Raw genomic sequence first — 56,629 nt, 5'->3', positions numbered from 1 at the left:
CCGCCGCGTGGAGGCCGGCCTGTTCGCGGAGGAGAAGCTGGGCAGCACGCCCGATCTGGACAGCGAACTGGCCCTGGACCTGGACCGGCTGGTCGTCATGGGCCGCATGGCCAAGCGGCGCCTGATCGAGGCGAACCTGCGCCTGGTGGTCTCGGTGGCCAAACGGTACGTGGGCCGCGGCCTGACGATGCTGGACCTGGTCCAGGAGGGCAACCTCGGCCTGATCCGGGCGGTCGAGAAGTTCGACTACGCCCGCGGCTACAAGTTCTCGACGTACGCGACCTGGTGGATCCGCCAGGCCATGTCCCGGGCCCTCGCCGACCAGGCCCGGACGATAAGGGTCCCGGTCCACGTGGTCGAGCTGATCAACCGGGTGGTCCGCGTCCAGCGCCGCATGCTGCAGGAACGGGGCTACGAACCCTCCCCGGAGGAGGTGGCCGCCCACCTCGACCTGCCGCCCGAGCGGGTCGGCGAGGTGCTGCGCCTCGCCCAGGAGCCGGTGTCGCTGCACGCCCCGGTCGGCGAGGAGGACGACGTCGCCCTCGGCGACCTGATCGAGGACGGCGACGCGACGAGCCCGGTCGAGTCGGCCGCGTTCCTGCTGCTGCGGGAGCACCTGGAGGCGGTGCTGTCCACGCTGGGCGAGCGGGAACGCAAGGTGGTGCAGCTCCGCTACGGCCTGGTGGACGGCCGCCCGCGCACGCTGGAGGAGATAGGCCGCATCTTCGGCGTGACCCGCGAACGCATCCGCCAGATCGAGTCGAAGACCCTCAACAAACTGCGGGACCACGCGTTCGCGGACCAGCTGCGCGGCTATCTGGACTGACGGCGCCGCCCCCCGCCGGGGCACGGTACGGAGCCCCGGCGGAGGCGGGCGCTCTCAGTCCACCTCCGCCACCGCCTGCGCGAACTGGGCGGCGTACAGCCGCGCGTACGCACCGCCCGCGGCCAGCAGCTCCTCGTGCGCCCCCTGTTCCACGATCGCCCCGTCCTCCATCACCAGGATCGTGTCCGCGTCCCGGATCGTGGACAGACGGTGGGCGATCACGAAGGACGTCCGGCCGTGGGCGAGCTTCGCCATCGCCTTCTGGATCAGGACCTCCGTCCGGGTGTCCACCGAACTCGTCGCCTCGTCCAGCACGAGGATCACCGGGTCCGACAGGAACGCCCGCGCGATCGTGATGAGCTGCTTCTCGCCCGCGCTCACCCCCGAGCCCTCGTCGTCGATCACCGTGTCGTACCCGTCCGGCAGCGTCCGCACGAACCGGTCCGCGTGCGCCGCCCGCGCCGCCTCCTCGATCTCCTCCCGTGTGACCTCGCGCGCGGCGCCGTACGCGATGTTCTCCGCGATCGTGCCGCCGAACAGCCAGGTGTCCTGGAGCACCATGCCGATGCCGGCCCGGAGTTCGTCCCGCGACATCCTCGCGATGTCCACGCCGTCCAGCGTGATCCGCCCGCCCGTCACCTCGTAGAACCGCATGAGCAGGTTGACCAGGGTGGTCTTGCCCGCTCCCGTGGGGCCGACGATCGCCACCGTCCGGCCGGGTTCCACCGTCAGCGACAGGTCCTCGATCAGCGGCTTGTCGGGCTCGTAGCGGAAGGAGACCTTCTCCAGCGCCACCCGCCCGCGCAGTTCCGCGGGACGCGCCGCCGCCTCCGGGCGCGGGTCCGGCTCCTGCTCCTCCGCGTCCAGCAGCTCGAAGATCCGCTCGGCCGACGCGATCCCGGACTGCACCAGGTTCGCCATCGACGCCACCTGCGTCAGCGGCATCGAGAACTGCCGGGAGTACTGGATGAAGGCCTGCACGTCGCCGATCGACAGGGCGCCCGAGGCGACCCGGAGCCCGCCGACCACCGCCACCAGCACGTAGTTCAGGTTCGAGACGAACATCATCAGCGGCTGCATCATCCCGCTGTTGAACTGCGCCCTGAACCCGGCCTCGTACAGCCGCTCGTTCTCCTCGGCGAACTGCTTCGCCGACTCCTCCTGCCGCCCGAACACCTTCACCAGCGTGTGCCCGGAGTACATCTCCTCGATGTGCGCGTTGAGCGCCCCCGTCGTCCGCCACTGCTGCACGAAGTGCGGCTGCGAGCGCTTGCCGACCCTCGTCGCGACGACGAGCGACAGCGGTACGGTCACCAGCGCCACCAGGGCGAGCAGCGGGGAGACCCAGAACATCATCACCAGCACGCCCACGATGGTCAGGAGCGAGTTCACCAGCTGGCCGAGCGACTGCTGGAGCGTCTGGCCGATGTTGTCGATGTCGTTCGTCGCGCGGCTGAGCACCTCGCCGCGCTGCCGCCGGTCGAAGTACGACAGCGGCAGCCGGGACAGCTTCGCCTGGAGGTCGGCGCGCATCCGGCCGACCGTCAGGTTGATGGCCCGGTTGGAGAGCCGGGTCGCCGCCGCCATCAGCAGCCCCGCCCCGGCGAACACGCACAGCGCCAGCAGCAGGACGTTCCCCACGGCGCCGAAGTCGATGCCCTCGCCGGGGGTGAAGTCCGTGCCGCTCAGCATGTCGGCGACGCGGCCCTCCCCGCGCTCCCGCATCGACGCGAGGACCTGGTCCTTGGTGGCGTCCGCGGGCATCCGCCCTCCGATGACGCCCGCGAACACGAGGTCCGTCGCCCGGCCCAGGATCCACGGGCCCAGCACCGACAGACCGACGCTCAGCACGGCGCAGGAGAGCATCACCAGCATGGTGGTCCGCTCGGGGCGGAACTGCGCGAGCAGCCGTTTGCCCGACCCCTTGAAGTCCATGGACCGCTGATCGGGGCCGCCCCCGGCCATCATTCGTCCCATCGGCCCGGCCATCAGGCAGCCTCCGCTTCCGTGAGCTGGGAGAGCACGATCTCCCGGTAGGTCTCGTTGCCGTCCATCAGCTCGTGGTGCCGGCCCGTGCCCACGACCCGGCCCTCGTCGAGGACGATGATCCGGTCGGCGTCCCGGATGGTCGACACCCGCTGGGCGACGATCACGACGGTGGCCTCGGCGGTCTCCGCGGTCAGCGCGGAGCGCAGCGCCGCGTCCGTGGCGTAGTCGAGGGCGGAGAAGGAGTCGTCGAAGAGGTAGATCTCCGGGCGCTGGACCAGGGTGCGGGCGATGGCGAGACGTTGCCGCTGGCCGCCCGACACGTTCGTGCCGCCCTGCGCGATCGGCGAGTCCAGCCCCTGCTCCAGGCCCGCCACGAACTCCCTCGCCTGCGCCACCTCCAGCGCGTGCCACAGCTCCTCGTCGGTGGCGTCCGGATTGCCGTACCGCAGGTTGGTGGCGACGGTGCCCGCGAACAGGTACGGCTTCTGCGGCACCAGACCGACCGTCCGCGCCAGCAGCGCCGGATCGAGGGTCCGCACGTCCACCCCGTCCACCAGCACCTCGCCCTCGGTCGCGTCGAACAGCCGGGGGACGAGACCGAGCAGGGTGGACTTGCCGCTGCCCGTCGACCCGATGACCGCCGTGGTCTCGCCCGGCCGGGCCACCAGGTCGATGCCCCGCAGCACCGGCTCCTCGGCACCCGGGTAGCGGAACCCGCCGCCACGGATCTCCAGCGTCCCGCGCCGCCGCAGCTCCCGTACCGGCTCGGCGGGCGGCACGACACTGCTGTCGGTGCGCAGCACCTCCTGGATGCGCTCGGCGCACACCTCCGCGCGCGGCATCATCATGAACATGAAGGTGGCCATCATCACGGACATGACGATCTGCATCAGATAGGCGAGGAACGCGGTCAGCGCGCCGATCTCCATCCCGCCGCTGTCGATCCGGTGCGCGCCGAACCACACGACCGCGATGGAGGACAGGTTCACCACCGTCATGACGATCGGGAACATCAGCGCCAGCAGCCGCCCGGTGCCGAGGGAGACGTCCACGAGTTCGTCGTTGGCCGTGCCGAAACGCTCCTTCTCGTAGGTGTCGCGGACGAAGGCACGGATCACACGGTTGCCGGTGATCTGCTCGCGCAGCACCCGGTTCACGGTGTCGAGCCGGTCCTGCATGGAGCGGAACAGGGGCCGCAGCCGCCGCACGATGAGGCTCACCGAGATGCCGAGCACCGGGACGACGGCCAGCAGCACCCCGGACAGCGGCACGTCCAGGCCGAGGGCCATCACGATGCCGCCCACGCACATGATCGGCGCCGACACCACCAGCGTGAACGTCATCAGGGCCAGCATCTGCACCTGCTGGACGTCGTTCGTGGTCCGGGTGATCAGCGAGGGCGCACCGAACTGGCCGACCTCACGGGCGGAGAACGACTGCACCCGGTCGAACACGGCCGCCCGTACGTCCCGGCCGACCGCGGACGCCGTGCGGGCACCGAAGTACACGGCACCGACGTTGCACACGACCTGGGCGAGCGAGATGCCGACCATCACGGCGCCGTGGGACAGGATGTAACCGGTGTCCCCGGCCACCACGCCCTCGTCGATGATGTCGGCGTTCAGCTGGGGCAGGTAGAGGGTGGCACACGTCTGCACGAGCTGCAGCAGCACCAGGAACGCTATGGGTTTCTTGTACGGGCTCAGATAGGTCCGCAACAGTCTTATGAGCACGCGAGGTCTCTCGTCGTCGAGGAGGGATGGGAAGCACCACCCCCCATCGTCAGACACTCCCCCGGTGTTACCTCAACCGATTAAGCCGAGAGGGGACCATGGACCGTCCGTGCTCGGTCCATGTGCCTACGTCGTCGGACGGGCGCGTCCCGTCAATGCGCGCGCCCGCGCCGGGCGTTCGCGCCCTGCCGTGGCCTGTCGCGGGTTCACGTCCGGAACGCCCCCGGGTGCGTCTGCTCGCGCACCGACACGTACTGCTGGCGCACCGCCTGGCCCACGGCCAGCTCCTCGCCCGGCTCCAGGACCTGCGCGGGCGCGCCGCGCCAGGCCGGCGGGGTGTGCGGGTCGAGGGTGCCCTGCGAGACGCCGAGCGCCCAGGCCGCCTGCCGGGCCGCGCCGATCGCCGCGTAGTCGCCGGGCTGCGGCACGACCACCTGCGCCCCGAACAGCGCGGGCGCCGCCGCCTGCACGGCCGGCAGCTCCGCCACCGCCCCCAGCAGGAAGATCCGCCGGACGTCGACACCACGCCCGCGCAGCACGTCCAGCGCGTCCGCGAGCCCGCACAGCATGCCCTCGAACGCGGCCCGCGCGAAGTGTTCCGGCCGCATCGACTCCCGCCGCAGCCCGGTCAGCGTGCCCGCGGTGTGCGGCAGGTAAGGGGTGCGCTCGCCCTCCAGGTACGGCAGCAGCACCAGCCCGTGCGAACCCGGCGTCGACTTCATCGCCAGGTCGGACAGGGTCTCCAGATCGGGCACCCCGAGCAGCTCGGCGGCGCCGCGCAGCGTCCGTACGGCGTTGAGGGTGGTGACCACGGGCAGGTGCATGCCCGTCGCGTCGGCCAGCGAGGTGATCATTCCGCTGGAGTCGACCAGGGCCTCGGGGTGCACGGCCATCACGGACCCGGAGGCGCCGAGGGACACCACCGCGTCCCCCAGCCCGATCCCCAGCCCGAAGGCGGCGGCCATGGTCTCGCCGGTGCCGGCGGAGATCAGCAGCCCCTCCGGCGTCGTACCGGCCGCCTCGGCGGGCCCGAGCACCTCGGGCAGCATCGCCTGGTGCCCGAGCGCCAGCTCGACGAGGTCGGTGCGGTACGCGCCGGTCGCCGCCGACCAGTACCCGGTGCCGGAGGCGCCGCCCCGGTCCGTGGTCCGTCTCACCGGCCGTCCCAGCAGCTGCCACACCAGCCAGTCGTGGGCCTGGAGCAGCACCGCCGTCCGCGCCGCGTTCTCCGGCTCGCTCCGTGCCAGCCAGCGCAGCTTGGTCACCGGCTGCGCGGCCTGCGGCACAGAGCCCACGGCCTCGGCCCAGGCGTGCCGCCCGCCGAGCCCGTCGACCAGGTCGGCGGCGGCGACCTGGGCCCGCTTGTCACCGCCGACGAGCGCGGGCCGCACGGTGTTGCCCTGCGCGTCGAGCGGGACCAGCCCGTTCTGCTGCGCCGAGGCCCCGATCGCCTGCACGCCCTCCAGGAGCCCGCCGCCGGCCGCCTCGCCCAGGGACAGCAGCCACGCCTGCGGATCGACGTCGGAGGGACGGCCGCCGCTCTCGGTCCTCTCCAATGGGTGCGCGGCGTATCCCTGCCGCAGGACAGCCCCGCTGTCCGTGTCACAGACGACGATGCGCGTGAAATCCGGCGAACTGTCCAGCCCGGCGACTATCCCCATGGCAGAAATTCTGCCGTACGGGAAGAGGTGGGCGTGCCGCCCGGTGTGCGGGGAGACGGCAGGGGCACCGGGTGACGAGTGTCACCCGGTGCCCCGCGGTCCGTGATCCCCGGCCGTCGCCTCAGGTCCTGCTGGTGCCCCAGTCGTCCGCGCCGCTGCCGGCCGCGTGGCGCTCGCGCAGGGTCTTCACCCGCCCGGCGACCGAGTCGGGCATGCGGTCGCCCACCTTCTCGCTCACCGCGTGGTATGCCTTGCCGGCGATCGAGCGTCCCTGCTGGGCGGCCGACTCCGCGGTGTTCCGCACCGCGGGGTTCTGTGCCACCTGGCGGGCTGATTTCTTCAGTTGCTCGTAACGCTCCCGCCCGGCCCGCGTGCCCAGCACGTAGCCCAGGGCCAGTCCGGCGACGAACGTGAGCCGGTAGAGCATGGCGGCCACCTTCCTTGCGTCTGCGTCGGTTCCGATCATCCTGCGAACTGCTGCGGCACTCGCACAGGAGTACCGATTGGCGGAGCACCCCCCTGCTTGCGCTAATGTATGTGTCGCAGCGAGCGCGCGCCCCCTGGCGGATACCCAGGTAGGTACGTTCGATGCACCGAGGCATTCCTCCGTAGCTCAATTGGCAGAGCAGCCGGCTGTTAACCGGCAGGTTACTGGTTCGAGTCCAGTCGGGGGAGCTCGATCCCCTGTAGCTCAATTGGCAGAGCAGCCGGCTGTTAACCGGCAGGTTACTGGTTCGAGTCCAGTCGGGGGAGCAGCCCGAACGAGGACCCCTTCAGGGGTCCTTTTTCATGTCCCGTTCCCTGCCCGGCGGAACCGCTGAACCCCTGGTGAAGTCCTGATGGGCAGGTGAAGCCGACCATCCGAAGCAGGAGATCGTATGAGCGGCTATGCTGCGGCAGACGGCGCGCACACATGTACGCGGCGCGCCGTATCGGGGCGGTAGCTCAGCCGGTTAGAGCAGCGGACTCATAATCCGTCGGCCGTGGGTTCGAGTCCCACCCGCCCCACTCGGCACCTCGCGTGCAGAAACGATGTGAGCTGCCTCATCGTCCGCCCCGGCTGGTATTCGCCAGTCCGGGGCGGAGGCATGTCCGGGCCCGCCCTGTCGCACGGGAGGCGCGGGCCACGGCGCCGGGCGCCCCCGAGGGGCCGTGACGCGCGGCGGCTCGCACGGAGCGGACGGAGCTGTCCGGAGCGCCCGGAGCGGGGCCCTTGGAGCGCCCCGGAACGCATCCGAACCGAGGACTCCGTTCCGTGGAGGCATGGCGGGTGCTCCCGTGGGCACGGATGTACCAGGTCGCGCAGGCGAGGCGAGGCTGATCGCATAAGGCGGAGGACGGACACGTACGGACAGACACGGGCACGCACGGACACGTACACGCCAGCCACAGGGACGCAACGGGCACACCATCGGGAGGCCGTCATGAACCGCCGGATCCGCATCCAGACCAGCCGCCGGCCCTCCGCCCCGCGCGAGACCCCCGTCGACCGGCGGACGCCGTCCGGACGGGTGCTGCCCTACTGACCGTGCGTCCGGCCGGGGCTCAGCGCGTCAGCTTGTGCAGCTCCAGCGGCTGGATCCGCCCCTCCATCATGGCCCCCAGGCCCTCGATCGCGCACACGTCGGGACGCTCGGCGATGTTCACCGGCATGCCCGTCGCCTGCCGCAGCATCTGGTCCAGGCCCGGCAGCAGCGCGCTCCCGCCGACCATCACGATCCCCCGGTCGGCGAGATCGGCGACCAGGTCGGGCGGGCACTCCCGGAGCACCTTGCCGACGCCGTCGAGGATCGCGGTCAGCGGGGTCTGGATGGCGTCGCGCACGGCCGCGGTGTTCACCCGCACCGAGCGGGCGAGCCCGGTCGCCACGTCCCGTCCGTGGATGTCGGTGAAGGCGGGCCCCTGCGCGGTGAGCCCGTTGCCGGAGAGGGCGACCTGGAGCGGCCGTACCGACTGGCTCGGCAGCATCAGCTCGTGCTGGTGGCGCAGGTGCTGCACGATCGCGTGGTCGACGGCCTCGCCGCCCACCGGGACGCGCTGGGCCGTCACGATCGAGCCGAGCGAGAGGACCGCGAGCTGGGTGGCGGCCGCGCCGCACACCATCACCATCGTGGCCTCCGGACGCTCCACCGGCAGTTCGCAGCCGACCGCCGCCGCGATGAGCGTGTCGACGAGCTCCACGCGCCGGGCCCCGAGGCCGACCAGCGTCTCGATCGTCGCCCGCCGGGCGAGCGGGTCCGAACCGTGCGGGGTACAGGCCGCGGCGCGCAGGAAGGGCTTGCGGCGGAGCGTGCGGCGCATCCGGTCGCCGATCAGCTGGCGCAGCATCCGCTGGGCCATCTCGATGTCGACGACACTGCCCCCCGACACCGGCCGCACCACACGGATGTAGTCGGGCGTACGGCCGTTCATCCGCTCGGCCAGCTCGCCCACCGCGATCAGCGCACCGGTCCTCGTGTTCACGGCGGCCACGCTCGGCTGGTCGACGACGAGGCCGGAGCCCTTGATGTAGACGCGGCTCCTGGCAGCGCCCAGGTCGACGGCGAAATGGCAGCGGCGCAGCTGGTCCAGACTGGCGGTCATGGCGAATCCTCCCGAGAGCACAGACCGTGACGGGCCGTGAGTTGCGGTCTCCCCTGAATCGTGCGGGGCACGCGCGCGGGGCGCCTTCCGTGAGGGGCCGGACGGGTTGCCGCCGGACGGGTGATTCCGCTCGCGGGAACGCCGGGGGTCAGGACGGACGGACCGCGCGCAGCAGCGGCTCCAGAGAGGTGATCACGCAGCGGCAGCCCGCCTCACGCAACTGCCGTGCGGCCGACCGGTCGGCGGCGTGACCGACGAAGGGCAGCCCGATGGCCGACGCGGCGGTGAACTCGGCGACCGAGGAGCCGACCAGTATGGCGTCGTCCGCCGCGGTCCCCAGCCGGTCCAGCGCCCGCAGCAGGCACTCGGGGTCCGGCATCAGGCGGAGCGGGACGTGGGAACGGCCGTGGACCCCGCCGGACACCGACCCGGTCAGCCCGCGCCGCGCCAGGTAGGCGGAGACCGCGCGCGCCGAGTGGTCCGTGACGACGGCCACCCCGAGACCCCGGTCGGCCAGCGCGTACACCAGGGGACCGGAGAAGGCGAGGGGCTGGGCCGCGCCCAGGTTGCGCTGCTCGATCTCGTCCAGCGCGCCGCTCAGCTCGGGGGCCAGCCGGTGCTGCGCGAGCGCGCGCAGCAGGTCCAGCGGGTCGGCGTGCCCGTCCTGGACCGGCGCGGGCCCGCCCCGCCGCAGCCGCTCGCCCCGCAGCGCGTCGTCCGGGTGGCGCAGCTCCACGAGGCGCGTGGCGAGCGCCTTGGTCATCCGCGACCGGCGGTTCGACGGGACGACGGCCAGGGTGCCCTGGAAACCCAGGAGCACGGACTCGGTGTCGGCGAGGACCAGGGCCAGGGCGTCGGACGCCGCCGTGGTGCTCGTCGAGGTGTCCCACCGCTCCAGCCGCGGCGCCGGGCCGGAGGAGAGCCGTACCGCGCACGTCACCGCGAGCCCCGGCACCGGCCAGTCGGCCAGTCCCTGGTGGATCGCGCGCTGGGCGGCACCGGCCCAGCGCAGCGGGTGGCGCCGGCTGATGCGCGCCGCCTCGCGCGCCAGGTGCTCGTACAGCCGCCCCGGCACTCGCGTCACCCCGCCGCGCACGAAGGCCACGGGATCGTCCACGTGCCAGGACAGCTCGGCCGCCGCCACGAACGTGCTGCGGTCGGCGCTGGGCAGCAGCAGTTGGTGGGTGCTGTGGTGGGTGGTCAGGTCCACCTCGTGGTACGTGACCGGGGACGGGCCGGCGGACGGCACGGGCACGACGGCGGTGCGGCCCGGTTCGGGCGGGCGGACCAGGGCGGCGGAGGGCGCGGTGAAGGGACCGCGCACCAGGTCGCGGAACCCGGTCTCCGGGCCGCGCTCCGGGAGGGCCAGCGGGAGGTACCAGGCACGGGGCGGCCCGTCCGGGGACGGACCGGCGACGGGCCGGAAGCGGGCCGCGTCCGCGGGCTCCAGCTCCCGGTGCAGGGACGGGGAGAGGACGACCACGACGCCCGCGGGGGTGCCGTCCGGAACGGGGACGTCCTCGGCCGGGAACGTGCGGACGGGACGCCGGAGCGCGACGCGGACCCCCGGCGGGTCGTCCAGCTCCCGCAGCGCGGGCGGCAGTTCCCGTTCCAGCACCTCCAGGAGGCGCGGCACGGACGCGCCGGACGCCAGCAGGGCCGTGTACGCCGCGTCCCCCTCGTCGTGCCCGCCCGGTTCGTACGCGTCGGGGTCCAGGCCGCTCAGGGCCAGCAGCCAGGGCAGGAGACGGCCGAGGGCGCGGTGGGCGCGCGGGTGCGCGTGCGGGGAGTCGAGCGTCACCGTGAGGAGCGTCCCGGCGGGCTCGTCCCGGCCGTGCTCCGGCGCCCGGCCCGCCGGAGCGCCCCCGAGCCGCCGCACCCCCTCCTCGCTGACCGTCGCGAACGGCTCGCCCCGCACGGCCGCGCCGCCGTTCCCGGGGGCCGCGACCGCGAACTCGCCGGCCGCCAGCCCGGCCCGCTCGTCGATCAGCGCACCGACCCGCGCGAGCAGTCCGGCGGTGCGGCTGTGGGCGGTGCGGGGCAGCGTGCGCAGCAGCAGCTCCCGTACGCCCGGCCGGAAGGCGTACGTCCCCGGCGGGCCGGGCTCCGTGGTGAGCATGCCGCTGAGGATCACCTCCGCCAGGTGCTGCGGCCGCGGGTGCGCCTCGACCGCGGCCTGGACCAGACGCATCACCGGCAGCTCCGGGCGGCCGACGGCGAGATGGCCGGCCAGCCGGAACGCCTCGGGGGAGGCCAGGGAGCGGAAGCGCAGGACGAGTTCCTCGGCGGTCAGCCGGTCCACGTCCGCCCGCCCCTGGTCGTCGACCGGGTCCGGCGGCGGCTGGGGCGGCAGCAGGGCGACGGAACCGGGGACCGGTCCGACGCCGGTCAGGAGTTTCGACCAGTTCGCCAGCCAGGGCGCGGCGGGCTCCAGGACCGGGAGGACGAGCGCGCCGGGGGCGGACGTGTCCGTCGCGTACCCGTCCGCCTCGTACACCGTGTTGGGGGCCGCCGGCCACGGCGAGGCGACGCGCGCGGGCTCGGCGGGCAGCGCGGTGGTGCGCCACAGGCGCTCCGGGAGCGGCTGCACCACGGCCACCGGCATGCGGGCCGCCCAGCGCCGCAGCGTCGCGTACCAGCGCCGGCCCGCCGGGCCGCCCCGCCACTGCGGCCCCATGCAGTCGCTGACGAGCAGGGTGACCGTGCGGCCGTCGGCGTACGACTCGTGGCCGCTCCACCCCCGTACGGTGCCGTCGGCCGCCAGCCGGTGCGACACCACCGTGCGGAACACGCCGGACTGGGCGAGGGCGCCCCGCAGTTCACGGACGAGGGGGCGCCACACCGGCATGGTCGGGCCGCTGTCGTGCACGAGGCGCAGCGTCAGCCAGCGTTCGGCGGCCGGGCGCAGCACGGGCAGCCACCACCGGGGCTCCGCGCCGAGACGGGCGATGCGGTGGGCGGTCGCCTCCTCGTCCAGCTCGTGCCCGGACGGGGCGGGGACCCGGCGTTTGAGGGGACGCAGCGCCCGCTGGAGGGGCAGGGGGTGGGAGAGCATCGGCGGCGCGGGGGCCAGCAGGGAGGTGTACGGGGCGGTGGCGTCGTCCGTCGCGCCGCCGCCGGTCAGGTGGAGGGGGACGCGGCCGTCGGCGGGGGGCGGCTCGGCGGGCGGGGGCGGCGGGACGGGGGCCGGGGCGGTGGCCGGTGGCGGGGTTGCGGGGCCGGGCGGGTCCTCGCGCGCCGGCGGCCCCGGGGCCGCCGGTGTCTCCGGGTGCGGCGGTGTCTTCGGGGACGGCAGCTGCCCGGCCAGCCACAGCAGTTCGGCGAGCTCCAGGGAGGTCGGGTGTTCGCCCCGTACCCGTGCGAGCAGATCGGCCAGCCGGCCGGTGCCCGGCGCCCCGCCCGCCGTCGAGTCCGTCCCGTCCGCCCCGTGACGCTCCATCAGAACGTGTCCGCCTCGTCGCCCGACCGGCTCAGGTACGGCATGAGCTGCTCCGCCAGCTCGTCCCGGGAGACCGCGTCGAGGCCGGCGGTGCCGGTCAGGTAGATGGCGTTGAGCAGCTGGTCCGTCGCCAGCTCGCCGTCCGTCCCCCGGGACAGGAAGCGGGCGATCAGGTCGCGGGCGTAGGCGTCCGGCTCCCCGAGGTGCGCCCGCACGATCTGCTCCAGGTGCGCGTCCCGCGGCTGGTGCAGTTCGAGACGGACGCACCGCCGCAGGAACGCGGGCGGGAACTCGCGCTCGCCGTTGCTCGTCAGCACCACGAACGGGAACGCCAGACAGCGCACCCGGCCCCGCGCCACCGTCACCCGGTCGTCGGTGCCGTCGACCATCACCTCGGCCGTGGGGGTGTGGCGGGCGGCGCGCACCAGCTCCGGGATCTCGTACTGGCCCTCCTCCAGGACGTTCAGCAGGTCGTTCGGCAGGTCCAGGTCGCTCTTGTCGATCTCGTCGATGAGCAGGGCGCGCGGCCGGCCGTACGGCAGCAGGGCCGTGCCCAGCGGGCCGAGCCGGAGATGGTCCTCCAGCTCGCCGTCCGGGGGCACGTCGGCCGCGGCGGCGCGCCCCGCCGCGTACAGCCGGGACAGCGGGTCGTACTGGTAGAGGCCGTCGCGCAGCGTCGTACGGCTGGCGATGTTCCAGCGCAGCACCGGGCCGAGCCGCAGCTCCCGTGCCACGGCGTACGCGAGGCTCGACTTGCCGCTGCCGGGCGGCCCCGTCACCAGCAGCGGCCGGCGCAGGTACAGGGCGGCGTTGACGAGTTGCACCGCCCGGTCGGTGGGGCGGTAGGTGCGGGCGCGGTGCAGCCGGTCGGCGGAGGTGGCCGAGGCGTCCTGGTGATCGGCGGGGGTGGGCAGCCGCGGGCCGCCGTCGAAGGCCCGCCACGGGGGCGGGGCGGGCAGCTTCTCGATGCCGTCGTGGGGGGCGCTCGTACCCGTGTAGACGGGCCACAGGGACATGGGGGTCGCTCCTCGTGGGGCTCGGAACTCAGGTCGCCGGTCAGCCGACCGGCGAATGCTGGTAGCCGACGGGATCGGGCAGGCATCTGGGGTCCTCCCAGAGCAGCGCCAGGTCGTCCGCCCAGTGCGGCTCGGCGGACTCCGAGGCGTAGGCCGTCTCCCGCAGCTCGTGCACGTACGCGGGGAGTTCGGACGGCGGGAGGTCCGCCAGGTGCTCGGCGAGGCGGTCCAGGAACGCGCTGCCCCGGCAGTCCTCGTGCGACGGTCCCCGGCAGCCGGAACGCGGCCACAGCATCACCGGCACGGGCGCGTTCAGACCCGCCCCGAACAGCCGCCGGGTGCCGTCGGCGCGCGGCGGGAAACCGAAGCCCACCATGTCGGCGGCGCGGCGCAGGCCGACGGTCAGCTTCTTCGGGTCCTGGCCGGTCCCGGCACAGCCGATGCGGTGCAGCCGGGCCGAGGGCCGGCCGTCGAGGTGCTGCCACTTCTGCTGGAGCTTGTGCTGGAGTCCGCCGCTGCGGCGCCGCTCCAGGTCCATGACGACGAGCGGGGCGAAGGCGCCGAGCGGGCTGTCGTCGTCGGCGCTGCGCTGCCAGTGCGCCACGTCCAGGTTGAGCCAGCGGCGCGGCAGGACGAAGGCGATCAGCTCCCGCGCGCGGGGCTCCAGCTCGTGGTAGGCCTCGTCGATGCGTTCCAGCACGTACGGGCGGACCCGGTCGGCGGGCAGCCGGCGCGAGCCGACCACGCGGCGGTGCCGGCCGATGTACGCGGACACCTCGGCCAGGACCATCTCCCGGCCCGACCCGTCCGTGCCGCAGCCGCTCGGCGTCAGCTCGACGAGGATGGGGGACCAGGGGCGGGCGCCGGGGGCGCGTAAGGACGCCTCCCCCGTTCCCGGGGCCGTGTCGCGCCGGTCGCCGTGCGGGGCGGGCGGGCGAGGCCAGGACCGCAGCGCGGCCCGGGTCGGGGCGTCGGCGTACTCGGCGAGCCGGGCGGCGAAGCGGGCGACCGCCTCCTCGTCGCGCACCTCCGACAGCAGGTACCAGGCCGCGTCCCACAGGGAGACGAAGCCGTGCGGCGGCGGCAGGGGCCCGAGCAGGCCGACGGCCTCCTGGTAGAGCCGGCCGGGATCGCAGTCCGGCGGGCCGGACCGGGCGGTCTCCTCGACCAGCAGCCGCAGCCGTCTCTTCTGCTGCTCGTCGTAGCCCGGTGTCGGGACGAGGTCGCCGAGCGGCGGCCAGTAGCGGGCCATCACGTGCGCGGGCAGCATGCGCCCGTTGCGGACACCGGGGTCGCGCGCCGCCGACGACACCATGCCGACGACCCGGCCGCTGTCCGCGAGCGTGACCGCCGCGCCGCTGAACCCGGGCACGAGCGACTGCCCGTACGGCGCCCACGCCTCCAGCTGCACCCACTCGCCGGCGATGAGCTGGTCCGTGGTCGCCCGGTACTCGGCGAGGGTGCCCTCGTCGTAGTGCTTGGGGAAGCCGTACGTCACCAGGCGGCGCGGCGGGTCCCCGTAGGCGTCCGCCGGGTCGGCGAACCGGGCCGGCCGGTACGGGACGGGGCGGTCGAGCTCCAGGACGGCGAGGTCGCCCGGGTCGGCGTCGTGGCCGTTCCAGCCGCCGTGGGCGATCACCCGGGCGGGGATCGCGGCGGGGGTCCCGGCCGGTCGTGCGTGCTCGTACTCGTGCTCGTGCTCGTGCTCACGCTCGTACGCGTGCCGGCGCGCGGGCTCCTGCGTGTGCGCATGGGCGTGCGCGTGCGCGAAGGAGACGCTCACCTTCTCCCTGTCGGCGCCCGCGACGACATGGGCGCAGGTGAGGACGTGTCGTTCGGTCACCAGGAAGCCGGCGCCGATGTCGCGGCCGCAAACGATCCTGGCGTGCCAGGCCGCGGTCCTCATGAGCCCGCGGGGGTCTCCGGGGAGTCGGCGGACCGCCCGGGCGACCAGGAGAGCTTGACCAGCAGGTGCCCCTCGACCGCGCTCTTCGCGATCAGGGCACCCGCCTCCGCGGTGAGCCTCACCCCGAACTCGATCTCCACTGCGTCGGGTCGCAGCGACCCGTCGCGGAAGACCCGCAGCGCCGAGGAGGCGGCGGACCGCACGCCGTCCAGCGCCCCCTCGAAGGTGCGGGTGGCCTGCACCGCCCCGTCGGCTCCGCGGGAGACGAGCCGTGAGCCGCTCTCGTCGCCGGCGGCCTCGACGGTGATCACGGCACCGTCGGCGGTGGTGAACTCGACAAGACCTTCCACTGTGCCCCCGTTTCGTTCTTCGTGACTCTCGACCACCCTAGTGTCACGCACGGTACAGAGGCATCGGCTTTACCGACAGGCCGCGGGCACGGCCCTACATGGTTCGTACACATACTGTCCCGCGGTCGCCCGTCGGCCGGATCTCAGCCGGAGTGCGCGGCCCCCACGACGCCCCGTACCATCCCCAGTTCCACCAAGTCCTGTGGCCGCAAACGCAGTTGGCCGGCCGTCGCGCGCACCTGGTGCTCCGGGCGCTTGAGGATGGCGGCGGCGAGTTCGGGCGCGATCACCGAGAAGTAACTGTCCGGGGTGGCCCAGGTGTTGCCGGGCGCCGCCAGGGCGAGCGCTCCGCCCGAGCCGCCCTCGCCGATCACCAGTGTGGTGACCGGCGTCCGGGCGGTGGCCACCGCCCGGAACAGGTCCGCGATCGCACCGCCCGCGCCCTGCCGCTCCGCCTCCGCGTCGTTGGCGGCGCCCGGGGTGTCCACCAGGGTCAGCACGGGAAAGCCCAGCCGTCCCGCGAGGCGGACCAGCCGGGTGGCCGTACGGTACCCGGCGGGCCGGATCGCGGTCCCGTTCTGGGCGGCGTAGGCGACGGTCCGGCCCCCGTGCTCGCCGAAGCCGCACAGCATGCCGGGGTCGGTGCCGCCGCAGCGGTCGCCGCTGATGGCCGCGCGCCGGGTGAAGTAGGCGTCCAGGTAGGCCTCGGCGCGGGGGCGCTCGGGGGAACGGGCGCGGGTCACGGCCTCCCAGCCGGTGGCCGGGAGTCCGGCGCCGGCACCGAGGGCGTGGGGCGGCGGCGCGGGCTCCGGTGACCGCCAGGTGAGCAGCGACAGCCACCGGGCCAGCGTCTCCCGCAACTCCTCGGGGCGTACGAGCGCGTCCGCCGCGCCCGCCGCGACCTGCGCCTGTGCCGTGTACGCCGCCGGGTCCGCGTCCGGCGGGCGGACCCGGGAGCCCGCGAAGCCCACCTGGGCGCCGGGCAGCGCCAGCACCACGTCGGCGCCCGCGCCCAGCGTGGCCCAGCCGCCGCCGGTGGTCGGATCGCGCAGGACGGCGATCTGCGGCAGCCCCGCCGCCCGGGTCAGCGCCGACTGCCGGGCGACGCGCTGGAGCTGGACGAGCGCGCGCATGCCCTCCTGCATCCGGCTGCCGCCCGTCGCGACGAGCGGGACGACCGGCAGCCGGTGCTCCCGCGCGTACGTGTACGCCGCCTCCAGCCGGTCCCCGGTCCGCTCCCCGAGCGACCCGCCCAGGAAGCCGAACTCGAAGGCGAGCACCACCGCCGCCGTTCCGCCGATCACCGCCCGCCCGCAGACGACGGACTCCTCCTCGCCGGTGCGCGCGGCGGCGCGGGCGCGGGCGTCGTCGTACCCCTCCCAGCCGAGGGGGCCGTCGGGGCCGAGGCCGTGCGGTCCGGCGGCGGGTGCGGGGAGCGGAGCGAAGTCGTCCGTGACCAGGGCGATGACCGCGCGGGCGGACAGGCGCTCAGCCATGGCCGGAGACGTTCTCAAGGGCGTCCTTCCGGACGTCCTTCTGAGCGTCCTTCAGGGCCCGCTTCATGATCTTGCCCATGTCGTTGCGGGGGAGCGAACCGAGGAAGCGCACGGTGCGGGGGCGCTTGTGCGGGGCGAGGCGGTCGGCGACGTGGCGGGTGAGTTCGGCGGCGAGGTCGTCGTGGAGAGCGTCCGCAGGTACCACCCACGCCACGATCCGCTCGCCCAGGTCGTCGTCCGGCTCGCCCGTGACGGCGGCCTCGCGGACGGCGGGGTGCTCGAGGAGCGCGTTCTCGATCTCCCCCGCACCGATCTTGTAACCACCGCTCTTGATCAGGTCGGTGGCCTTGCGGCCGACGATCCGCACGTACCCGTCGGGGTCCCGGACCGCCATGTCGCCGGTGCGGAACCAGCCGTCCGGAGCGAACGCGGCGGCGGTCGCGTCCGGCCGGTTCAGGTACTCGGTGAACAGGTTCGGCCCGCGTACCTGGATCTCGCCGACGGTCTCCCCGTCGTACGCCGCGACGGGCGTGCCGTCCTCCTCCACCAGCCGCAGTTCGACGCCGGGCAGCGGGACGCCGACGGTTCCGGCGCGCGGTTCGCCGTCCGCGCGCACGCTCGTGTTCATCAGCGTCTCCGTCATCCCGTACCGCTCGATGACGCGCCGTCCGGTGGCCGCCGCGATCCGCTCGTGGTCGTGCACCGGCAGCGCCGCCGAACCGGAGACGAGCAGCCGCGCCCGGCCGAGCGCGGCGGCCAGCGCGGGGTCGCCGGGCAGGGCCTCGGCGAGCCGGTGGTACATCGTCGGCACGCCGAACAGCATGGTCGCGCCGGAGTCCAGCTCGCGGGCGACCCCCGCCGTGTCGAACCGGCCGAGGTGGCGCACCGACCCGCCGCGCCGCAGGGGCCCGAGGACGCCCAGGATCAGCCCGTGCACGTGGAAGAGGGGGAGAGCGTGCACGAGCACGTCGTCGCCGGTCCACTGCCAGGCGTCGGCCAGCGCGTCCAGGGTGGCGGCGATCGCCCGGCGGGGGATGACGGCGCCCTTGGGCGGGCCGGTGGTGCCGGAGGTGTAGACGACGAGGGCGGGGTGGTCGGCGGTCGGGCCGGTGGGAAGCGGCGTCTCGCGCGGTGACGCCTGGACGTCGACGTCGACGCGCTCCAACTGGGCGAGGGCGGAGGGGAGCTCGGCCTCCGGTGAGGTGAGGACCAGCTGCGGCGCGCTGTCCTTGACGATGTGCCCCAGCTCGCTGTCGCCCGACTTCGGGTTGAGCGGGACGGCGGGCACCCCGGCGAGCAGCGCGGCGACGACGCCGACCGCGGTCTCCAGGGTGGGGGTCGCCCACACGGCCACGCGGTCCGCGCCCCGCAGCCGCCCGGCCGTCGCGCCGGCCGCGGCGGCGAGTTCCGCGTAGGTCAGGGAGCGCTCGCCGAACCGCAGGGCGGGGCGGTCGGCCGCGGTCGGGGAGATGTCGGCCAGGGCCGGAAAGAGAGGGGACACGCGTCGTACTCCTTCACTCGTCAGGTCGTCCATGCCGGTCGTCCATGCCGGTCGTCCATGCCGGTCGTCCATGCCGGTCATCCCCACCCGGGCACCACCAGCACCAGCCACACCATCGCGGGTACCACCGCCACCACGATTCCCCCGTACACCATCAGCTGCCGGAAGAAACGTTCCCGGTCGACGTCCGGTGCGGCGGCGAGCACCAGCGCGCCGTTCGTCGAGAACGGGCTCACATCCACGACGGTCGCCGACACCGCGAGCGCCGACACCATGCCGATCGCGCCGATTTCCCCCTGCGCCAGGAACGGCACCGCCAGCGGGATCAGCGCGCCCATGATGCCCACGGACGACGCGAACGCCGAGACGAGCGCGCCGATGTAGCAGAGCAGCACCGCGGCCAGCAGCGGGACGCCGATGCCGCCGACGCCCTCGCCGGCCCAGGTGATGGTGCCCATCTCCGCCAGGACGCCGACATAGGTGAGGACGCCGCAGATGAGCAGCACCGTGGGCCAGGCGATCTGCCCGACCGCGGCCCGGCTGTCCGCCGGCCAGACGGTGCTCAGCACCACGGCGAGGGTGATCGAGGCGAGGCCCGCGTCGAGGTCGAAGCCGAGTACGGCGACGACGAGGGCGGCCAGGGCGAGGAGGGTGGCCGTGCGGGCGGGGGTGAGGCGGGGCCCGCGGCCGTCCTCGTCCGCGATGCCGTCCTCGGTGCCGTCCTGGGAGGCGGGCGCGATGGTGGCGGTACGGGTGCCGCCGGTGCCGTCGCCCGTGGGGCGCCCGCTGTCCGTACCCGTACGGCGGGCGGGCGCCGGGGTTCCACCGCCTTGATCGGCGGAGGCCGGAACCGGCTCCCGCCCCCACAGCCCCAGCCCGCCGCAGACGACGAACACGACACCCGCGATGACGAGGTTGGCCAGGAGGGAGGCCAGGAAGAGCGTGATCTCGCTGCCGGGGAGCCGCTCGCGCTCGACGATGCCGTTGACGATCGACCCGTAGATGCTGATCGGTGAGAAGCCGCCGGCCTGCGCCCCGTGCACCACCATCGCGCCCATGAGCAGCGGGCTGATCCCGTACCGTGCGGCGAAGCTCAGCGCGACGGGCGCGACGATCGCCACGGCGGCCGGACTGACGGCGCCGATCGCGGTGAGGACGCCGGTCAGGGCGAACATCACCCAGGGGATGAGCGCCACCCGCCCGCGCACGAGCCGGAGCGCGGCGTGCACCAGCCAGTCGGTGGTGCCGTTGGCGCGGGCGATGGCGAAGAGGTACGTGACACCGACGAGGACGACGAACAGATCGCCGGGGAAGCCGGCGAAGACGCCGTCCGCGTCCATGCCGGCGACGAGCCCGCCCACGCCGAAGGCGGCGGCGAAGGCGAGGGCGCCCATGTTGACGGAGCGCGTGGTGGCGAGGGTGAACACCACGACGAGGACGAGGATCGAGACGAGTTCGGGGGACATGCGGGCTCCCGTCGTTGGGTCCCGGAGCGGAGCGCGGCGGATTGGTCGAGTGGCTGAGCCACTGGGGGTGTTGGCTGGCCAGCGTGACCCCGGTCCCGAGGCCGGTCAAGGGGTCGCGCACCAATTGGCTGAGCCACTCGGCCACTTGAAGCCCCGGTGCTACGCTCCCGAGGAGAGGGGGACCCGTGACCGACGCCCTGCGCCCGATGGCGAAGCAGCGCCTCTACGAGCAGGTGCTCGACCGACTGCGGCAGTACGTCACCGAGTGCGGCCTGCGCGCGGGCGACCGCCTGCCGCCCGAACGCGATCTCGCCCGGCGCCTCGGCGTCAGCCGGGCCTCCGTCAAGCAGGCGATCGTGGTCCTGGAGGTGCAGGGCCTGGTGGAGGCCCGCCACGGCGGCGGTACGTACCTCGTCCGCGACAGCCTCGACGTCGAACCGGTGGAGGCGCTCGTCGAACGCCGCCGGCGCCTCCCCGACGTACTGGAGGCCAGGGAGGCGCTGGAGACGAAGCTCGCCGAACTCGCCGCCGAGCGCCGTACGGAGGAGGACCTGGAGGCCATCCGCTCGGCGCTCGCGCACATGGAGCGGGAGATCGAGGAGGGCGCGTACGGGGTGGAGGGCGACCGGCTGTTCCACGCGGCGGTGACGGCGGCGGCGCACAGCAGCCTGCTCGCGGAGTTCATGCGCTCCATCGCCGACCAGATCGCCGAGAGCCGCACCGAGTCGCTGCGCCAGCCGGGCCGCCCGCACCGCTCCCTGGCCCAGCACCGCGCGATCGCCGACGCCGTCGCGGACGGCCGGCCCAGGCAGGCGGCCGCGGCGATGCGCCGCCACGTCCGCACGGTGGCGAAGGTGCGGCTGCTGGACTGGGAGCCGGGGGGAGAGGGGTGAGGGCGGTCACGCGTCCCCGAGGACGGACCGGACATCGGCCACCACACAGCTCACGTTGTCCGGCCCACCGGCGCCGTTCGCCTCGGCGACCAGGGCCCGGACCGCGTCCTCCGGGTCCGGGACGGTGACCAGGACCCGGCGCACGACACCGTCCGCCACGACGCGGGAGAGCCCGTCGGAGCACAGCAGGAAGCGGTCGCCGGGGCGGACGTCCTGGAGGCGGAGGTCCGGGGACGGGGCGGATCCGCCGTGCAACCCCTTGAGCAGCAGCATCCGCTGGGGATGGGCGTCGGCCTCCTCGGGTGTCAGCCGGCCCTCGTCGAGCATCGACTGCACGAGCGTGTGGTCATGGGTGATCCGGGAGAGCGCGCCGTCGCGCAGCAGGTAGGCGCGCGAGTCGCCGATGTGCACGAGGGCGAGCTGCGAGCCGGTCCAGAGCATGGCGGTGAGGGTCGTGCCGTCCTCCTCGGTGCCCGCGACGTCCCGTACGGCGCGGGTGGCGCCCTGCACGGCCTCCTCCAGCAGACTCAGCACGCTGCCCGTTGGGGAGCGTCTCGCGGTCCAGCACCTTCAGCGCCTCGACGGCGGCCGATGACGCGGACGCTCCGGCGGAACCGAAGCCGTCGGCGACGGCGAGCACGCGGGTGCCGGCGTGGGCGGTGTCCTGGTTCGCGGGACGGACCAGTCCGGTGTCGGAGTGGGCGGCGTAACGGAGTCCCAGCATGGCGGTGTCCTCCTCGGACGGAGCGGACGTGTCGGAGAGGTGGTCCACGAGGAACGCCACCAGGTCCCGGCGCGCCGCCGTCTCGGCCTCGGCCCGCGCCCAGTACGCCCGGATCTCGCGAGCCGCGGCCGGCCCGTCCAGCGCGCACACCTGCCGGATGCGAGCGAGCGGCATGCCCAGCCGCCGCAGCCACGCCACCAGCCGGGCCCGCTCCAGCTGTCCGGCCGCGTAGTAGCGGTAGCCGGTGTCGGGGTCGACCCTGGCGGGCCGCAGCAGGTCCAGCTCGTCGTACAGCCGCAGCGCCTTCGGCGACAGCCGGGAGGCTCTCGCGAAGGCGCCGATGGTCAGCATGGTCATGCGGGCTCCCCCGGGTTCCTCGTGCCGCTCCTGATGCTGGGGCTTCACCGAAGGGGAAGGTCAACAGGGCTGCGAGGGCGGACCGGCGGCTGTATGCGCTTGCGCCGCCGGTGGCGGGAGTTGTTGTCTTTCGGCCGAGACCAGCCAGTTGCACTCCCGTACGAGAACGGAGCCCCCCGTGACCCGCACCGCTCCCCGCATAGCACTCGCCACCTACGACCCCGGCGCCGACGAGCACAAGGACCGCGACCTGCCGGTGCTGGCGCGGGCGGTGGGGGAGGCCGGGGCCTCGGCCGAGGTCGTGCACTGGGACGACCCGGAGGCCGACTGGAGCGCGTACGACCTCGTCGTCCTGCGGTCCACCTGGGACTACAGCTGGCGGGCCGAGGAGTTCGCGGAGTGGATCGCGCGGTGCGCACAGGTGACGCGGCTCGCCAATCCGGCGCACGTCGTGCGCTGGAACGCCGACAAGCGGTACATCGGGCAGCTCGCGGACGCCGGAGTGCCCGTCGTGCCCACCCGGTACGTCGCGCCCGGCGATCCCGTCGGGCTTCCCGGGGACCGCGGATTCGTCGTCAAGCCCACCTCGGGGGCCGGATCGCGGCTCGCCGCGCGGTACGCGGCCGGTGAGCGGGACGCTGCCGTACGGCACATCGAGCGGCTGCACGCCGAGAAGCTGACGGCGATGGTGCAGCCCTATCTCACCGGCATCGACGTGTCCGGCGAGCGTGCCCTGCAGTTCTACGGTGGCGAGCTGCTGCACGCCAGCCGCAAGAGTGCCGTGCTCACGCCGGGCACGCCGTACGACGCCGACAAGGTGGCCCACCCGGACCTGCGCCCCCATGAGCCCACCGACGCCGAACTCGCGGTCGCGGAGCGCGCGCTGGCCGCCGTACCGGGTGGGGCCTCGGAGCTGCTGTACGCGCGCGTCGACCTCGTGGACGGCGAGGACGGGCGGCCGTGTGTGATGGAGCTGGAGCTGATCGAGCCGAATCTGTTCCTGTGGTTGCATCCGGGGTCGGTGCAGGCCGTGGCGGGGGCGATCGTCACGGCCGCCGGCACGTGAGGAGGAGCGGGGCTGCTCTCAGTCGCCCGTCCCCACCCGCTGCAGCAACCCCCACGTGAACTCCGCGACGCACTCCCGCCGTACGCCCTCCGCGTCCGGTGCCGTGAAGGACAGCCCGAAGCGGCTGGGGGCCGTGCCCTCCAGGGGGCGGGCGGGGGCGAAGGCCCGGGCCGCCTCGTCGACCGTGCAGGACCAGGGGGTGAGGTCGGCCAGGGCGCGCAGCCGGGGGGTGGGGGCGCCCGGCGCGCGGACCAGCCACTCGTTCCATACCGCGCCGTTCGGGGCGAGCATCACCTCGAAGCGCAGGTCCGGCCAGAGGGGGACCGGCCAGAGCAGGGCCTCGCACTCCAGGTCGCCGATCGTGCGGGGCGTCACCGATTCCGGGGGGCCCAGGATCGAGCGGTAGCGCGAGGCCGCCGCGCGGGCGCGCGGTGAGCGGAGCATCGCCTGCCAGCGTTTGTTCGCCTCGCGCATGTCGGTGATCGAGACGTCCAGTTCGCGGCGGGCGTCCGCGACCAGGTCCGGGTTGTGGTCGGCCATGCGGCGCAGGAGGACGAGCTGGAAGTCGAGCGGGGTGAACGGGCTAGCGGGGCCCTTCGGGGCCGGGGGGATCGGAGAGGGCATGCCCTCCATGCTCGCCCACCGGGGGCGCCCCCGGGCGGCGGCCGTCGGGCAGGAACAGCACCGAGTTCACGTACCGGGGTGCCCACAGGGCGCGGAAGGGGAGTGTGCGACGCAGGAGACCGTGTGATGCCACGTGCGACACCCTGGCCTGGTGAGCCTCCAGGAGCGCCGGGTCCAGTGGCAGCCAGGTGCGGCCGGGCAGGACCCAGCCCGCGTAGCCGAGGCCCGTGAGCAGGTCGACGACCGGGGTGATCGGCTGGATACGGGACTCGAGCTCCACGAAGAGCGCCGGGCGGTCGCGGGTCAGGACGCCGTGCGCGCCGCGCAGGACCGCGAGTTCGGCACCGTCCACGTCGATCTTCATGAAGCCGACGTCGCGCAGGCCGAGCTCGTCCAGGGTGACGAGGGGGACGTGCAGCGCGCGGGCGTGGATGTCCCGGCGGACCAGGGACGACACCCCCCGCGCGCCGTCGTCGCCCGGTGGCAGCCACAGCCGGGCGGTGCCGGCGCGGTCCGAGGCGGCGGCCTCGACCACACGGACGTTGGCGGGGGCGGTCTCGGTGAGCAGCCGGGCCAGCCGGGGAGCCGGTTCGACCGTGACCACCTGGCGGGCCCGTGCCGCCAGGCGGCGCGTCCAGGGGCCGTACCAGCCGCCGACGTCCACGGCCGTGCCGCAGTCCGGGGGGCAGAGGTCGTCCAGTCTGCCCAGTTCCGGCTCGAAGCGTGGGTACAGGTATCCGGCCGCCGCGGCGACCAGGTGTTCGGGCAGGTGGGGGGCGACTCGGGCGGCGAGGGTCATGAGGTTGTCTGCCGCGTCGGCGGGGCGGGTATGCGGGGCGGGGCCGTTCTCTCGCCGTCTTTCGCGCAGTGTTCCTCGCCGCGTCTCCCGGCGGGTGGCTCCGGCCGGCCGGGCGGCATGGCGTGGGGCGTCATGACGCCGTCCGCCGGAGCAGTTCCTCGTGCTCCTCGTCGGTGACCTGCTCCCCCGAGGACGGGAGCAGTTGCGGGATGCCGTCGACGATCGGGTAGCGGCGGTGCAGCCGCGGGTTGTAGAGCGCCTCCGCCGAGCGGGGCGCCTCCTGCTGGACGAGCAGGAGCAGCGGACCCTTGTCGAGCGGGCACGCCAGGATCTTCAGCAGGGGGTCGTCGGGGGTCATGGGGTCAGCTCCTTGGCCGGTGCGGAGGGATGGGAGGTGGACGTGTCGTGCTTCGGCATCGTCAGCAGGACCACGACCGCGAGCGCCGTGCCCGCCACGCGCAGCACCAGCCGCGCCGGGTCCTCCGGCAGCGCCTCGCCGAACGACAGCGTGCCGAGCACCGCGGTGAACAGGCACGTCACCGTGGTGCACACCGGCACGATCAGTGAGGCCCGGCAGCGTTGCAGCGCCGCCTGCGACATGACGAGGCCGAACACGCCGGTGAACAGCAGCAGGTACGGGTACGGGGAGCGCAGCAGCGCGAGGACCGTCCCGGCCACGCCGTCCGACGCGAGACGGCCGGACACGCCCTTGATCGCCAGCGAGCTCACCCCGTACAGCAGGCCCACCGCCACGCCGTACTCGACACCGGTGGTGGACGGGCGGTGCCGTTGGCGGGTCCGCCGCTCGGCGGCGAGGTACAGCCAGACGCCCAGGGCGAGGGCCGGCAGGCAGGTCGTCAGGATCAGGCCGTACGGGGCACTGTGGCTCACCGCGTCGCCGCCCCCGCCTCCGCTTCCGTCCCCGTCGCCGCTCCCGTCGAGCGACAGCACCACCATCAGCAGCGCGACGAGTATCGCGGCGAGCGCGTACCGTTCGCGGCCGGTCGTCCGCTCGCCGAGGATGCGGGACGAGAGCAGCACCAGCAGGACCAGGCCGGAGACGAAGACGCCCTGCGCGGCGGCGATCGGGAGGGTGCGGTACACGGCGAGCTGGGCCCCGAGACCGGCGGCCAGGGCGAGCGCGCCGCCGATCCACAGCGGGCTGCCCAGGACGACGCGGAGCAGGCGGGCGGGGCGGCGGACCGTGACCTGCTCCAGTCCGCCGAGCGCCCTCTTCTCCAGCACGAACCCGATGCTGTACAGCGCGTTCGCCAGCAGGGCCGCGGCCACTCCCCACCCCATGGCTCACGTCCTCCGCGCGTGCAGCAGCAGGATCGACGCGGCCGACGGCGCGGCGCAGACCAGCCGGTCCAGCGGGCGCAGCGAACGCGGTACGCCGTGGAAGGGCGCCCCGCGCAGCTCCACCACCTCGAAGCCGGCCGCGGCCACGAAGGCGCGCAGCGCGCGGGCCGTGTAGAGCCGCAGGTGGCCCACGACCTCCGTCCCCGGGCGGCCGTGAATGGAACGCAGGCTCACCTCCGAGAAGACGGGCTGCACGCCCGCCAGCAGCAGGACGCGGTTGTACCAGGCGGCGAGGTTGGGCGTGGACAGCATCAGGTGGCCGCCCGGCCGCAGCACCCGGCGGATCTCGTCGAGCGCGCCGTCCGGGTCGACGAGGTGCTCGACCACCTCGCTGAACAGCACCGCGTCGGCGCCCGCGGTGGCGAACGGCAGCCCGCCGTCGCTCAGTTCGCCGCGCACCACGTACGGCAGCCGGGTGCGGGCGCGGCGCAGGACGTCCTGGGACCAGTCGACGCCCACGATGCGGTGACCGGAGAGGAAGGGCGCGGCGGTGGCGGCCGCCGTACCGTCGCCGCACCCTATGTCCAGGACGGTCCGCACGCCCGCGGTGGCCGGGCCGAGCGCGGCGGCCAGCATGCGGGCCTGCCGGACGCTGCGCGCGGTGCCGGAGGCTACGGGCACGGCCGGGTTCTCGTAGAAGTCCCGGAGCTCCTTGCGGGTGAAGGTGCCTGTGCCCGAGTTCGTGCCCGAGTCCGGGTTCGTGCCCGGGTCCGCACCCGAGCCCGTGTTCGCGTGCGGGTTCGTACCCGTGGCCGGGGTCATGGCGAGACCTCCCCGGCCTCCGCGGTGGTGTGCAGGTAGTGCGCGAAGAGCTCGCGCAGCCGGGCGCCGTCGCCGTCCCCGAGCAGCGACCGCGACCAGCGCAGGGCCACGTGCAGCCGGCCCGCGGTGGACGCCGTCGTCACGGTCAGGCCGCGCGGCATCCGGGCCGGGGCGGAGAACCACACCGCGCGCGCGGGTCCGGCGCCCGCACCGAAGTCCAGCGGGTACGGGATCCGGCCGATGTTGCTGAGCAGGGTCGTCGACATCCAGGGCGCCGCCGTCCGGCGCAGCCCGCGGGTGAGCGCCGCCCGCCAGGCCACGGGCACTATCGGGGCGGTCAGCAGGGCGGCGCCGTGCCCGAGCTGGGGCCGGGCGAGCGACTTCAGGGCGCGGGTGCGCGCGGCCGTACGGCGCAGCAGCTCGCTCATGCGGGCGGCATCCAGTTCCTCCGGCGCGAAGGGCACCTCCACCAGGCGGGTGCCGTTGCCGATCGGCATGTCCGTGCCGCGGGTCCGGTCGTCCACCGGCATCGTGATGCGCAGCGGCCGGGGGCGGGCGCCGTGCTCCCGGTTCCAGTGGGCGATCGTCAGGGCCGTGGCGGCCATGAGCTGGTCGTTCACCGTGTACGGGGAGTCCTGCGGGCGGTGCGGGACGGCGAGCTCGGTGAGGAGCATGCCGTTGCCCGGGGCGGCCGGGAAGGGGCCGGGGGAGCCGTGGGCCACCCGGGCGGGCGGGGACCACGGGGACGGGGCGTCCGCGTCGAGGGGGCCGGCCGCCGGGGCCGCGGGCCGGACCGGGGGCGCGGCGGGGGAGTTGTCCCGGCCGCCGTACAGCTCCGCGGCGGTGGCGAGGATGCGCAGGCAGGCCGGGCCGTCGAGGGCGGTGTGGTTGACGGTGAGGAGGAGGACGGTGCCCACCCCGCCCTCTCTTCCGGTTCCGTCGTCCGGCGGCTCGACCACCTCCACCCGGATCGGCGGTGCCGCCGACAGCGGGGGCGCCTCGGCCAGCGATCTGGTCCGGGCGCCCCGCAGCGCGTCCGGGCCGGGCGGCCGGAACGTGACCACGTCGACGTCCGGGTCCGCCGTCAGCTCCCACTCGTAGCGGCGGCGGTACCAGGGCCCCGGCGCCTCCCGCATCAGGACGCGGGGGTGGCGGTCGAACGCCCCGGCGAAGGCGGCCCGCAGCCGGTCCCGGTCCAGGCGGCCCGGCAGATGGACCTCGATGTGGACCGTCTCCGGCTCCGCCTCCTGGACGCAGTGCCGGCTGACCTCGTCCACCACGGGGAACGGGACACGGGCCGGCGGCCGCGCGGCACCGTCCGCGCCGTGGCGCGCCGGATGCTCGACAGCGGTCATGCACCCTCACCCCTTCTCGGACCGTCGTCCCTCTCCGGACCGTCGTCCCTCTCCGGACCGTCGTCCTTCGCCGGCCGCCAGGACCGCCCGGGTCGCCGAAGCCGTCGTGACCGTCGCGGCCGCACCGGCCGCACCGGCCGCACCGGCTCCGTCGGCGCCTGCGAGCCGGGCGGGACCACCGGCCCGGGCGGGGTCACCGGCCCGGCCGGTACCGGCGGGATCCCGTACGGCAGCGTGGAACCGGGCTCGTCCGGATCGCGCCCGGGAGGGCCGCCCGAATCCCCCTCGGGCACCGGCCGCGCCCCCCGCCCGGCACGCCCCGCACCCCGCCCGGCATTCACCAGCCCCGCGAACAGCCCGACCACCGCCGCCACCTGGGCCACCGGCCCGAACGCCCCCGCCCCGGCGGCCGGAGCCGTACCGGCGCCCGTGGCGGCGGCGACCCCCGCCACGGCCAGGGACAGGAACGCCAGCGGCACCAGCAGTCCGTGCCGCCGCCACGCCACCAACGCCAGCAGCGGCACCACCAGCCCCAGCCACCCGGCGACCACGACACCGGCGAGCGTCAGCGCCACCGTGCCCGGCCACACGCCCGGCTCCGGCGGCACCGGCTGCGGCGCGTCGCGGTTGGGCGAGCGACGCCGCCACAGCACCGCGCCGATCAGCAGGACCACGGCGGCCGCGCTGCCGATCAGCCCGCCCTCGTACGCGGCGGCCGGTTCGTACGACAGCCTGACCGTGCCGCCCCCGCCGCCCGGGACCAGCCAGCCCTGCTGCCAGCCGTCGAGCCGTACCGGGGTGAGCTCGCGGCCGTCCAGCGTGGCCTTCCAGCCCTTGTTGTGGTTCTCGTACGTCGTCAGGTACGAGGCCCCGCCCGCGCCGACCGTCAGTTCGCGGCGGTCGCCGAGCCAGTCCCGTACCCGCACCTCCCGGTCCGCGTCGGCCGGTCCCGCGGCCGCGGCCCGGGCGGCGTCCCCGCGCGTGAGCGTCACGTCCGTCACCGCGAGCGGACCGGCGTCCCCGGACTCCACACGGTGCGCGCTCCCCTCCAGCTGCACCGCGGGATCCTCCCGGCCGCTCCGGCAGAGCGTCAGCTCGACGCCGCGCCGCTCGGTCAGGTCCCGCACGGTGCCCCGCGCGCCCGTCTCGTACAGGTCGCCGTCGATCGCGAGCACCGGGCCGCGCCCGCAGGGGAGCGAGAACGCGCGGTCGCCCGCCGGCTGCGGGGTCCGCTGGGCCTCGTCGAGAGCGGGGACGTACGCCTCCGCCAGCCCGGCCGGGAGCTGGAGGTCGTCGCCCGCGACCGGGTTGTGCAGGGTCAGCGGGGCCGTCTCGGTGATCGTGATGTCGAGCCGGTCGGTGGTGATCGGGTCGAAGCGGGCCCAGCCGTTCTCGTCCATGCCGACGACCGCGGCGCCGTCCGGCGAGTTGATCTCCACCTTCGTGGCCCGGGCCGACAGGCCGCCCGCCGGGGCGAGCACCACCGAGTCGATCTCCGCGCGCTCCGCCCAGCTCAGGTGGATCGTGGGAGTGTCGCCCGCGATCCAGGCCGTCGTCAGGTCGCCGTCGGTGAGGTTGCGCGGGGAGAGCCCGGGGCCGAGGACCGCCGTGGAGTCCGCGGTCGCGGTGACCCGGGCGCGTTCCTCGGGCGCGACCTCGTACAGCAGCCGGTCGAGCTCCTCGCCCGGTACGGGGACGGCGGTGGCGCGCACCTGGTACGCGCCCGCCTCCGAGACGGTGAAGCGCCGGTGCAGTCCCGCCTCGGTGCCCGTCGCGGAGAGCCCGGTGGGGTCGGCGGCGCGGTGCAGCGAGACGATCTCGGCGGAGGCGGCGGAGCGCGCGGCGTCGGTGGGCAGCCGCAGCGTCCGCGTCACCTGGACGCCCGGGATCGCGATCTCGGAGAAGCCCGCGCCGGTCAGCCCGGCGCGCCGCTGCTCCGTCTCCAGGACGGTGATCTTCAACCAGTCCGTCGTGCCGGCGGGGGCGCTCACCCGCTGCGTCGAGCCGTCCGCCCGCAGGATGCTCGTGGCGGCGCCGCGCTCGGTCTCCACCCGGACCCGGACGGGCGCCGACCGCACGCCGTCCTGCGGCAGCGGCGTCACCTCGAACGTGGACGGGACGTCCTGGAGGCCGTCGAAGCCGATGCGCAGCCACTGGCCCACCGACGAGTCCGGCGCGCCCTCCGCCCAGGCCGTGCCGGGGTCGCCGTCGAACGCGTTCACCGGGTCGTACTGCGGCAGGTGGAACAGCCAGTTGCCGCTGGACGACGCGGTCACCGAGCGGGCGCCGCGCAGTTCGGCGACCGTCTGGTGGTCCAGGCCCTCGACCGGCAGGATCTCGTGCGGCTCCGCGCCGGGAGCCTGGAGGTCGCCCTCGGCGTTCCGTTCGGTCGCGGTGTACGTGTACGAGGTGTTGGCGTTGACCAGGCCGAAGCGGGTGTCCGCGCGCCGCAGCCCGTCACCGGCCACCTGCAGCGCGGGCGTCCCGAGCCCGGGGTGGCCGTCGCCGGTGAGCACGGTGGGCCGGCCGCGCACCGCGGGGTCGGCGGCCAGCGGCAGCAGCGCCTCGGGGCCGCCGGAGACCACGGCCGTGTCCGCGACCGGCTTCAACGCCACCTGGCCGGGGCGCGGCGTGTCCGCGGGCGGCCGGTAGATCTCCACGGCGCGCTGGCGCGGGTACAGCCCCTCGACCTGCAACGGCGTGCCGTGCGCGATCCGCCCGCCGGTCATCAGCGGCCCGAAGCCCGTCTCCCGCTCGTACCCGGACTGCTCCAGGGCCCGTTTCACGGTGGTCGTCGGAACGGCGCCGATCTGGTCCGGGTCGAGGTCGTTGCGGACCACGACGTAGTGCAGGCCCGCACGGCTCAGGAAGTCGGCCAGGCCCGGCACCTCACCGCCCGTCAGCAGCGCCTGCTCGACCGCGTCCATGGCGCGCCGGTTGCCGGGCGTGCCGAAGGGGACGAAGTCGCGCTGCGCCCACCGCGACCTCGCGAGCACGTCCAGCGGCTGGTCGATGGGGGAGCCCCAGGTGTAGAGGCCGTGCGCGGTGGCGGGGACCACCAGGGCGCGGGAGTCGGGCGAGTTCTCCTCCAGCCAGTCGGCCGTCGTCCGCCAGTACCGGGGCAGCTCCTGGAACGAGCCCGGCTGGAGCACCGTCCCGTTCAGATACGGCCACAGCAGCCCGGGCAGCACCAGCAGCGCGGCGACGAGCGGCGCGGACCGCCGGACGCGTGCCCCACGGAGCCCGCATGCGCCCTCCCGCCGGCGCGCGGCCACGCCCACCAGGTGCGCGAGGCCCAGCACGAGGGCGAGCGCCGTCCCGGTCTGGAACTTGTAGATGTTCCGGAAGGGTGCGAGGGAGCCGTCCAGCAGGTCCTGCACCGTCTCGTGGAACGGCCCGCCGAACGGGCCCCCGTACCCGGCGAGCACGAGGACCGCGACGGTCAGCACCGTCAGCACCAGCCAGCGCCGCTCCGGCATGTCGCGCCGGGCGAGCCCCGCGAGGCCCAGTCCGGCCGCGAGCGACGAGCAGACGATGACGACGACCGACGAGGCGACCGTCCAGCCGGCGGGCAGCCACGCCTCGCCGAAGTTCAGGTACGCCACCCAGTTCCCGGCACCGCGCAGCGCCTCGGTGGCCGACATGGTGTCCGTGGTGGTCCGCGCGGACTCGATGTACGGCAGGAAGTTCTCGCCGTAGGCGCCGAGCAGCAGCAGCGGTATCACCCACCACGCCGTCGCGAGGATCACCCCCGGCACCCACCAGGCGATCAGCTTGCGCCGCCGGGGGCCGCGCGGCCGGGACAGCAGGTACAGGCCGACCGGGAGCAGGGACGCGAGGGTGGACGCCGCGTTGACGCCGCCCATGAAGGGAATGAGCAGCGCCGAGCGCAGGGCGGCGACCCGGGCGCTGTACCGTTCGTCGGCCAGCGGCAGCAGCACCCACGGCAGGAACGCGCCCGGCAGCACCGCCGCCGAGGTCGAACCGACCACGATCGTGAACGTCGGCCACAGCGCGTACGCCACCGCCGCGAGCAGCCGGGAGGCCGGGCTGCCCACGCGGAGCCGTTCCGCCAGCCGGAGCGCTCCCCAGAAGGCGACGGTCACGACGATCGACAGCCACAGCCGCTCCGCGAGCCACACCGGCACGTGCAGCAGCTCGCACACCGCGTAGTACGGCAGCATCGGCCAGGCGTAGCCGATGTACTGGTCCGCGATGCCGCCGAAGCCGCCCCGGTCGTGCCACAGCTGCCCCAGGTCGGACAGGAACTGCAGCGGGTCGAGCGCCACGCCGAGCTTCGTCTCGAACGTCATCCGGCCGGGCGACACGGCCAGGAACAGCACGAACACCACGGCCCAGAAACCCAGCAGCCAGCGCCGCGACCGCGGGCCCTCGCCGGGACGCCGCCCGGGTGCCGCGGGGCGGGGCGGCGCGGGAGGGGGAGCCTGGACCGTGCTCGTCATGCTGGACACCGCCGGAGAATGAGGAGGAGGTTCCACGTGGCGAACTCGCGCAGGACCGGCACCTTCACGACGGCCCCGGCGAGGAACGGCCAGTAGCGGGAGCGCGCCGCGACGACGCGGACGTCGTCGCGTGCCCGCACCAGCCGCAGGGTGGGTCCGATGTGCACGGCGAAGAGGTTCTCGCCGAGGGTGTGCTTGGCCGGGTGGCCGGTACGGCGCCGGTAGCGGGCGCGGGCCCGCTCGGCGCCCAGGTAGTGCCAGGGCGCCCACTCGTGACCGCCCCACGGGGACAGCCAGTTGGTGAACGACACGTAGATCAGCCCGCCGGGCCGGGTCACCCGCACCAGCTCGCTGAGGAAGGTCCGCGGGTCGGCGACGTGCTCCAGCACGTTGGAGGAGAAGCAGACGTCGGCGGCCCCGTCGGCCAGCGGCAGCAGATAGCCGTCCGCGACCACGGTGCCCTCGGCCGGCTCGGGACCGAGCTCCCGCACGTCCGGCTCGAACAGGTAGGCGTGCGCCCCGCGGCGCCGGAACTCCTCGGTGAACCACCCGCCGCCCCCGCCGACGTCCACGACCGTACGGCCGCGGACCGGCCCGTCGTACGCCTCGACCTGGTCGGCGGCGTCCCGGGCGAGCAGTGAGTAGCAGTGGCCGGGGTCCTGCTGCTCCCGCAGGAAGGCGCGGAAGAGGAGCAGCGAGCGGCGCAGCGAGGGGTCCTTCGGCCGGCGCACGGACGATCGTGCGGCCTGCCCGGGTGACTGCTGCGACTGCTGCGCAGGGTGTTCCGACGGCTGCCTCGGTGGCTGCTTCGACGGCTGCCTCGACCGCAGGGCCCGCAGTGTCCGCAGTGTCCGCAGGGCCCGCGGCGACCGGGACGGCCTGGCCGACCGAGCCGCCTTCGCCGAGCGCGACGGCCCGAACGGCCCGAACGGCCCGAACGGCCGGGACGGCTTCGACCGCTTCGACGACCGCGCGGCCCGCAGCGCTCCCGACGACCGCGACGGTCCCTCCGGCCGGCCCGCCCCCGTGGACGCCGTCATGGTGACCAGCTCCTCACCGCCTCGGACGCCACCGCCCGGAACCGGCGCACCGTGTGGTTCCAGCGGTAGCGCGAGGCACGTTCGCGGGCCGCCCGGCCCATGAGGGCGCGGCGCTCGGCGGACAGGGCGAGGGCGCACCAGGCGGCGGCGAAGGACGACTCGCCGTGCGCGAGCACGCCCGTCTCGCCGTGCACCACGGAGTCCCTGAGGCCGGGCACGTCGAAGGCCACCGCGGGAGTCTCACGCGCGGCGGCCTCCGTGACCACCAGGCCCCAGCCCTCGACGGCGGAGGGGTGCAGCAGCAGCCAGGCCGCGCACAGCAGCCGGTGCTTCTCGGCCTCGGAGACATGGCCGGCGAACGTCACCTCCGGACCCGCGAGCCGCTCCAGGCGGGTGCGCTCGGGCCCGTCGCCCACGATCACCAGCCGGCCGCCCGTCACCGGCCGCACCCGCTCCCACAGGCGCAGCAGCAGGTCGATCCGCTTGTACTCGACGAGCCGCCCCACCGCCACGAACAGCGGTTCGGACGACCGCTGCGTCCGCGGCCCCGGCTCCTCGACGCCGTTGTGCACCACGCGGATCCGCTCGCGGTCCACACCGATCGCCCGCAGCGCGTCGGCCGTCGACGGGGAGACGGCGACCAGCAGGTTCCGTCGCTGCGCGCCCGCCAGCGCCCAGTGCTCGAGTCTTCGGCCGAGGCGCGCGGCGGGCGCCAGGGGCCCGCCGAAACGCATCCGCCACAGATCGGTGTGCACGTGGTTGACGAGGCAGAGCGTCGGCCCGCGGTGCCACAGCGGCGCCAGGTACGGCATGCCGTTGCACACCTCGACCAGCAGGTCGCAGTCGCCGACCTGGCGGGCGAAGGCGGGGCGGGCGCGCACGTAGTGGCTCAGGTCGCCACCGGCCGACACGACCCGGTACTCGCGGAACGCCGCCGGGCCGCCGCACAGCAGTGTCACCTGGTGGCCGAGCCGGGTCAGCCCGCCGGCCAGCCGGTCCACCAGCAGCTCGGAACCGCCCGCCGCCGGGTTACCGAGGTCGCGGCGGGCCAGGAAAACGATTCGGCGCGGTTGCGGGGGATGCGCCGGGGAGTGCTGTGCGCTGCGGGGGAACGCCTTGAGCAGCGGGTGCGGCGGCACGTGCTGGGGCATGGGTGCTCCAACTCGTCTGAGGACTCGTCTGGGGCTCGTCTTGGGGGGGCGGGGCTCGGCGTGGCGGAACGGCGCGGTGCGGACCGGTGGAGCTGACGGAGCTGACGGAGCTGGTGGTACCGGTGATGCAGTGGTGCGGTCAGTGGCTGTGCTCGGGTGGGGTGGACAGTTTTCGCCCAGCCGCAGGAAGCTGCTACTCACCGAAGTGATGAATTCCGGGCTTTCTGGACCTGACGCGTCATCATATCGTGCGCAAAGCTGCGGAGGACTCGGACGAATCGGGGCGCCGACGCCCGCGTATCACCAGAACGGCACCCAGCACGGCGAGCACGGATCCGCTCACGGCGGCGACGATCGGCAACGTCCGCCCCACCAGGCGCAACTGACGGCCGTCCCGTTCCGCCTGCTCGACCGCCGCCCGCTGCGTCGCGGGTGTGAACGCGAGTTTCCGGCTGTCGAGGAGCACGGCCGCGTCCCGGTCCCCGCCGGGCGCACGCAGCGTGCGGCGGGGACCGGTCTGCGCGTACAGCACCCTTCCGGTGGCCTGATCGACAATCAGTTCGATGCCGTGGTTGGCGTACCACTCCTCGGCCACCACCTGCGGGCGGTCCGGCTCGTCCACGAGCCTGCCGGGCACCAGCCGCGTGCCGGTCCGCGTCGCCGGCACGCTGCCGGTGAACCGGTAGCCCTCGTACCCGCGCACCTTCGCCACGCCCCGGTACCGGAGCGTCACGGTCGACCCGAGGGTGTTGTCCCACCAGCGGTAGGAGCGCTGCTGCACGTCGAAGGGGAACTTGAGGTAGGCCTCGCCCTCGATGTACGGCGTCTCGCCGCAGCAGTGCACCGGGCGGTTGGTCCGCCGGTCGCTGACCCAGCGGTGCGGGCTGAAGTCCAGGGCGTCGTGAGGGTCGGCCGCGGGCAGCGTGTCGTCGGTGTCGACGGTGGTGACCACGTCCCAGACGGCGGCGTGGCCGCTGCGCTCGCTGTCGGTGACGTCGCCGCGCACCCGCTGGGTGATGGTGATGTCCTCGTTCGGCACGGTCCTCACCTGCGTGACGTCGAAGACGCTGCCGGTGCCGGTGTAGACGGCGGTGGTGTCGATGTCGACGGGGTTCACGGCGGCCCGCGGCTTCACGTACCAGGCGAGCAGGGGGGCCAGTACGAGGAGGAAGGTGCCGAGACCGAGGAGTAAGAGGGACAGGGGAGACGGGTGGGAAGAACGGCGCATCCGGGCACTCCAGTGACATGGGCGGCGCGACTCGCGCGGGACACGGCCGAATCGGCGCCGGAGAGGGAAGAGCGCGTGCGGTACGGCGGTACGGGCCGGGAACCGTAGGCGCACCCTTGACGGGGTGTCAATGCTGTGCCGACACTGGGCCCGGGTCAGGGGCTCGGTGAGGTGTGGGGCGTCCGGGTGGGACGGACCTGTCGACGACCTCTCGACAGGCGTTCGACCACCTCCCGACGATCTCTCGTGGATCCCCCGTGGATCTCTCGAAGACCTCTCGACGAAAGAGGCTGACCCTGCGATGTCCAGACTGCTCGCCGCCGCGCTCACCGTCGTGGCCGCGGCCGCACTCGCCGTGGGTGCCGCGTTCGGTGCCGTCGCGCTGCTGGAGGCGCCCCCGGACCAGCCGAACACACCGCTGGTCACCTATGAGACCAACGGCGGGGAGCGCTGAGGCGTGGCGCGGCGTCCGGTGACCGTCGCGACCCGTTCCGCCTGGCACGACGTGCCGCGCCGCCAGGTGCGGCAGTTCGCGGCGCTCGCCCTGGCCGAGGCACCCGCGCTCGCGGAGGAGATCCTGCGCGAGATCCGCCGCGAGTACCCGCACCTGCCGGTCGTCCTCGACGACTCCGGCGAGCCGATGGCCCTGGTCGGCATCCGCCGCGCCATCGAGGCCTTCGTCCAGCACCTGGAGACCACCGAGAGCGCGGGCGCCGCCGAGGGCGGGCCGCGGGTGCCGCCCGGCGTCTTCCAGGAGTTCGGCCGGGGCGAGGGGCTGGGGGGCCGCAGCCTGGACTCGCTGCAGGCGATCTACCGGCTCGGCGTACGGCTGGCCTGGCGCCGCTTCGCGGAGATCGGCACCCGCGTGGACATCCCGCCGCCGGCGATGTACGAGCTCGTCGACGCCGGTTACGAGTACCTGGACGGACTGGTGGACCAGTCGGTGCGCGGGTACGCGGAGGCGGCGGCGCGGCAGGCGGGGGAGCGGTTACGGCTGCAGCGCCGGCTGATCGAGCTGCTGCTGACCGGGCATCACCGGGGCGGCGACCCGGCCGAGGCGCTGGCCGAGCGGGCGGCCCGGATCGGCTGGCCGCTGCCCGCGCGGGTGGCCGTGGGTGTGCTGCTGCGGCCCGCGCGCGAGGCGGTCGCGCCCGCCGTGGGGGAGGACGTACTGCTCGACATGGACTACGAGCAGCCCCGCATGGTGGTGCCCGACCCCGGCGCCCGGGGCCGTCCCGAACTGCTGGACCGTGCGCTGGCCGGGTGGACGGGCGCCATCGGGCCGCCGGTGCCGCCGGCCGCCGCGGCGAAGTCGCTGCGCTGGGCGGAGGCGGCGGTACGGCTGATCGAACGGGGGCTGCTGCCCGGCGGGCAGGTGCTGCACTGCACCGGGCACACCGAGGCGCTGGTGCTCCTCGAACCGGAGGAACTCCTCGACGACCTGGCGCTGCGCTGCCTGGCACCGCTGGCGCACTGCGGCCCCACCCACGGCCGCCGGCTGGCGGAGACACTGCTCGCCTGGCTGGAGACGCGGGGCGGGGCACCGGAGGTGGCGGCACGGCTGGGCGTGCATCCGCAGACGGTCCGGTACCGCCTCCGGCAGATCCGGGAACTGTGGGGCGACGACATCGAACACCCGGACCGCCGCTTCGAACTGGAACTGGTCCTCCGGGCCCAGCGCCTCCGCGGCGAACTGGGCGACCCACGCCCCCACCGCTGAGTCCCGGCAGCACCGCGAAGCCCCCCGGCGGACGCGCGGGGTCCGGCGGCGGCACTGGCCCCGCCGCCCGGGCGGTGGCGCCCGGGCGGCGCCCGGTGGACGGGCCGGGGTGCGGCGCCCGGGCATGGTGCCCGGCGGGGGCGCCGGGTCGTGGTTTCCGGCGGTGGCTGGTGGCGGCCGGTGGTGATGTCCGGCAGTGGGATCGGCATGCGGTGCCCGGATGGCGGCGCTTGGACGGCGCCCCACGGGCGGGCCGGGGCGCGGCGCCCGGGCACGGTGCCCGGCGGGCGTGCCCGGTCGCGGTGCCCGGCCGGGGGTGCCGGTCCCCACGAGCGGTCGCGGCTCCCCGGCGCGGCGCCCGACGGTGATGTCCGGCGGCGGTGTGCGGGCGCCCGGTGGTGCCGTACGTGAGGGCCGGCGCCGCACGGCCATTGCCCGGGGCGGTGCAGTCTGACTAGCCTGTGTTCGCCATGTCGATCGTCTGTTGAAATTTCGAACATACGACGAACACGTGAACACGCAACGGACACACACAAGGGAGGGGGCCGGTCGTGGGACGCCTCGTACCTGCCGTGACCCGGGCTCTCGACATACTTGAGCTCTTTCTGGACGGGGACGGCACGCTCTCCGCCCCCGAGATCGTGCGCAGGCTCAGGCTGCCGCGCACCACCGTGCACGAACTGGTCACCACGCTCGCCGCCCGGTCGTACATCGTCCCGGTGCCGGGGCAGCCGGGACGCTACCGGCTCGGGGTGCGCCCGTATCAGCTCGGCAGCCGGTACGCCGAGCAGCTCGACCTCGCCGCCGAGGGCCAGCAGGTCGCCCGTTCCGTCGCCGAGACCTGCGACGAGACCGTGCACGTGGCGATCCTGGAGGGCACCGACGTCATCTACATCGCCAAGGTGGACTCCACGCACGCCGTCCGCATGGTGTCCGCCGCCGGACGCAGGCTGCCCGCGCACTGCACCTCGGTCGGCAAGATGCTCCTCGCCTCCCTCCCCGAGCCGGAGCTCGCCGTCCGCGTCCCCGACGACGCCGAGCTCGCCGCGATGACGCCCAACAGCATCACCGACCCGGCCGCGCTGCGCGAGGCCCTCGCCGGCATCCGCGCCCGCGGCGTCGCGGTGGAGAGCCGTGAGTCCAACCCGGACGTCTCCTGCGTGGCCGCCCCGGTCCGCGACCGTGCGGGACAGGTCGTCGCCGCGCTCTCCATCTCCGTTCCGATGATCCGCTGGAGCGACGAGCGCCGCGTGGAGCTGGAGCAACTCGCCGCCAAGGGCGCGGCGCAGTTGTCGGAGCGTCTCGGACACCGGAGTGTGACGGCATGAGCAGCGAGACTCCTTCCACGGCCCCCGACGTCGCCGTACGTGCCGAGGCGACCCTCGGCGAGGGCCCCACCTGGGACGCGGACGCCCGGCGACTGATCTGGGTGGACATCCTCGGCGGCCGCGTCCACACGTACGACCCCGCCTCCGGCCGGCGCACCGTCATGGTCACCGAGCAGCACGTGGGCGCCGCGAAGCCCCGCGCGGGCGGCGGGTTCGTGCTCAACCTCCGCGACGGCGTCGGCCTGCGCGATCCCGACGGCGCCTTCCGGTGGCTGCACCGCGAGCCGGTCCCCGGCCGCCGCGGCAACGACGCCGCCGTCGCGCCCGACGGCTCCCTGTACGCCGGAACCATGCGCTACGACGAGGCCACCGGCGGCGGCACCCTGTCCCGCGTCGCCCCCGACGGCACGACGCGCACGCTCCTCGGCGACGTGACCGTCAGCAACGGCACCGGCTGGAGCCCGGACGGCCGGCTCATGTACTACATCGACACGCCCACGCGCCGTATCGACGTCTTCGACATGGGCGAGGACGGGCTGCCGGTGAACCGGCGGCCGCTCGCGACCGTGGAGGAGGGCGCCGGCTTCCCCGACGGCCTCACGGTGGACGCCGACGGCTGCGTGTGGGTGGCCCTGTGGGACGGCGCGGCGGTCCGCCGCTACACGCCGGACGGCACCCTGGACCGGGTCGTCGCCCTGCCCGTGCCCCGCCCCACGGCCTGCGCCTTCGGCGGCGCCGACCTGACGGACCTGTACATCACCACGGCGCGTACGGGGCTCGACGCGCCGCCGCCGCTGTCGGGCTCTCTGCTCGTGCTGCCGGGCGCGGGCAAGGGTCTCGTCCAGCCGCCCTTCGCGGGCTGACGCGACACCCGTACGACGCGACACCGGTACGACGCAAGACCCATACGACGCGACGGTCACCGGCCGGCGCGGTCCGCCGCCACCCAGGCGCGCAGGTCCGCGGCGAGCCGGTGGCCGAACTCCTCGGCCTCGCGTTCGTCGGCCGCGTGGGAGCCGTCCCGGGCGGCGACGGGAGTGCCGCCCTGCCGGAGCGCGGCCGGGAGCGTGGGCGAGAGCACGCGCCCGCGCCGGCCGGAACCGTCGGCCGGGTGGCGGCAGTGCCCGGCGTGCATGTGCCACAACTCGTGTCCCAGGATGACCAGTTGCTGTGCGGCGTCGGCGCGTTCCTCGACGATGACGAGGTCGTGGTCCCGGAACTCCAGCCAGAGCCCGGTCACCTCGATCTCGTCGGGGAACCGCTCGAACCGGAGGTCCACGCGCCGCCCGCCCCGCCGCTCGCCCATGGCCTCGCACAGCGCCGCGCAGACCTCCCGCACGTCGGCGGGACCGTCGAGCCTGGCCCGCAGCGCGGCGGTCAGCCCGTCGCCGAGTTGGCGCATCGCGGCACCGGTCCGGGACGCGGCGAGGGCGCCGGCGAGCCGTGCTCCCGCCCGGGTGCGGGCGAGGGCGCCGACGCCGCGCAGGACGACCGCCCGGACGCGCCCGGACTCAGGCACCGCTCCGCACCGGGGCTCAGTCCCGTGCCGCACACTCCCCGTGCGCCGCGTACCCCGGCCGCCCCCCGCACCCCACATGCCCCAGCCGCCCGCCGGCCACCCCGCGCGGCCCGTCCGCCGGCCGCTTCCCGGTCTCATCGCCATCCGATCACCTCGCCCCCTCGCCCCCTCGTCCGCCTCACCACCGGCGGACGGACCGGACGACTGGCCGCGGACACCGAGCGGCGCGTCCCGGCCGGAGCCGGTCCCGGGGCTGCGCGCCTCGATGTGTGCGCGCGTCTCGGGAGAGGGGGCACGGGCCGACAGTACGTGCCCCGGGGCCGCCCGCACCAGGGAAGACCGGCCTTCGTCGCCCTCGGCCGAACGACCGCCGGCCGTACGGCACCCGACGCTCACCGCCCGTGCCCGGAGATGTACGCGCGGTCGCGTCACCCGCCGGTCCGGGCCGATCCCCGGCCGCGCACCGGAAAGTCTTGTCGGGCCCATTGACGCGCGTGCGCTTCGAATCTACGTTCACCGTCCGAAGTTACGGTCACCATCCGAAATACCGAACAGGACGTACGGCACGCACGCATCGCACCTCGACACGACCTCCAAGAGCAAGGGCAGGGAATGGGACGACCTGACCTGGATCGCAGACAACTCCTCGCCGCGGCGGGCGGCCTCGCCGCCGCGGGCAGCTTCGGTTTCGCCGCGCTCGGCCAGGGGGCCGACGCGCTCGCCTCCGGCGCGGACACCCGGGTCCGTTACTGGAACCTCTTCAGCGGCGGCGACGGCTACAACATGATCGCGATGCTGGACGCCTTCCGCGCGGAGCACCCCGGGATCGACGTGAAGGACTCCACCCTCCAGTGGGGCAGCCCCTTCTACACCAAGCTGGCCATGGCGGCGGCGGGCAACCGCGCGCCGGACCTCGGCGTCATGCACCTGGGCCGCGTCACCGGATTCTCGCCCGGCCGCCTCCTGGACCCCTGGGACGTCGGCCTGCTGCGCAAGTACGGCGTCCGGGAGGAGGACTTCAACCCCGAGCTGTGGAAGCGTGCCGTCGTCGACGGCGAGCTCTACGCCCTCCCGCTCGACATCCACGTCCAGCTCTGCTTCTACCGCCGGGACGTGCTGGACCGGGCGGGACTCCTGGACGCCGACGGGCGGCTGGTGCCCGTGACGTCGACCGACGAGTGGTTCGACGTACTCGCCGAGGCCAGGAAGGCCACGAAGGACGGGCTGCAGACCCTCGGGCTGCACACCAACGACCAGAACATCATGTGGTGGTTCTTCGTCTCCTTCTACGAGCAGCTCTCGGGCACCTACTTCGACGCCGCCGACACCGAGGTCGTCTTCGACACCGACAAGGCCGCCGAGGTCCTCGCGTTCCTGCGGCGGCACGTCACCGACGGCTACTCGATCGCGGGCGCAGCCGACGCCGAACAGTTCGTCAACGGCGCCCCCTTCACCATGGAGGGCAACTGGTCGGTGCCGGTCTTCGACACCGCGGAGCTCGACTACGGCGCGACCCCGCTGCCGCCCGTCTTCGGCAAGCGGGCCACCCACGCCGAGTCGCACTCCTTCGTGCTGCCGCACCAGGCACGCCGCGGCGGCGCGGCCGACGACGCCGCGCACCGCCTCGCCGCCTACGTCGTCCAGCACGCCCGGCAGTGGGCCGGCGGCGGACACATCCCCGCCCACATGCCGACCCTGTCCTCGCCCGAGTACCGGGCGCTGAAGCCGCAGAGCGAGTACGTCGTGGCGATGGACCACCAGGCCACGGAGCCGAAGGTGTGGTTCGCCGGGTCCACCGGCATCCTCGCCCAGCGCCTCGGCCCCGTCGTCAGCGCCTCCACGATGGGCTCCCTCACGCCGGACGCCGCCGCCCGCCGGATGAAGGGCGTCCTCACCGAGCTGATCGCCATGAAGAACCCCATGGACGGCAGGACCGCCGCACAGGCGCGGGGAGGTGCGGGCAGATGACGACCAGCGCCGGGACCGTCGTCGCACTCCGCGCGCGGGCCGCCGCGCCGAGCACCACCGTCCGCCGCAGACAGGGCTTCCAGCACGGCGGCTGGTTCGTCGCCCCGTTCCTCGTGCTGTTCGCGCTCTTCGTGATCTGGCCGCTGCTGCGCGGCCTCTGGCTCAGCTTCACCGACGCCAACATCTCCGGCGAGGGCGCCCGCTTCGTCGGCCTCGACAACTACCGCGAGGCCCTGGGCGACCAGCTGATGTGGGACGCGCTCGGCCACAGCGCGTACTTCACGCTCCTGGTCGTGCCCTGCATCACCGTGCTCGCCTTCCTGCTGGCGATGCTGGCCCACCACATCGAGCGCGGCAAGTGGCTGTGGCGGCTGTGCTTCTTCATGCCGTTCCTGCTGCCGTCCACCGTCGCGGGCAACCTGTGGCAGTGGCTGTTCAACCCCGGTACCGGCATGGTCAACCACGTCCTCGGCATCGAGACGCCGTGGCTGAGCGACACGTCCTACGCCCTGCTCGCCGTCGTGGTCTGCACCCTGTGGTGGACGGTCGGCTTCAGCTTCCTGCTCTACCTCGCCGCGCTCCAGGGCATCCCCGCGCACCTGTACGAGGCCGCCGAGCTGGACGGGGCGAACGCCTGGCACCGCATGGTCCACATCACGCTGCCGATGCTGCGCAACATCACCGGCCTCGTCATCGCCCTGCAGGTCCTCGCCTCGCTCCAGGTCTTCGACCAGGCGGTCGTGATGATGGACTTCGGGCCGGGCCCCGAGGGTTCGACGCGCACGTTCGTGCAGTTCACGCTGGAGGAGGGCTTCACCAGCTACCGCGTGGGCTATGCCTCCGCGATCTCCATCATCTTCTTCGTGCTCATCGCGGCCGTCGCCCTCGCCCGGATGTGGCTGCTGCGCAACCGTGAGGAGGACGGCCGATGAGCGGCACCAGCGCACCGGTACGCGTCGAGCCCCGCACCCGTGCCCGTACCGGTACCCGTGTCCGTAAGCCCTGGACGACCGGCCAGATCGTGCTCACCCTGCTCGGCGCGGCCGTCTCCGTGGTGATCCTCTCGCCGCTGGCCTGGGCGCTGTTCACCTCCCTGAAGTCGGAGACCGAGGCCGTCGAGGTGCCGCCGCACTGGCTGCCGAGGGACTGGACCGGCCAGGCGTGGAAGGCGATCTTCGAGACCGGCAACATCACCAACTGGTTCGTGAACTCCCTCGTCGTCTCCGTCTGCGTCACCACCGTCGTGCTGGTGGTCGGCGCGCTCGCCGGATACGGCTTCGCCCGCACCGAGTTCCGCGGCAAGGGCGCCCTGATGGGTGTGGTGATGGGAGGCCTGATGATCTCCCCGGCCGTGCTCGGCGTACCCCTGTTCACCACGGTGCAGCAGATGGGCATGGTCGACACCTACTGGGGCATGATCCTGCCGCAGTGCGCGCCCGCCGCGATGGTCTACATCCTCTACAAGTTCTTCCAGGGCGTCCCAAGGGAGCTGGAGGAGGCCGCCTTCATCGACGGTGCCGGACGCTGGCGGGTCTTCCTCACGATCGTCCTGCCGCTGTCGCGCCCCTCGCTCGCGGCGGTCGGCATCTTCACCTTCATCAGCTCCTGGAACAACTTCCTGTGGCCGTACATGGTGACCAACAACCCCGACCTGATGACCATGCCCAACGGCATCGCGACCGTCATGAACTCCTACGGCATCCAGTGGGCCCAGCTCATGGCCGGCGGTCTGATGGCGGGCCTGCCGCTGATCGTCGTCTTCGTCTTCTTCCAGCGCCAGATCGTCGCCGGCGTCGCCCACACGGGCCTCGCGGGCCAGTGACCCACCCGCAGACGGAACCGCCCTCCCGAAAGGACACCATGCGCACCGCCCGCTTCGCCCTCGACCCCGCCTTCACCGTCGGCGCGGTCGACCCCCGCCTGTTCGGCTCCTTCGTGGAACACCTCGGCCGCTGCGTCTACACCGGCATCTTCGAACCCGGCCACCCCTCCGCCGACACCGACGGCATCCGCACCGACGTCCTGGACCTCGTCCGCGAACTCGGCGTCACCGCGATCCGCTACCCCGGCGGCAACTTCGTCTCCGGCTACAAGTGGGAGGACTCCGTCGGCCCGGTGGACGAACGCCCGCGCCGCCTGGACCTCGCCTGGCGCTCCACCGAGACCAACCGCTTCGGCCTGTCCGAGTACATCGCGTTCCTGCGGAAGATAGGCCCGCAGGCCGAGCCGATGATGGCGCTCAACCTCGGCACCCGCGGCGTCGCCGAGGCGCTCGAACTGCAGGAGTACGCCAACCACCCCTCGGGCACGGCCCTGTCCGACCTGCGCGCCGCCCACGGCGACAAGGACCCCTTCGGCATCCGGCTGTGGTGCCTGGGCAACGAGATGGACGGGCCCTGGCAGACCGGCCACAAGACGGCCGAGGAGTACGGGCGGCTCGCCGCCGAGACCGCCCGCGCCATGCGGCAGCTCGACCCGGGCGTCGAGCTGGTCGCCTGCGGCTCGTCGAGCCAGTCGATGCCGACCTTCGCCGAGTGGGAGGCGACGGTGCTGACGGAGACGTACGACCTGGTCGACCACGTCTCGCTGCACGCCTACTACCAGCCCGTCGACGGTGACGTGGACTCCTTCCTCGCCTCGGCCGTGGACATGGAGTCCTTCATCGAGAACGTCGTCGCCACCTGCGACCACGTCGGCGCCAAGCTCAAGTCCAAGAAGAGGATCAACCTCTCCTTCGACGAGTGGAACGTCTGGTACCTGCTGGAACACCAGAAGGAGGCCGCGGAGAACCCGCTCGACTGGCCCGAGGCCCCGCGCCTCCTCGAGGACAACTACAGCGTGCTCGACGCGGTCGTCTTCGGCTCGCTGCTCATCGCGCTGCTGCGGCACGCCGACCGGGTGACGGTCGCCTGCCTCGCCCAGCTCGTCAACGTCATCGCCCCGATCATGACCGAGCCCGGCGGCCCCGCCTGGCGCCAGACCACCTTCTACCCCTTCTCCCAGGCCTCCCGGTACGGGCGCGGCGAGGTCCTGGACGTACGGGTCGACTCGCCGACGTACCCGACGGAGAAGTACGGCGAGGCGGACCTGCTGCACGCCACGGCCGTCCGCGCGGCGGACGGCTCGGTGACCGTCTTCGCGGTCAACCGCGGCCGCGCCGAGCCGCTGCCGCTGGAGGTCGCTCTCAACGGCCTCGCCCTCACCGAGGTGGTGGAGCACAGCGCCCTCGCGGACGCCGACCCCGACGCCCGCAACACCCTCGACGACCCGGAGCGCGTCACCCCGCACCCGGTGGAGGGCACCACCCTGCAGGACGGCACGCTGGACGCCGTGCTGGAGCCGCTGTCCTGGAACGTGATCCGCCTGCGCTGAGGTCCGGCGGCGGCCCGACAATGACTCCATGAGGATCTCTGCGCGGGCGGACTACGCGGTACGGGCGATGCTGGAAGTGGCGGTGCGACAGGGCGACGAGCCGGTGAAGACGGAGGCCGTCGCCCTCGCCCAGGGCATCCCGCACAAGTTCCTGGAGGGCATCCTCGGCGATCTGCGGCGCGGCGGACTGGTCAGCAGCCGGCGCGGCGGCAGCGGCGGCTACCGGCTGGCCCGGCCCGCCGCGGAGATCACCGTCGCCGATGTCATCCGCGCCGTGGACGGGCCGATCGTCTCCGTCCGCGGCGAGCGGCCGAACCGGCTGTCGTACACCGGTCCGGCCGCGCCGCTGCTGCCGCTGTGGGTCGCGGTGCGGGCCAACGTGCGGCGCATCCTGGAGGGCGTCACGCTCGCGGACATCGCGGCGGACGCCCTCCCCGCGCCCGTACGGGAGCTGGCGGCGGAACCGGCGTCCTGGGAGAACCCGTAGCCGGCCCGTCACCGATGCCGGTGCGCCGGGAGTGATGACAGGCCACCAGGGGTACCCGGCCGACCGCAAGGAGCACGACCGGCGGGAGGTGGTGACCGATGACGGGACGACTGCCGTTCCCCCCGCCCGGACGAGTGCTGGACGGGCAGGAACTCCAGTCGGTGGCCAGAGCCGTCGCCGAGGCGGAGGAGCTCTGGACTGACCTGTTGCCGCACCGCACCGGCGAGCGCGGTTACGCGGAGGTCTTCCTCGACGAGCACCTGGGCGTGTGGGTCCTGCAGTGGACGAGTGACGACCACGACACCGGGTACCACGACCACGACCACTCGGCCGGCGCGGTGCACGTGGCGCGCGGCGCGATCCGGCACGAACACCTGCGCCTCGGCCACCGGCCGGTGGGCACCCGGGTGCCGACGGGGGAGGGGTTCTGCTTCGACGAGACCTTCATCCACCGCATGCGCCGGGAACCCGGCGCGGGCCCGACGGTCACCGTCCACGCCTACTCGCCGCCGCTGGTGAGCACCGGCCAGTACGGCGAGCAGGACGACGGACTGCTGCACCGGGTGCCCACGCCGTCCGACGAGCACCTGTCGCCCAAGGGCCGTCAGGGCACCCCGAGCACGAAGCCGCCCGACGCGGACACCGACGAAGGAGGGCCATGAGCGAGCAGACCCCGTCCCGGACCGACGAGAAGCCGGACGACGGGCCGGAGACGGCTCCGCAGGAGAAAGAAGAGGCAGAAGAGAAAGCAGAGAAGGAGGAGCGCAAGGCGTGGGAGAGCGGGTGGTCCGGTCCGTGACACCAGGACCCCGAACCCTGCCCCGGACCCCGCTCCGGCCTCTGGCCGCGGCCGAGGCCGGTTTCCGTTCGCTCGCCCGGCTGCGCGGCGCCCCCGCGCTGCACCCGCAGGGGCTGACCTGCACGGCCGAGCTGGAGGTCGTGGACGACGGGGGCGGGCCGTGGGGCGCGCCGTGGCTGGACGCACCCGGCCGGTACCCGGCCACGGTGCGCCTGTCGCGGGCGGCGGGCCTGCCGCGGCGGCTGCCCGACGCGCTCGGTCTCGCCGTACGCGTGGAACGGGCCGACGGCACCCTCGACCTGCTCCTCACCAGCAGCGGCCGGGGCCGGATCACCCGGCATCTGCCGCTGCCGCGCGTGGACGCGCTGAGCGGACCCTGTTCCAGTCTGCTGTCCTACCGGATCGGCGGCCGTTCCTGTCTGCTGGCCGCCTTCCCGCGCCGTACCCGGCAGGCACCCGTGCACGCCGACCCGGCGAGTCTGCGGGAGGCCCTGGCCGGCGGCCCGCTGGTCCTCGACCTGTGCGCCGCGCCCTCCGGCCGGTCGCGGCGCGGCGCGTGGCGCGCGTTCGCCCTACTGACGGTGCGGGAGCCCCTGCCCGTACGGCAGGAGGACAGCCCGGGCTTCGACGTCTACGCGCACAGCGCCCCCGGATTCGCCCCGGGCGGCACCCTGGCCGCGATCCGCCGCGCCGCCTACCGAGGTTCCCGGGCAGGCCGCCGCGTGGTGCCGGACCGGCAGGACTGATTGCCGCCAGGCTGGATACACGGTGCCCGGCACGAAGACCGGCGGTACAGGACCCCTGTACCGCCGGTCCGTCCTGCACCGCCGGCCTTCGTCGCCGTATCCGTCCACGCACCGCTCGCTGCCGATCGAGGAAGCTGATGGCGACACAGACAGAACCCGTCTCCCCCGTGCCGGCGGCGGAACGCCGCAGCAAGGGACAGGTGGTCATCTCCTGGGTGACGACGACGGACCACAAGAAGATCGGGCACCTCTACCTGATCACCTCGTTCGCCTTCTTCCTGATCGCCGGGGCGATGGCCCTGCTGATGCGGGCGGAGCTGGCGCGGCCGGGGATGCAGATCCTCTCCAACGAGCAGTACAACCAGACGTTCACCATGCACGGCACGCTGATGCTGCTGCTGTTCGCCACCCCGACGTTCGCCGGTTTCGCCAACGCGATCATGCCGCTGCAGATCGGGGCGCCGGACGTCGCCTTCCCGCGGCTGAACATGCTGTCGTACTGGCTGTTCCTCTTCGGCGGCCTGATCGTGCTGGGCGCCCTCCTCACCCACCAGGGCGCCCCCGACTTCGGCTGGACCGCCTACACCCCGCTCAGCCGCGAGGAACGGACCCCCTCCATCGGGGCCGACATGTGGGTCATGGGACTCGCCCTGTCCGGCTTCGGCACCATCCTCGGCGCCGTCAACTTCATCACCACGATCATCTGTCTGCGGGCCCCCGGCATGACCATGTTCCGGATGCCGATCTTCACCTGGAACATCCTGCTGACCTCGGTGCTCGTGCTGCTGGCCTTCCCCGTGCTGGCGGCGGCGCTGCTGGTGCTGGCGGCCGACCGGCGCTTCGGCTCGCACGTCTTCTCCCCGGAGGTCGGCGGCCCGCTGCTGTGGCAGCACCTGTTCTGGTTCTTCGGCCATCCGGAGGTCTACATCCTGGCGCTGCCGTTCTTCGGCGTGGTCACCGAGATCATCCCGGTCTTCTCCCGCAAGCCGATCTTCGGCTACATGGGCCTGGTCGGCGCCACCATCGCCATCACCGGGCTGTCCGCGACCGTGTGGGCCCACCACATGTTCGCCACCGGCGCCGTCCTGCTGCCGTTCTTCTCCTTCATGTCCTTCCTGATCGCCGTGCCCACCGGGGTGAAGTTCTTCAACTGGATCGGCACCATGTGGAAGGGATCGCTGTCCTTCGAGACACCGATGCTCTGGGCCTTCGGTTTCCTGGTCACCTTCCTCTTCGGCGGGCTGACCGGCATCATCCTCGCCTCCCCGCCGATGGACTTCCACGTCCACGACACCTACTTCGTCGTGGCGCACTTCCACTACGTGCTGTTCGGCACGATCGTCTTCGCGATGTTCGCCGGGTTCCACTTCTGGTGGCCGAAGATGACCGGCACGATGCTCGACGAACGCCTGGGGAAGATCCACTTCTGGTCGCTGTTCGCGGGCTTCCACATGACGTTCCTGGTGCAGCACTGGCTGGGCGCCGAGGGCATGCCGCGCCGGTACGCCGACTACCTGGCCGCCGACGGGTTCACCTGGCTCAACACCCTCTCCACCATCGGCGCGTTCCTGCTCGGCCTGTCCACGCTGCCGTTCCTGTACAACGTGTGGAAGACCGCCAGGTACGGCCGGAAGGTCGAGGAGGACGACCCGTGGGGCTACGGGCGCTCGCTGGAGTGGGCGACCTCGTGCCCGCCGCCGCGGCACAACTTCGTCACCCTCCCGCGCATCCGCTCCGAGTCGCCCGCCTTCGAGCTGCACCATCCGTCCGTGGGCCGGGCGGAACAGGTGGAGAACGTCGGCCGACGCGACGTCATCGACGCCGCCGGCCACAAGGACACGCAGGCGTGAACTCAGACGTCCCCGCGCGGGAGGGGGCCGACGTCGGCGTGGCGGCCCGGGCGGACCGCGGCGTGGCGCTGCCCGGGTCCGGCGCCGTCGCGGGCGGCCAGGGCGTCCGCCACGGCACCGGTGACGAACGCGTAGACGGTCTTGTGTAGCAGGTCCACGGCCAGTTCCCCGCGCGGCCAGGTGGTGGGCGGGGCGCCGACACCGGTCGCGTTCTCGAGGATCTGGTCGTTGGTGAGGCGGACGACGGCGAACTTGGCCGAGGCGAGCGGTCCGCGCAGTCCGGCCTGGGCCATGACCGAGCGCACCACCCCGAGCAGGGCGGCCTGACCGAAGTGCATGGCCCAGTTGACCGGCAGCGGCTGCTTCCCGGGGCGTTCGGGCCGGCCGGTCAGGCGCAGGAGGACCCGCGCCGGTACGTGTGAGTCGGGCCGGCCGGTGACGGCCTGCTCGGCCTTCTCGGCGAGCGTCATCACGACCGCTCCGGCGGTCCCGGCCACCAGCCCCTGCCACAGTGCACGCTTGATCATGCGCCGGCGGGTACCCCGGGACGGCGCCTCCATCCGCCGGGCCCGCCACCACAGGTTTGGCTGGGGCGGTTCCGCGGCACTTGGACGGACGGGCACGGACGGAGAGGTGCTTCGGTGGCGACAGTCGGTGTCGAGGAGGAGTACCTGCTGATCGACCCGGCCACGGGCCGGCTGGCCGAGCAGGCGGAGAAGGTGCGGGCCGCCGCCGGTCTGCAGTCGTTCGTGGCCGACCGGGAGATCCAGCCGGAGCTGCTCCAGGGCCAGGTCGAGGTGGCCACGCCCGTGTGCGGGACGCTCGAGGAGGTCGGCGGACACCTGCTCCGCCTGCGGCACGCGGCGGCCGGGGCGGCGGAGGCGCACGGCTGCCGGCTCGCCGCCTGCGCCGCCTTCCCGCTGCGGCAGGGCGCCCCGGTCGCCGTCACCGGACAGGCCCGGTACCAGGCCATGCAGGAGCAGGCCCCGCAACTGGTCGCCGAGCAGCTCATCAACGGCATGCACGTGCACGTGGCCGTGCCGGGCCGCCGGGCCGGCGTCGAGGTGCTGAACCGCATCCGCGTCTGGCTGCCGACCCTGACCGCGATGTCGGCCAACTCCCCGCTGTGGGACGGGCACGACACGGGCTTCGCCAGCTGGCGCACGATCGTCTTCGGCCGCTGGCCGGTCAGCGGCGTCCCGCCGCGCTTCGCGGACGAGGCCGACTACCGGGCACGCGTGGAGGGCCTGCTGTCCACCGGCGTCATCGCGGACACCGGCCAGCTGTACTGGCAGGCCCGGCTGTCCGAGCGCTATCCCACGGTGGAGGTGCGCTGCCTGGACGTGCAGCTGCGCGCGGACGAGGCGGTGATGTTCGCGGGCATCGTCCGCGCCCTCGTCGTCACCGCCCTGCGCGAGACCGCCGCGCACCGGCCGGTCCCGGACTGCCCGGCCGAGCTGGCGCAGGTGGCGATGTGGCAGGCCGCCCGGTACGGGCTCGGTGACGCGCTGGTCGACCCCGGGGGTTCACGCCGCCGGGCCGATCTCGTCGTCCACCGGCTGCTGGAGCACATCGCCCCCGCGCTGGACGCGGCCGGCGACACACGTGAGGTCACCTCGCTCGTCCACCGTCTGCTGCGGCAGGGCACCGGCGCGCAGCGGCAGCGCCGGGCCCTGGCCGAGGGCGGACTCGGCGCCGTCACCGGCATGATCTTCGAGGAGAGCGCCGTGCCCTGACGGGGCCCCGCACCCGCCTCAGGCGGTCAGGGCACCGTCGTGCGGGGCCCGCTCGCGCAGCCGTACCTCGACGTGGCCGTCGACGATCCGGGTGTCGAACGCGGGCTGCGGGGCGGTGGCCGGGCCGCGTACGTTCCAGCCGTCGGCGAGCCGGAAGACGCTGCCGTGCCAGGGACAGCGGACGCATCCGTCGGCGACGGTGCCCTCGGCGAGGGGACCCCCGAGGTGGCTGCACCGCTCCGCCAGCGCGTGGACCTGCCCGCCGGGCTCCCGCACCACCAGCACGGGCACGTCGTCCACGCTGCGCCGCACGGGCTCGCCGGCCGGGAGATCGGCCACGGCCCCGACCCGGTGCCAGCCCTCACGGACGACGTGCGGGACCTCCTCGGCGTGATTGGCGCCGGAGGCCTGGCGGTAGGCCATGTGGCCGCCCAGCATGCCGCCGATCCCGACCGCGGTCAGCCCCAGGAAGCCATAGGCCCGGCCGGCTCCGGCGCGGCCCCTGACGCGGCAGACGAGCGAGGCCGCGTACAGGCCGACCGCCGCCGTGTTGGCCAGGGCGTGGACCAGTCCGACGCGCTGCTGCTCGCGGTGCAGCTCGGCCCAGTCGACGGCCCCCGCGAGCGCGGCGGGGGCGGCCGCGGCCAGCCCCACCCCGACCAGCAGTCCCGCCTCGCGGGAGCGGCCGGGCCGCAGGTCGAGCACGGCCGCGGAGAACCAGCTCCCGATGGGCACCTGCACGGCCAGCGGATGCACCGGGTGCCCCAGCCACCTGCCGTGCAGCAGGTCGCGGCCGGAGCCCAGCGGCAGGGCGCGCACGCCCTTGCGGAGGGTCTCGATCACCCGGTCGGCCCGTGGCTCCCGTTCCAGACGGTCCAGCAACCACAGGGTCCGGTTCTGCCGCGGCAGGCGGCGCTGCTTCGCACGGGAGGTCAGGGGCTTCGTACGGGACGTCATGGGCAGCCGGGTCCCCGTCCGGGCGGACCGCAAACGGGGAGCGGGGCACCCGGCACCCGTTTCGCTCAGCCGCCCGGCCGGATGACCGCGCGGACGCAGCCGTCCGTCTTCTTCTTGAACATCTCGTACGCCCGCGGCGCCTCGTCCAGGGACACGGAGTGGGTCGCCAGGTGGCTCGTGCCCAGTTCGCCCGCCGCCACGCGGTCCAGCAGCATCGGGATGTAGCGCTGGCCGTGCATCTGGGCGCCCCGCAGGGTCAGGCCCTTGTTGACCACCGCGCCGAGCGGGAACTTGTCGACGGCGCCGCCGAAGACGCCGAGGACGAACACCGTGCCGCCCTTGCGGCAGGCGCGGATCGCCTGCCGGACGGCGGTCGGGCGGTCCGTCTGCAGCCGCAGCTGCTGCTTGACCTGGTCGTAGACGTGCATGGGGGTGTCGCCGTGCGCCTCCATGCCGACCGCCTCGATGCACACGTCCGGACCCCGGCCGCCGGTGCGTTCCCGCAGCTCGGCCTCGACGTCGGTGGCGGTGTAGTCGATGACCTCGCTGCCGATGTGCCGCTCGGTCATCTCCAGCCGCTCGGGGAGCCGGTCGATGGAGATCACGCGTTCCGCGCCGAGCAGCATCGCCGCGCGCGCCGCCATCTGCCCGACGGCCCCGCAGCCCCACACGGCGACCACGTCCCCGGGCTTCACGCCCGCGAGGTCGGCGCCCATCCAGCCGGTCGGCACCGAGTCGGACACGAACAGCGCGCTGGTGTCGTCGACGCCCTCCGGGACCTTGAAGGCGCCGTAGTCCGCGAACGGGACGCGCACGTACTCGGCGTGGCTGCCGCGCAGTCCGCCCATGGCGTGCGAGTAGCCGAAGATGCCGCCGGTGGCGGCGCCGAACATGGCCTCCCCGATGCCGGGGTTGGTGTTGGTGTTGTCGCACAGGGACCACAGGTCGTTGGCGCAGTACCAGCACCGGCCGCAGCCGACGAAGGAGCACACGACCACCCGGTCGCCCACCTTGTGCTTGCGCACGGCGCTGCCGACCTCGACGACCTCGCCGAGGAACTCGTGCCCGATGACGTCCCCGGCCCGCATGGCGGGGATGTATCCGCCGATCAGGTGCAGGTCGGAGCCGCACGTGGTGCCCGCGACCAGCCGTACGATCACGTCCTGGTCGCCCCGCAGCTCGGGGTCCGGCACCTGCTCGACGGAGAGCTTGTTGACGCCTTCCCAGCACAGTGCCTTCACAGCACTCCCTCCCCGCTCGCGCGCCGGCTCAGCAGCCCGACGAGCTTGCCGCCGGGAGTGTCGTGGGTGGTGGGCGGTGTGTCGGGCCGCATGACCTCGCCCGCCTCCAGCAGCGACTTGGCCTCGCGCAGGGCGCGGCGCAGGTCCTGGCGCGGGTCGTCGCCCGCGATCCGCGCGGTGACGGAGTGCGCCGCCTCCGGCTGCGGCTCCTTCAGCCGCACCGCCAGTTCCGTGCCCCGGTCACCGGGGGCCGGGCGGATCCGCGTCTCGATCCGTTCGCCGTACTCCTGCAGCGGCGCCGGGAGCTTGTCGGGCTGGATGTCACCGGGACCGCGGTTGACCGTGACGGCCAGCCAGCGGTCCGTGTCGGCCGGGGCCGTCCGGCGGGCCCGCGAGCGCTGTGCGACGGCGGCGGCCCCGCCGGCGGCGAGCCCCGCTGCGGCGGTCCAGAGCGCCTTCTTCGTGTGCGTCGTGCTCATCGCCGGTCACCTCCGGGCGGTGGTCGTGGCGGAGCGGCCGAGCAGCGCGCCGAGCGCGATCATGCCGATGCCGAGGAAGAAGTGCAGCCAGTTGTCGGCGGTGTTCACCGGCACGAAGTTGGCCGCGCTGTCGTGGCCGATGAACATGCCGTACAGCCACAGCACCAGGTAGATCGCCCCACCGGCCAGCAGGTACGTACGGGCGGCGGAGGCGGTGCGCGCCAGCGCGAGCCCCGCCACGCCGAAGGCCAGGTGGACCAGGTTGTGCAGCACGGAGACCTGGAAGATCCCGAGCAGCTTGGCCTCGGAGTGGTGCGAGGCGAACGACATCGTGTCGTAGTGCGTGGTGATCCCGGGGATGAAGCCCAGGATGCCCACCAGCAGGAAGACCGCGCCGACGGCGACGGCCGCCTTCTGGACGGGCGTACGCGTCGTGCGTGAGGTGCCTGCGTGGGTCGTCATGGCGGTTCAGCCCTCTCTGCGGTGGCGTGCGGTGCTCCCCAGCGCGCAGCGAGTACCCCGGCGTCGCCGCACAATCTCCTTGATTCGCTCGGAACCGGAACCAGGGGAGGCGGCGGGCGCTCGGTTCAGTGCAGACGCATCGCCAGGGTCACCGCGGCCCCCGAGGTGCCCGCCGCGATGGTGAGGCGGTCGGTGACCAGATGGGCGAGCCAGAGGCCGCGGCCGGAGCGGTCGTCGTCGAGGCCCGGCAGGAGTTCGGGGATCGCGGGCGTGAAGCCGGGGCCGTTGTCGGTGATACGGCACTCCAGCTCGTCCGCCCTGCGGCGCAGTTCGAGATGGCCGCGGCCGCCCGCGTGCTCGATCGCGTTGTCGGCGATCTCGCTGATGGCCAGGGTGAACTCGCCCAGGCGCACCCCGGCCAGTCCCTCGGCGGCCGCCCTGTCCTCCACCATGGCGCGCAGGACGGACACGTTCGCTTCGGTGAAGTGCCGTTTCAACAAGACCGTCTCGGAATCCTCTAGGCCGCTGAGCCGCATATATCCACGCTATCCGGGTCCGGCCCATCCGTAACCGAAGGATCGCGTGGGGATGAAGTAAGGCCGGAATTGTGCGATAGCGATCGCTGAACGAATTGTTCCGGACGCTTGTTGTACGGGATATCGGTCGAGTGACGGAGCGGTGCGAAGTCGACGGCGGGCAACGAGAGTTGCCCCTGCGCGAGGCGTTGACGCGCAAGCGCTTCGATTCTACGTTGCGGGCTGGCGCATAAACGTCCGACAGGACGGCCGACGTTCGGTATTTCGGACGTCCATACGCGCATTCCCCCACTTTTCCGGAGGTTCCGAGTGAGCCGTTCCTTCCGCACTCCCCGCACCCCCCGCACTCCCCGCACTCTCCGCGCCTCCCGCAGAACCGCGCTCCTCGCCGTCCCCGCGGCCGTCCTGCTGGCCCTCGTCCCCGGCACGGCGAGCGCGTACCCGAACCCGGGCCACGTCACCGGGTCGACCGTCATCCACGACCCCACGATGATCCGCACCTCGTCCGGCCAGTACCTGGTGTACGCCACCGGCGGTGGCATCTCCTTCAAGTCCTCCACCGACCGGATCGCGTTCAGCGCGGGCGCGGACGCCTTCCGCACGAAGCCGGGCTGGTGGTCGACGTACTCCTCCGTGCCGGAGGCCTGGGCGCCGGACATCTCGTACCAGGGCGGCAGGTACCTGATGTACTACTCCGTCTCCTCCTTCGGATCGCAGAACTCGGCGATCGGGCTGGCCACCTCGTCCACCGGGCAGCCGGGCAGCTGGACCGACCAGGGCGTCGTGCACACCTCCAGCTCGGCCGCCGACTACAACGCCATCGACCCCAACCTCTTCGTCGACGACGACGGCAGGTGGTGGCTGTCCTTCGGCAGCTGGTGGGGCGGGATCAAGATGATCCAGATCAACCCCTCCACCGGCAAGCAGCTCTCGTCCAACACGACGCGGTACTCGCTGGCGTACCGCCCGACCGGTACCAAGGCGGTCGAGGCCCCGTACATCGTCAAGCGCAACGGCTACTACTACCTCTTCGCCTCGTACGACACCTGCTGCGCCGGCACCAGCTCCACGTACAAGGTCAAGGTCGGCCGCGCCACCTCCGTCACCGGCCCGTACCGCGACAAGAACGGAGTCGCGCTGACGAACAACGGCGGCACCCCGGTGCTGGAGTCGCACGGCCGGTACATCGGTCCCGGCGGCCAGTCGATCTACAAGGACGTCGACGGCGACCTGATCGTCTACCACTACTACGACGGCCAGGACAACGGCACGCCCAAGCTCGGCGTCAACCTCCTGAACTGGAGCAGCGGATGGCCCGTCGCGTACTGATCCCATGGGCGTGGCTGGGTAGCGCGGATCAGCAGTGGGTGCCACGGACTGTGTGACGGGTGCGGGGTGCTGGGGCCGGTCGCGCAGTTCCCCGCGCCCCTCAGGGCGCGGCCTGCGGCCAGCCCACCGGTTCCGGCTGGGTGCGGCCGCGGACCTGGGCGGCCGTGAGGCCGCCCGCGGCGCCCGTCGCGCGGCGGTTCGCGGCCGCCGCTGCCAAGCCGGGCATGCCCGTCCGGGCGGCCGGAGCGAGGCCGGCCGCCGCCGCGGGCGCCAGGCCCGGCATCGCGGCGGGCGCAGGCACGGGCGCGGG

The 56,629-nt window shown here is 73.8% G+C and carries 48 protein-coding genes, 3 tRNA genes and 1 pseudogene (2 of these 52 only partly in view); 21 read left to right on the top strand and 31 right to left on the bottom strand.

Features of this window, described 5'->3' with window-relative positions; translation table 11 throughout:
• On the top strand, window positions 1-826 hold the 3' portion of the coding sequence (locus tag IEZ04_RS19750; protein WP_189218218.1) for an RNA polymerase sigma factor. It extends 491 nt beyond the left edge of the window; only the last 826 of its 1,317 coding nucleotides appear in the window; its start codon lies beyond the left edge, outside the window; its stop codon occupies window positions 824-826.
• 54 nt (window positions 827-880) lie between these two features.
• Here IEZ04_RS19750 and IEZ04_RS19745 read toward each other — a convergent pair whose 3' ends face one another.
• From IEZ04_RS19745 to IEZ04_RS19730, 4 genes are all read right to left on the bottom strand, one after another.
• Window positions 881-2,815 carry an ABC transporter ATP-binding protein gene (locus IEZ04_RS19745; RefSeq protein WP_189218217.1) on the bottom strand — a complete coding sequence of 645 codons (1,935 nt, stop codon included), beginning with the start codon at window positions 2,813-2,815 and terminating at the stop codon, window positions 881-883.
• Entirely contained in the window at window positions 2,815-4,548 is a 1,734-nt protein-coding gene (locus IEZ04_RS19740; protein ID WP_189218216.1) for an ABC transporter ATP-binding protein, read from the bottom strand. The genes IEZ04_RS19745 and IEZ04_RS19740 overlap by 1 nt, the downstream gene beginning before the upstream one ends.
• A gap of 206 nt (window positions 4,549-4,754) precedes the next feature.
• A complete protein-coding gene (locus tag IEZ04_RS19735) occupies window positions 4,755-6,209 on the bottom strand; it encodes a xylulokinase (protein WP_189218215.1) in 1,455 nt (484 codons plus the stop codon).
• Window positions 6,210-6,330: 121 nt separating this feature from the next.
• A complete protein-coding gene (locus tag IEZ04_RS19730; protein ID WP_189218214.1) occupies window positions 6,331-6,636 on the bottom strand; it encodes a YtxH domain-containing protein in 306 nt (101 codons plus the stop codon).
• A gap of 175 nt (window positions 6,637-6,811) precedes the next feature.
• On the opposite strand from IEZ04_RS19730, the gene IEZ04_RS19725 reads away from it, so the two are divergent.
• The 3 genes from IEZ04_RS19725 to IEZ04_RS19715 all read left to right on the top strand — a co-directional run bounded on the left by IEZ04_RS19725 (window position 6,812) and on the right by IEZ04_RS19715 (window position 7,217).
• Window positions 6,812-6,884: transfer RNA gene (locus IEZ04_RS19725), tRNA-Asn, on the top strand.
• A gap of 5 nt (window positions 6,885-6,889) precedes the next feature.
• Window positions 6,890-6,962: transfer RNA gene (locus tag IEZ04_RS19720), tRNA-Asn, on the top strand.
• A gap of 181 nt (window positions 6,963-7,143) precedes the next feature.
• Window positions 7,144-7,217 (top strand) — tRNA-Ile (locus tag IEZ04_RS19715).
• A gap of 537 nt (window positions 7,218-7,754) precedes the next feature.
• On the opposite strand, the gene IEZ04_RS19710 is transcribed toward IEZ04_RS19715, so the two are convergent.
• From IEZ04_RS19710 to IEZ04_RS19675, 8 genes are all read right to left on the bottom strand, one after another.
• Window positions 7,755-8,792, bottom strand: coding sequence for a rod shape-determining protein (locus IEZ04_RS19710; RefSeq protein ID WP_189218213.1), 1,038 nt, complete (start codon window positions 8,790-8,792; stop codon window positions 7,755-7,757).
• 148 nt (window positions 8,793-8,940) lie between these two features.
• A complete protein-coding gene (locus IEZ04_RS19705; RefSeq protein WP_189218212.1) occupies window positions 8,941-12,231 on the bottom strand; it encodes an SAV_2336 N-terminal domain-related protein in 3,291 nt (1,096 codons plus the stop codon).
• Complete coding sequence (locus IEZ04_RS19700) at window positions 12,231-13,247, bottom strand: AAA family ATPase (protein ID WP_189218211.1); 1,017 nt, start codon at window positions 13,245-13,247, stop codon at window positions 12,231-12,233. The genes IEZ04_RS19705 and IEZ04_RS19700 overlap by 1 nt, the downstream gene beginning before the upstream one ends.
• 40 nt (window positions 13,248-13,287) lie before the next feature.
• Entirely contained in the window at window positions 13,288-15,153 is a 1,866-nt protein-coding gene (locus tag IEZ04_RS19695; RefSeq protein WP_189218210.1) for a VMAP-C domain-containing protein, read from the bottom strand.
• Window positions 15,150-15,503 (bottom strand): CU044_2847 family protein, encoded by a 354-nt coding sequence (locus IEZ04_RS19690; protein ID WP_189218209.1) that lies wholly within the window; start codon window positions 15,501-15,503, stop codon window positions 15,150-15,152. The genes IEZ04_RS19695 and IEZ04_RS19690 overlap by 4 nt, the downstream gene beginning before the upstream one ends.
• 143 nt (window positions 15,504-15,646) lie before the next feature.
• On the bottom strand, window positions 15,647-16,999 hold the full coding sequence (locus IEZ04_RS19685) for a carboxyl transferase domain-containing protein (protein ID WP_189218208.1): 1,353 nt from the start codon (window positions 16,997-16,999) through the stop codon (window positions 15,647-15,649).
• Window positions 16,992-18,500, bottom strand: coding sequence for an acyl-CoA synthetase (locus tag IEZ04_RS19680; protein WP_189218207.1), 1,509 nt, complete (start codon window positions 18,498-18,500; stop codon window positions 16,992-16,994). Before IEZ04_RS19680 ends, IEZ04_RS19685 begins: the two co-directional genes overlap by 8 nt.
• 77 nt (window positions 18,501-18,577) lie before the next feature.
• Entirely contained in the window at window positions 18,578-19,966 is a 1,389-nt protein-coding gene (locus IEZ04_RS19675; RefSeq protein WP_189218206.1) for an SLC13 family permease, read from the bottom strand.
• 185 nt (window positions 19,967-20,151) lie between these two features.
• Here IEZ04_RS19675 and IEZ04_RS19670 point away from each other — a divergent pair, with 185 nt between their 5' ends.
• Window positions 20,152-20,859: a FadR/GntR family transcriptional regulator gene (locus IEZ04_RS19670; RefSeq protein ID WP_189218205.1), complete on the top strand. Its 708-nt coding sequence runs from the start codon at window positions 20,152-20,154 to the stop codon at window positions 20,857-20,859.
• A 6-nt stretch (window positions 20,860-20,865) separates the two neighbouring features.
• On the opposite strand, the pseudogene IEZ04_RS19665 reads toward IEZ04_RS19670, so the two are convergent.
• Window positions 20,866-21,940, bottom strand: a pseudogene (locus IEZ04_RS19665) (MerR family transcriptional regulator).
• A gap of 178 nt (window positions 21,941-22,118) precedes the next feature.
• On the opposite strand from IEZ04_RS19665, the gene IEZ04_RS19660 reads away from it, so the two are divergent.
• Window positions 22,119-23,006 carry an ATP-grasp domain-containing protein gene (locus IEZ04_RS19660; RefSeq protein WP_189218204.1) on the top strand — a complete coding sequence of 296 codons (888 nt, stop codon included), beginning with the start codon at window positions 22,119-22,121 and terminating at the stop codon, window positions 23,004-23,006.
• Between the two features lie 18 nt (window positions 23,007-23,024).
• Here the strand turns inward: IEZ04_RS19660 and IEZ04_RS19655 are convergent, their stop codons facing one another.
• The 10 genes from IEZ04_RS19655 to pgfA form a co-directional block, all read right to left on the bottom strand.
• Window positions 23,025-23,630 (bottom strand): hypothetical protein, encoded by a 606-nt coding sequence (locus IEZ04_RS19655; RefSeq protein ID WP_189218203.1) that lies wholly within the window; start codon window positions 23,628-23,630, stop codon window positions 23,025-23,027.
• Window positions 23,590-24,429 carry an FkbM family methyltransferase gene (locus tag IEZ04_RS19650; protein WP_189218202.1) on the bottom strand — a complete coding sequence of 280 codons (840 nt, stop codon included), beginning with the start codon at window positions 24,427-24,429 and terminating at the stop codon, window positions 23,590-23,592. Before IEZ04_RS19650 ends, IEZ04_RS19655 begins: the two co-directional genes overlap by 41 nt.
• Before the next feature lie 130 nt (window positions 24,430-24,559).
• The gene (locus IEZ04_RS19645) at window positions 24,560-24,787 is read right to left on the bottom strand and encodes a Trm112 family protein (protein WP_189218201.1); all 228 of its coding nucleotides are present in this window, start codon (window positions 24,785-24,787) and stop codon (window positions 24,560-24,562) included.
• Window positions 24,784-25,731: a hypothetical protein gene (locus IEZ04_RS19640; RefSeq protein ID WP_189218200.1), complete on the bottom strand. Its 948-nt coding sequence runs from the start codon at window positions 25,729-25,731 to the stop codon at window positions 24,784-24,786. Before IEZ04_RS19640 ends, IEZ04_RS19645 begins: the two co-directional genes overlap by 4 nt.
• Window positions 25,732-25,734: 3 nt before the next feature.
• On the bottom strand, window positions 25,735-26,553 hold the full coding sequence (locus tag IEZ04_RS19635) for a class I SAM-dependent methyltransferase (protein ID WP_189218199.1): 819 nt from the start codon (window positions 26,551-26,553) through the stop codon (window positions 25,735-25,737).
• Entirely contained in the window at window positions 26,550-27,908 is a 1,359-nt protein-coding gene (locus tag IEZ04_RS19630; protein WP_189218198.1) for a condensation protein, read from the bottom strand. The genes IEZ04_RS19635 and IEZ04_RS19630 overlap by 4 nt, the downstream gene beginning before the upstream one ends.
• Window positions 27,905-32,371 carry an alpha-(1->3)-arabinofuranosyltransferase gene (locus IEZ04_RS19625; RefSeq protein WP_189218197.1) on the bottom strand — a complete coding sequence of 1,489 codons (4,467 nt, stop codon included), beginning with the start codon at window positions 32,369-32,371 and terminating at the stop codon, window positions 27,905-27,907. Before IEZ04_RS19625 ends, IEZ04_RS19630 begins: the two co-directional genes overlap by 4 nt.
• Window positions 32,368-33,102 carry a class I SAM-dependent methyltransferase gene (locus IEZ04_RS19620; RefSeq protein WP_189218196.1) on the bottom strand — a complete coding sequence of 245 codons (735 nt, stop codon included), beginning with the start codon at window positions 33,100-33,102 and terminating at the stop codon, window positions 32,368-32,370. The genes IEZ04_RS19625 and IEZ04_RS19620 overlap by 4 nt, the downstream gene beginning before the upstream one ends.
• Window positions 33,103-33,407: 305 nt before the next feature.
• On the bottom strand, window positions 33,408-34,562 hold the full coding sequence (locus tag IEZ04_RS19615) for a glycosyltransferase family 4 protein (RefSeq protein ID WP_189218195.1): 1,155 nt from the start codon (window positions 34,560-34,562) through the stop codon (window positions 33,408-33,410).
• A 241-nt stretch (window positions 34,563-34,803) separates the two neighbouring features.
• Window positions 34,804-35,790 (bottom strand): cell envelope lipid trafficking protein PgfA, encoded by a 987-nt coding sequence (pgfA, locus tag IEZ04_RS19610; RefSeq protein ID WP_189218194.1) that lies wholly within the window; start codon window positions 35,788-35,790, stop codon window positions 34,804-34,806.
• 301 nt (window positions 35,791-36,091) lie between these two features.
• Here pgfA and IEZ04_RS19605 point away from each other — a divergent pair, with 301 nt between their 5' ends.
• From IEZ04_RS19605 to IEZ04_RS19590, 4 genes are all read left to right on the top strand, one after another.
• Window positions 36,092-36,244: a hypothetical protein gene (locus IEZ04_RS19605; protein WP_189218193.1), complete on the top strand. Its 153-nt coding sequence runs from the start codon at window positions 36,092-36,094 to the stop codon at window positions 36,242-36,244.
• Window positions 36,245-36,247: 3 nt separating this feature from the next.
• The gene (locus IEZ04_RS19600; protein WP_189218192.1) at window positions 36,248-37,510 is read left to right on the top strand and encodes a PucR family transcriptional regulator; all 1,263 of its coding nucleotides are present in this window, start codon (window positions 36,248-36,250) and stop codon (window positions 37,508-37,510) included.
• 551 nt (window positions 37,511-38,061) lie between these two features.
• Window positions 38,062-38,838, top strand: coding sequence for an IclR family transcriptional regulator (locus IEZ04_RS19595; RefSeq protein WP_189218191.1), 777 nt, complete (start codon window positions 38,062-38,064; stop codon window positions 38,836-38,838).
• A complete protein-coding gene (locus IEZ04_RS19590) occupies window positions 38,835-39,701 on the top strand; it encodes an SMP-30/gluconolactonase/LRE family protein (RefSeq protein WP_189218190.1) in 867 nt (288 codons plus the stop codon). The genes IEZ04_RS19595 and IEZ04_RS19590 overlap by 4 nt, the downstream gene beginning before the upstream one ends.
• A gap of 56 nt (window positions 39,702-39,757) precedes the next feature.
• Here IEZ04_RS19590 and IEZ04_RS19585 read toward each other — a convergent pair whose 3' ends face one another.
• On the bottom strand, window positions 39,758-40,240 hold the full coding sequence (locus tag IEZ04_RS19585) for a toxin-antitoxin system, toxin component family protein (RefSeq protein WP_189218239.1): 483 nt from the start codon (window positions 40,238-40,240) through the stop codon (window positions 39,758-39,760).
• A gap of 729 nt (window positions 40,241-40,969) precedes the next feature.
• On the opposite strand from IEZ04_RS19585, the gene IEZ04_RS19580 reads away from it, so the two are divergent.
• The 9 genes from IEZ04_RS19580 (at window position 40,970) to ctaD (ending at window position 49,579) form a co-directional block, all read left to right on the top strand.
• Entirely contained in the window at window positions 40,970-42,325 is a 1,356-nt protein-coding gene (locus tag IEZ04_RS19580) for an extracellular solute-binding protein (protein ID WP_189218189.1), read from the top strand.
• Window positions 42,322-43,257, top strand: a complete 936-nt coding sequence (locus IEZ04_RS19575) for a carbohydrate ABC transporter permease (protein WP_189218188.1) — start codon at window positions 42,322-42,324, stop codon at window positions 43,255-43,257. The genes IEZ04_RS19580 and IEZ04_RS19575 overlap by 4 nt, the downstream gene beginning before the upstream one ends.
• The gene (locus tag IEZ04_RS19570; protein WP_189218187.1) at window positions 43,254-44,147 is read left to right on the top strand and encodes a carbohydrate ABC transporter permease; all 894 of its coding nucleotides are present in this window, start codon (window positions 43,254-43,256) and stop codon (window positions 44,145-44,147) included. The genes IEZ04_RS19575 and IEZ04_RS19570 overlap by 4 nt, the downstream gene beginning before the upstream one ends.
• A gap of 38 nt (window positions 44,148-44,185) precedes the next feature.
• On the top strand, window positions 44,186-45,697 hold the full coding sequence (gene arfA, locus IEZ04_RS19565; protein ID WP_189218186.1) for an arabinosylfuranosidase ArfA: 1,512 nt from the start codon (window positions 44,186-44,188) through the stop codon (window positions 45,695-45,697).
• Window positions 45,698-45,725: 28 nt separating this feature from the next.
• Window positions 45,726-46,184, top strand: a complete 459-nt coding sequence (locus IEZ04_RS19560; protein ID WP_189218185.1) for an RrF2 family transcriptional regulator — start codon at window positions 45,726-45,728, stop codon at window positions 46,182-46,184.
• 98 nt (window positions 46,185-46,282) lie between these two features.
• Window positions 46,283-46,846: a cupin domain-containing protein gene (locus IEZ04_RS19555; RefSeq protein WP_189218184.1), complete on the top strand. Its 564-nt coding sequence runs from the start codon at window positions 46,283-46,285 to the stop codon at window positions 46,844-46,846.
• Window positions 46,843-46,983: a hypothetical protein gene (locus IEZ04_RS19550; RefSeq protein WP_189218183.1), complete on the top strand. Its 141-nt coding sequence runs from the start codon at window positions 46,843-46,845 to the stop codon at window positions 46,981-46,983. Before IEZ04_RS19555 ends, IEZ04_RS19550 begins: the two co-directional genes overlap by 4 nt.
• Complete coding sequence (locus tag IEZ04_RS19545) at window positions 46,980-47,729, top strand: phosphodiesterase (protein ID WP_229821129.1); 750 nt, start codon at window positions 46,980-46,982, stop codon at window positions 47,727-47,729. Before IEZ04_RS19550 ends, IEZ04_RS19545 begins: the two co-directional genes overlap by 4 nt.
• 137 nt (window positions 47,730-47,866) lie before the next feature.
• Window positions 47,867-49,579, top strand: a complete 1,713-nt coding sequence (gene ctaD, locus IEZ04_RS19540) for an aa3-type cytochrome oxidase subunit I (protein ID WP_189218182.1) — start codon at window positions 47,867-47,869, stop codon at window positions 49,577-49,579.
• Window positions 49,580-49,581: 2 nt separating this feature from the next.
• Here ctaD and IEZ04_RS19535 read toward each other — a convergent pair whose 3' ends face one another.
• Window positions 49,582-50,106 (bottom strand): hypothetical protein, encoded by a 525-nt coding sequence (locus tag IEZ04_RS19535; RefSeq protein ID WP_189218181.1) that lies wholly within the window; start codon window positions 50,104-50,106, stop codon window positions 49,582-49,584.
• Between the two features lie 114 nt (window positions 50,107-50,220).
• Here IEZ04_RS19535 and IEZ04_RS19530 point away from each other — a divergent pair, with 114 nt between their 5' ends.
• Window positions 50,221-51,315, top strand: a complete 1,095-nt coding sequence (locus IEZ04_RS19530) for a carboxylate-amine ligase (RefSeq protein ID WP_189218180.1) — start codon at window positions 50,221-50,223, stop codon at window positions 51,313-51,315.
• Window positions 51,316-51,333: 18 nt separating this feature from the next.
• Here IEZ04_RS19530 and IEZ04_RS19525 read toward each other — a convergent pair whose 3' ends face one another.
• The 5 genes from IEZ04_RS19525 to IEZ04_RS19505 form a co-directional block, all read right to left on the bottom strand.
• Complete coding sequence (locus IEZ04_RS19525) at window positions 51,334-52,272, bottom strand: Rieske (2Fe-2S) protein (protein ID WP_189218179.1); 939 nt, start codon at window positions 52,270-52,272, stop codon at window positions 51,334-51,336.
• A 65-nt stretch (window positions 52,273-52,337) separates the two neighbouring features.
• Window positions 52,338-53,513 (bottom strand): zinc-dependent alcohol dehydrogenase, encoded by a 1,176-nt coding sequence (locus IEZ04_RS19520; protein WP_189218178.1) that lies wholly within the window; start codon window positions 53,511-53,513, stop codon window positions 52,338-52,340.
• Window positions 53,510-53,992, bottom strand: a complete 483-nt coding sequence (locus IEZ04_RS19515; protein ID WP_189218177.1) for a hypothetical protein — start codon at window positions 53,990-53,992, stop codon at window positions 53,510-53,512. The genes IEZ04_RS19520 and IEZ04_RS19515 overlap by 4 nt, the downstream gene beginning before the upstream one ends.
• A 6-nt stretch (window positions 53,993-53,998) precedes the next feature.
• Window positions 53,999-54,454, bottom strand: coding sequence for a DUF4383 domain-containing protein (locus tag IEZ04_RS19510; protein ID WP_189218176.1), 456 nt, complete (start codon window positions 54,452-54,454; stop codon window positions 53,999-54,001).
• Window positions 54,455-54,579: 125 nt separating this feature from the next.
• On the bottom strand, window positions 54,580-54,990 hold the full coding sequence (locus IEZ04_RS19505; RefSeq protein WP_189218175.1) for an ATP-binding protein: 411 nt from the start codon (window positions 54,988-54,990) through the stop codon (window positions 54,580-54,582).
• Between the two features lie 309 nt (window positions 54,991-55,299).
• Here IEZ04_RS19505 and IEZ04_RS19500 point away from each other — a divergent pair, with 309 nt between their 5' ends.
• A complete protein-coding gene (locus IEZ04_RS19500) occupies window positions 55,300-56,319 on the top strand; it encodes an arabinan endo-1,5-alpha-L-arabinosidase (RefSeq protein ID WP_189218174.1) in 1,020 nt (339 codons plus the stop codon).
• A gap of 100 nt (window positions 56,320-56,419) precedes the next feature.
• Here the strand turns inward: IEZ04_RS19500 and IEZ04_RS19495 are convergent, their stop codons facing one another.
• Window positions 56,420-56,629, bottom strand: the 3' end of a protein-coding gene (locus IEZ04_RS19495; protein WP_189218173.1) for a pyridoxal phosphate-dependent aminotransferase. The gene runs 1,470 nt beyond the window's last position; 210 of the gene's 1,680 nt are visible here — the last part of the coding sequence; its start codon lies beyond the right edge, outside the window; the stop codon is at window positions 56,420-56,422.

The organism is Streptomyces ruber (assembly GCF_014648075.1).
Lineage (GTDB): Bacteria > Actinomycetota > Actinomycetes > Streptomycetales > Streptomycetaceae > Streptomyces > Streptomyces ruber.
This window is presented reverse-complemented; position numbering and strand designations above follow the sequence as displayed.

Coding starts and splice junctions, on each gene's coding strand:
- IEZ04_RS19745 (WP_189218217.1), bottom strand. CDS start 2,815: ATGGCCGGGCCGATGGGACGAATGATGGCCGGGGGCGGCCCCGATCAG.
- IEZ04_RS19735 (WP_189218215.1), bottom strand. CDS start 6,209: ATGGGGATAGTCGCCGGGCTGGACAGTTCGCCGGATTTCACGCGCATC.
- IEZ04_RS19730 (WP_189218214.1), bottom strand. CDS start 6,636: ATGCTCTACCGGCTCACGTTCGTCGCCGGACTGGCCCTGGGCTACGTG.
- IEZ04_RS19710 (WP_189218213.1), bottom strand. CDS start 8,792: ATGACCGCCAGTCTGGACCAGCTGCGCCGCTGCCATTTCGCCGTCGAC.
- IEZ04_RS19705 (WP_189218212.1), bottom strand. CDS start 12,231: ATGGAGCGTCACGGGGCGGACGGGACGGACTCGACGGCGGGCGGGGCG.
- IEZ04_RS19700 (WP_189218211.1), bottom strand. CDS start 13,247: ATGTCCCTGTGGCCCGTCTACACGGGTACGAGCGCCCCCCACGACGGC.
- IEZ04_RS19695 (WP_189218210.1), bottom strand. CDS start 15,153: ATGAGGACCGCGGCCTGGCACGCCAGGATCGTTTGCGGCCGCGACATC.
- IEZ04_RS19685 (WP_189218208.1), bottom strand. CDS start 16,999: ATGGCTGAGCGCCTGTCCGCCCGCGCGGTCATCGCCCTGGTCACGGAC.
- IEZ04_RS19675 (WP_189218206.1), bottom strand. CDS start 19,966: ATGTCCCCCGAACTCGTCTCGATCCTCGTCCTCGTCGTGGTGTTCACC.
- IEZ04_RS19655 (WP_189218203.1), bottom strand. CDS start 23,630: ATGCCCTCTCCGATCCCCCCGGCCCCGAAGGGCCCCGCTAGCCCGTTC.
- IEZ04_RS19650 (WP_189218202.1), bottom strand. CDS start 24,429: ATGACCCTCGCCGCCCGAGTCGCCCCCCACCTGCCCGAACACCTGGTC.
- IEZ04_RS19645 (WP_189218201.1), bottom strand. CDS start 24,787: ATGACCCCCGACGACCCCCTGCTGAAGATCCTGGCGTGCCCGCTCGAC.
- IEZ04_RS19640 (WP_189218200.1), bottom strand. CDS start 25,731: ATGGGGTGGGGAGTGGCCGCGGCCCTGCTGGCGAACGCGCTGTACAGC.
- IEZ04_RS19635 (WP_189218199.1), bottom strand. CDS start 26,553: ATGACCCCGGCCACGGGTACGAACCCGCACGCGAACACGGGCTCGGGT.
- IEZ04_RS19630 (WP_189218198.1), bottom strand. CDS start 27,908: ATGACCGCTGTCGAGCATCCGGCGCGCCACGGCGCGGACGGTGCCGCG.
- IEZ04_RS19625 (WP_189218197.1), bottom strand. CDS start 32,371: ATGACGAGCACGGTCCAGGCTCCCCCTCCCGCGCCGCCCCGCCCCGCG.
- IEZ04_RS19615 (WP_189218195.1), bottom strand. CDS start 34,562: ATGCCCCAGCACGTGCCGCCGCACCCGCTGCTCAAGGCGTTCCCCCGC.
- pgfA (WP_189218194.1), bottom strand. CDS start 35,790: ATGCGCCGTTCTTCCCACCCGTCTCCCCTGTCCCTCTTACTCCTCGGT.
- IEZ04_RS19605 (WP_189218193.1), top strand. CDS start 36,092: ATGTCCAGACTGCTCGCCGCCGCGCTCACCGTCGTGGCCGCGGCCGCA.
- IEZ04_RS19590 (WP_189218190.1), top strand. CDS start 38,835: ATGAGCAGCGAGACTCCTTCCACGGCCCCCGACGTCGCCGTACGTGCC.
- IEZ04_RS19585 (WP_189218239.1), bottom strand. CDS start 40,240: ATGCGCCAACTCGGCGACGGGCTGACCGCCGCGCTGCGGGCCAGGCTC.
- IEZ04_RS19580 (WP_189218189.1), top strand. CDS start 40,970: ATGGGACGACCTGACCTGGATCGCAGACAACTCCTCGCCGCGGCGGGC.
- IEZ04_RS19575 (WP_189218188.1), top strand. CDS start 42,322: ATGACGACCAGCGCCGGGACCGTCGTCGCACTCCGCGCGCGGGCCGCC.
- IEZ04_RS19570 (WP_189218187.1), top strand. CDS start 43,254: ATGAGCGGCACCAGCGCACCGGTACGCGTCGAGCCCCGCACCCGTGCC.
- arfA (WP_189218186.1), top strand. CDS start 44,186: ATGCGCACCGCCCGCTTCGCCCTCGACCCCGCCTTCACCGTCGGCGCG.
- IEZ04_RS19560 (WP_189218185.1), top strand. CDS start 45,726: ATGAGGATCTCTGCGCGGGCGGACTACGCGGTACGGGCGATGCTGGAA.
- IEZ04_RS19555 (WP_189218184.1), top strand. CDS start 46,283: ATGACGGGACGACTGCCGTTCCCCCCGCCCGGACGAGTGCTGGACGGG.
- IEZ04_RS19550 (WP_189218183.1), top strand. CDS start 46,843: ATGAGCGAGCAGACCCCGTCCCGGACCGACGAGAAGCCGGACGACGGG.
- ctaD (WP_189218182.1), top strand. CDS start 47,867: ATGGCGACACAGACAGAACCCGTCTCCCCCGTGCCGGCGGCGGAACGC.
- IEZ04_RS19535 (WP_189218181.1), bottom strand. CDS start 50,106: ATGATCAAGCGTGCACTGTGGCAGGGGCTGGTGGCCGGGACCGCCGGA.
- IEZ04_RS19525 (WP_189218179.1), bottom strand. CDS start 52,272: ATGACGTCCCGTACGAAGCCCCTGACCTCCCGTGCGAAGCAGCGCCGC.
- IEZ04_RS19515 (WP_189218177.1), bottom strand. CDS start 53,992: ATGAGCACGACGCACACGAAGAAGGCGCTCTGGACCGCCGCAGCGGGG.
- IEZ04_RS19510 (WP_189218176.1), bottom strand. CDS start 54,454: ATGACGACCCACGCAGGCACCTCACGCACGACGCGTACGCCCGTCCAG.
- IEZ04_RS19505 (WP_189218175.1), bottom strand. CDS start 54,990: ATGCGGCTCAGCGGCCTAGAGGATTCCGAGACGGTCTTGTTGAAACGG.